We start from the raw sequence: 57,527 nt of genomic DNA, 5'->3' as shown, positions 1-57,527 counted from the left end.
ACGGCGTGCCCACCGAGCTGGGCGATGCCCACCTCGAAGGAGAGCCTGGTGCGGGTGGAGTTCTTCTCGAAGATCACCGCGGCGGTCTTCGGTCCGGCCATCGCCTTGTTGGCCAGCGGATCGGCCTTGAGCACATCGGCCAGGTCGAGCAGCTGTTCCTGCTCCTCCGGGTTCAGGTCGTCATCACGCAGGAAGTGGCGCAGGGTCATCGGGTCTCCTCCGCGGCGGCGTCCAGCAGGGCGGGCAGGGCGGTGACGAACTCGTGCGCGTCGGTCTCGGTGAGGATCAGCGGCGGGGCCAGCCGGATCGCGTCCGGCTGGACGTTGTTGATCAGGAACCCGGCCGTGCGGGCCGCGGCGGCCACCGCGGCGGAGACCGGCGCCTTGAGCAGGATCGCCTGCAGCAGACCGGCGCCGCGGACCCCGGCGACGAGCGGGTGGTGCAGGTCCTCGATGCCGGTGGCCAGTTCCTTGCCCAGTGCGGCGGCGTGTTCGACCAGGCCGTCGGCGGCGATGGTGCGCAGCACGGCCAGTCCGGCCGCGCAGCAGACCGGGTTGCCGCCGAAGGTGGTGCCGTGCAGGCCGGGTTTGAGCAGGTCCGCGGCCGCGCCGAAGGCCAGGCAGGCGCCCAGCGGCAGGCCACCGCCAAGGCCCTTGGCCAGGGTGACCACGTCCGGGGTGATGCCGACCTGCTGGAAGGCGAACCAGGTGCCGGTTCGGCCGAGGCCGGTCTGCACCTCGTCCAGCACCAGCAGCGCGCCGTGCCTGCTGGTGATCTCGCGGGCGGCCTGCAGGTAGCCCTCCGGCGGCACCAGCACGCCCTGCTCGCCCTGGATGGGCTCCAGGAACACCGCGGCGGTCTGGTCGTCCACAATGGACTTGAGTGCCTCGATGTCGCCGTAGGGCACGTATTCCACCCCGGGCGGCATGGGCGCGAACGGCTCCCGCTTGGCCGGCTGGCCGGTGAGGGCGAGCGCGCCCATGGTGCGGCCGTGGAAGCCGCCCTCGGTGGAGACCACCTTGGTGCGCCCGGTCAACCGGCTGATCTTGAACGCGGCCTCGTTGGCCTCGGCCCCGGAGTTGCAGAACAGCACCCGGCCCTGCTCGGCGATGCCGGTCAGGTTGAGCAGCAGTTCGGCCAGTTCCAGGGTGGGTTCGGCCATGTAGAAGTTGGAGACGTGGCCCAGGGTGGCGATCTGGCTGCTGACCGCCTCGACGATGGCCGGGTGGGCGTGGCCGAGCGCGTTGACCGCGATACCGCTGAGCAGGTCCAGGTAGCGCTTGCCGTCGGCGTCCCACACGTGCGTGCCCTCGCCGCGGACCAGGGCCAGCGCCGGGGTGCCGTAGTTGTCCATGAAGCTGGACTGCCAGCGCTGCTGACCGTCCGCGTTGGACGCGAGATGGTTGATCACGTTGTGGCTCATGCCTTTTCGTCCCCCGGGATGACCATGGTGCCGATGCCGGATGAGGTGAAGACCTCCAGCAGCACGGAATGGGCCAGTCTGCCGTCGATGACGTGTGCCGCCGGGACACCGCCGCGCACCGCGCGCAGGCAGGCCTCCATCTTGGGCACCATGCCGCTGGCCAGCTCGGGCAGCATGCCCTCCAGCTGGTTCGCGCCGATCTGGGCGATCAGCGAGGAGCGGTCCGGCCAGCGGGCGTAGAGGCCCTCGACGTCGGTGAGCACGACCAGTTTGGCCGCCTCCAGCGCGACCGCGAGCGCGGCGGCCGCGGTGTCGGCGTTGACGTTGTGCGTGACGCCGTCGGCGTCCGGGGCCACGGTGGAGACCACCGGGATCCGGCCGGCGGCCACGATGTCGAGCACCGCGTCCGGGTTGACCGAGACCACGTCGCCGACCAGGCCGAGGTCCACGTGCTCGCCGTCGATGACGGTGCCGCGGCGTTCGGCGGTGAACAGCTGGGCGTCCTCGCCGGAGATGCCGACCGCGTACGGGCCGTGCGCGTTGATCAGCCCGACCAGCTCGCGGCTGACCTGGCCGGTGAGCACCATGCGCACCACGTCCATGGTCTCCGGGCTGGTGACCCGCAGGCCACCGCGGAACTCGCCCTCGATGCCGAGCCGGTTGAGCATGGCCGAGATCTGCGGGCCGCCGCCGTGCACCACGACCGGGCGCAGGCCGCACAGCCGCAGGAACACCATGTCCTCGGCGAATGCCTTCTTCAGCTCTTCGTCGATCATGGCGTTGCCGCCGTACTTGATCACGACCAGCGCGCCGTGGAAGCGCTGCAGCCAGGGCAGTGCCTCGACCAGTACTTCGGCCTTCTCCGCGGCGGCCGCGCTGCGGTCCTGGGCGACCGCGGTGGGGATGGTGGTCATGAGGAGTACGCCGAGTTCTCTTCGACGTAGTCGTGCGAGAGGTCCGTGGTGTAGACGGTGGACCGGCCCGCGCCCATGCCGAGGCTGATGTGCACGTCGATGTCGGTGCCGGACAGGTCCGCGAGAGAGCGGTCGTCGCCACGCATCCCGTTGCGGCACACCGTGACGCCGTTGACGGCGATGTCCATCCTGGACTGGTCCATGGTGATCCCGCTGCGGCCCACGGCCATCGCGATCCGGCCCCAGTTGGGGTCGGAGCCGAACAGCGCGGTCTTGACCAGGTTGTCCTCGGCGACCACCCGCGCGGTCTGCTTGGCCTGCTCGTCGTCGATCGCGCCGACCACGGTGACCTCGACGTACTTGGTCGCGCCCTCGGCGTCGCGCTGGAGCTGGCGGGTCAGGCTGCGGGCCACCGCGGTGAGCACGGCGACGAACTCGGCCGGGTCCGGGCTGAGGCCGGAGGCGCCGGAGGAGAGCAGCAGCAGGGTGTCGTTGGTGGAGGTGCCGCCGTCGACGTCGAGGCTGTTGAAGGTGACGTCCACGGCCGCGCGCAGTGCCTTGTCCAGCGAGTCCGCGTCCACCACCGCGTCGGTGGTCATCACCGAGAGCATGGTGGCCATGTTGGGCGCGCACATGCCCGCGCCCTTGGCGAAGCCGCCAACGCTCCAGCCGTCGGCGTGGGTCAGCGCGGCCTGCTTGGGCTTGGAGTCGGTGGTCATCACCCCGGTCGCGGCGGCCAGGCTGGCCTCGGCGCCGCGGGCGAGCGCGGCGTGCACCGCGTCCACGCCAGGGATGATCTTGTCCATGGGCAGTCGCTCACCGATCAGGCCGGTGGAGCAGACGCCGATCTCGACCGCGCCGACGCCGAGTACCGCGGCGACCTTCTCCGCGGTGGCGTGGCTGTCCTGGAAGCCCTCGGGGCCGGTACACGCGTTCGCGCCACCGGAGTTCAACACGACCGCGCGCAGTCGGCGCTGCTTGAGCACCTCCTGCGACCAGAGCACGGGCGCTGCCTTGACCTGGTTGGTGGTGAACACGCCGGCGGCCACCTCGGCCGGTCCGTCGTTCACCACCAGGGTCAGGTCCGGGTTGCCGCTGGCCTTGACGCCGACGGCGAGCCCTGCGGCTCGGAATCCTGCGGGCGTGGTCACGCCCGCGGAGATATCCGGGACAAGATCCTCAGAAGAGGTCACGGTGCTACTCCCACGGTTGACAGGCCGGTGGTCTCCGGCAGGCCCAGAGCGAGGTTCATGCACTGCACCGCGGCGCCCGCGGTGCCCTTGGTGAGGTTGTCCACCGCGGCGACCACGACCAGCCGCCCGGCGTCGGCGTCCACGGTGACCTGCAGGTGCACCGCGTTCGCGCCGAGGGTGGCCGCGGTGACCGGCCACTGGCCCTCGGGCAGCAGGTGGATGAAGGGTTCGGCGTCGTATGCCTTGACGTAGGTCTCCCTGACCTGTTCGGCGGTGACGCCCTCGGCCAGCGGGGCGGTGCAGGTGGCCAGGATGCCGCGGGCCATCGGCACCAGCACCGGGGTGAAGGAGACCGCGACCGTCTCCCCCGCGATGGCGGAGAGGTTCTGGCTGATCTCGGGGGTGTGCCGGTGCGCGCCGCCGACGCCGTAGGCGCTGGCCGAGCCCATCACCTCGGAGCCGAGCAGGTGTGCCTTGGGCGCCTTGCCCGCGCCGGAGGTGCCGGAAGCGGCTACCACCACGACATCCGGCTTGACCAGTCCGTCCACAAAGGCCGGCGCGAGTGCGACGGACGCGGCGGTCGGATAACAACCGGGGACGGCGATCCGGGTGGCGCCTTGCAGTCGCTCCCGGTGACCGGGCAGTTCCGGCAGGCCATAAGGCCAGGTCCCGGCAAACTCGGTGCCGTACCACCGTCGCCAAGCGGTCGGATCCGTGAGACGAAAGTCAGCTCCGCAGTCGATGACGACGGTCTGCCGTTCGTCGACTCCGTTGGCCACCTCCGCCGAATGACCGTGCGGTAGAGCCAAAAACACCACGTCATGGCCCCGAAGCTGTTCTAGCGTGGTGTCCAGCAGAACCCGATCGGCAAGGGGCACGAGATGGGGGTGATGAGCTCCCAAACGGGTACCCGCACTACTGCTGGCAGTCAGTGCGCCGATCTCGACCTGGGGATGTGCGAGCAACAGACGGAGGATTTCTCCCCCCGCGTAGCCGCTGGCACCGGCGACCGCTACCCGAACCGTCATACGAATAATTATGCACACCCTCGCAAGGTCATGCTAGTTCGATTCAGGCACGTCGAAGGAGGATCCCGTGAACGGGTTGGAGGCTGGTGCAGTCGCTGCCGTGTTCGACCTCGGTCGTCCACTGGGGCCGTTGACACCCGTTCCCGGTGGTCACAGCCATCGGATGTGGCGGCTGGACACCGAACTGGGGTCCTATGCCGTCAAGGAGATGAACCGCCTCGACGCGCCGGAGTGGCTGCCCTGGCTGCGGGCCGCCTGGCGGTTCGAGCGGGCCGCCTGGGCGGCGGGCGTGCGGATGCCGGAGCCGGTGATCGCCCCCGGCGGCGATGTGGTGACCGAGGTGCCGGTGACCGGCGGACCTGCGGCGACGGTGCGTGTGCACCGCTGGGTGGTGGCCGAGCCGACCTCCCAGCCGGTGCGGCCGGAGGTGGGTCACTGGGCCGGGGAGACCATGGCCGAACTGCACCGGCTGACCATGGCGCCGGAGCCGCGCTGGGCGTTCCCGTCCGGTTCCGGCGAACAGGCAGAACTGTGGCCGCTACTGGTGGAACAGGCCAAGGTCGCGCACGCGCCGTGGACCGAGGACCTGGCCGGGTTGTCCGCCACGGTCAAGGAGATCTACCGCCTGGTCACGGTGGAGGCCCCGCGCGGGCTGGCCGAGGTGATCGGGCACGCCGACCTGCGGGCGAAGAACATCCTGCTCGCCGCGGACGGTCCGGTGCTGGTCGACTGGGATCTGGCCTGCGCCAGGGTGCCCAGGGAGGAACTGGCGGGCTGCGCGCTGTCGCTGGCCGGGTGGAACCGGCCACAAGGGATGGTGGAGGCCACCGCGCGGGCGGTCATCGACGGTTACCGGCGCAACCACGGCGATTTCCCGGAGCCGCTGACCGCGGTGGACGCGGCCGGGGACCTGGGCGTGGAGGTGGACTGGGTGGCCTCGGTGGCCAGGCGCGCGCTCGGCGACGGCGCGCACGGGCCCGATGACGTGGCCCGATGCCGGGAGATCCTGCCCGGACTGATCGCCGCGCTGCCGAACAAGCTGTCCGCCGCGCAGCAGCTGGCCCGGCTCAGCACGCAAAGACTGTGCTGGTAGCGCAAATTTGCGATCCGGTGCGCATTTTTGTGGCCGGAGCCTGCCAGTTGTGTTGCGATTGCTGCGGGTAGGACGTGCCCGGACGTACCGTGCGATGGGAGGCGGGTGCGGAAAGGCGGGCACGTGCTGGAGTTCTGGACGGTGGTCGCGGTCCCCGCGGCCACGGTGGAGGCTCGGCTGGCCGGGCTGCGCGGGCGGCTGTCCGACCTGCGCGCCGACGGGCTGACCGGGTTCCACCGCGAGCTGGTGCGCGCGCACCGGCTGGCCTACCGCTGGGACCTGTGGGCGGCCTTCGACCTGGTCAGGGGCGGACTGTCCGATCAGGAGTTCACCGCGGCCCGCAACTGGCTGATCCTGCAGGGCCGCACCCACTTCGACCGGGTGATCGCCGACCCCGACGAACTGGCCGCCCTGTGCCCCGACGACCAGGAGGACCTGGACGACGCGGGCGCCCTGAGCACCCTGGCCGCCGACCTGCTGACCGAACGCGGCGCCGCGGGCCTGGCCACCACCCTGGAATCGCCGGAGCTGTTCGAGACCCCGGCCGGGATCCGGGTGACCGGCGGCCTCGAACAGCTCCGGACCCACTTTCCGCGGATCGCCAAACGCTATGAGGGCAGCGCGCTGTAGCCCGGAGAAGGCTAGGCGGAGCGCGAGCGGCCCCTGGGTGGCCGCGGACCGGCGATCGTCGGCGCGTCCAGGTCCACCACCACTTCGCCGGTGGGCCGGGTACGCGGTTCGGCCCGCGACGGCGCCGGGGCCGGGATCCGCGGTTCGGACGGCAGTTCCCCGGTGCGGGCGCGGGCGAACCCCCGCAACCCCTCCACCAGTCTGTCCACATCGGACTCCGGCCGGACCACCAGGCGGAGGAAGTCGCTGGTCATGCCGAGCTTGTTGCCACACTCCCTGACGAAGACCCCGTGCTTGGTCAGCAGGTAGTCGCGCAGTTCCGCGCCATGCACCCCACTGGGCAGCTTGACCAGCAGGAAGTTGGCCTGCGAAGAGAAGATCGTCAGCTCCGGGAACCGCCCGAGCGAGGCGGTCATCAGGAACCGGTCCCGCGCGAGCAACCGCAGGCTGTCCCGGTACTCCTCCTGGTGCTCGGCGAGCATGAAGATGACGGCCTCGGCCAGCGAGTTGAGGTTCCACATCGGCAGCGCCCCACCGATCCGCCGGACCAGCGCCGGATTGGCGATGAGGTACCCGAACCGGATCCCATGCAACCCGAAGTTCTTGCCCAGGCTCTTCAGCACCACCACGTTGGGCCGGATCATCGCCTCCATGGCCACCGAGGCGTCCTTCTCCACCTCGACGAAGTCGATGAAGGACTCATCCACGATGACCAGGTCCAAGTGCGCCAGCTCGTCCAGGAACCGGATCACCTCCCGGCGCGGCAGGTAACCACCGTCGGGGTTGTTGGGGTTGCACAGCACCGCGACCCGAGAGCCGCGGGCGGCGATGAACCGCAGGTAGGCGTCCACGTCCAGGGCGAACTTGTCCGCCTCGTGCAACAGGAACATGTCCACCCGCTTCCCCGTCTCCAGGGGCTGGTCGGTCCACCGCCCGAAGGTCGGGATCGGCACCGCGATGCTCTCCCGGATCAACAACCGATCGATCCAGGTGATCAGCTCGGTCGACCCGTTGGCCATCGCCACCGTCGCCGGATTGAGCCCCAGCACCTTGCAGAGCTGCCCGGTGATGGTGGCCGCGTCACTGGGATAGAACTTGAGAATCCGCTCCAGGTTCTCCGCCAGCTCGTCGAACATGCGAGGCGTCGGGAAGTACGGGTTACAGGGGATACAGAAGTCCACCAGCTCCCGCCCACCCATCCCCCGCTGCAACGCGAAGTAAGACGGACTGTGCGCCCCCTGCCGGAGCAACCCGGTATCCACACCATGCCGCACGAAAACTCCCTTCGCCGTCACGGATAACACGTGCCACCGAGCACCCCGGTTCACCCACCCCGACGTACAACAACGGCCAACACCCCGTCCCAGAACGGCCAACACACCGAGAGCCTGAAACCCCATCCCGCGTGTTGGCCGTTGTCGTACCCAGTGTTGGCCGTTGTCGTACGGCATGTTGGCCGTTGTGGGCGGGCGAAGCCCGGAGCGGGGAGCGTTGGGGGCAGGCGGGCGAAGCCCGGGAACACTGCGGCTAGGCGGTTCCCACGCGCCGCGAGCGGGCGGAGCCCGAACAGGCGGAGGGGGTGGCTTTTCAACACTCCCCGAGCGGTTCCCCCATCCCCGTCAGCCTGGAGAGGACACACCACATCCCGGCAAGCGGCCGCTCAACCTGCCGCCGCCCTAGCCACCCAACAGCAACGGCGGTCGCTTGCCGGGATGTGGTTTGGTATCGGAAGGCTGACGGGGATGGGGGAACCGTACGAGCACTGCTCTTCATCTTTGCCCTTGTCTTTGACTTTCCCCCCCATCCTTTGATTTCTGCCCGTCCGGCGAGGACGATCTTGATCTTGACTTTGGTTTTAGATCAAGATCAAAAGACAAAGGATGGCCTCGCCGGCCGGGCAGACCACCGGAGGGGGGTGCACAGATCAAGAACCGGGATGAGCAGGTTGCGGGGCTGGGCAGGCTGCCGGGGCCGGATCCAGCGTGGCTCCGAGGGCTCGTGTGTTCTCCGCACGGCCTTCCGCAAGCCAACCACACCTCACCGAGCGGCCCCCGTCACGATGGGAGGCTAGGGCGGCGGCAGGTTGCAGGGGCCACTCGGCGAGGCGCGGTCAGCAAGCTCCAGGCCGTACGGAGAACACACGAGAACCCTCGTCGTGGGGGTCTACCCCCAACCCCCGGCCTGCGGCCGTACACCAACGGCCAACACTCCGTACGACAACGGCCAACACCCCGTACAAGAACGGCCAACACGCTGGGGAGGGGAGGCGGGGGCTAGGGGACCTTGGTGGCGAGTTTTTCTGCGAGGGCCTTTGCTATTGGGCATGGGTCCAGGCCTGGGAAGCGGCCGTTGCGGACGTCTACCCCGCCGCCGCCCTTGCCGAACTTCATCGCGACCAAGCAGATCGGGTCGTTGAGGGATCCGATCTTGTCCGGTACCACCGCCGCGGACTTCCCGCCGATGGTCACCTTCTCCCCGCCGAACCGGGCCGGGTCGATCGTCGACCCCCACACCACGCTCACCCGGAAGAACGGGCTCTTCGTCACCGGCGCCGCCGACGGGACCGGCTGGCCCGAGCTGGGAATGACGATGCTGACCATCTCGTCGTTGTAGAACATGCAGCCCGTCTCGATGGCGTCGTCCTTCTTCAACGCCATCAGTTTCGGCGGCCGGTTCTTCGGATCCCGTTGCGCCTCAGGGATATCCGGCCAGCCCAGCACCGTGCACGGGTCGAACGGAGCGCCGGCCGCCTTCCAGTCCTTTGGCGGGTTCTGCAGGCCCAGCCGGATCGGCTGCCGCTTGACCTTCTCCCCCGAGGGCGGCGTCACCCCGGACTCGGCCGCGTTCTGACCGGCCGCCGTCGGCGTACCGGGAATGGACTGCGTGCACGCGGTCAGCGCGACCAGCGCGGCGAGCAGGGGCAGGAGTTTCTTCATGACAGGGCCGCCTTGGTGACGATCTTGGCCGCGGTCTCGGCCTGCTGGCAGTCGGGGGCGGTCAGCCGGATCACCGGGACCTCCTCGGCGAGGCCGGGGATCGTGGTGTCCTCGGCCTGCACGTTGATCGTGCACTCGCCCTTCTTCTGCTGCACGTTGCCGGGCCTGCCCTCGATCTGCACCGGCTTGTACTGGCCTGGGGTGCGCTGGGCCGCGGCTACCGGGTCGTCGGCGAAGAGGAACCGGACGTCGAAACCGCCGCTGCCCGTCTTGGACCGCACCGGCAGCCGGACCACACACGCGTACGGGCTGGGCACCATCAACTGTGGCTTCTCGCCGCCCTGCGGGAGCAGCTTGGCCAGCTCCTCATACGTCGCGCACGGGTCCTTGGCCGCCAGCGCGATCGCCGGTTCGGTGGCGCCCTCGCTGCGCAGCGGCGGGTTCGACCAGATCGGGGCGAGGGTGGCCAGGTAGTCCTTGCCGAACTCGCAGGCGGGCTTGGGTGGCTGCTTGCTGTCCACGCCGCCGCTGTAGGTGATCCGCAGCGTGATCGCGGACTGCTTGCTGGTCAGGTAGTGCCAGCTACAGCTCGTGTTGTCCTTGGAGTCGCTGAGGAAGGTCTTCCCGCCGATCTCCGTCTTCGGCTCGTCCTGCGGGAAGAACGGGGCGCCGAGGTAGGTGTACACCGCGAAGTTGCCCAGGTCGGGCCGTTTCACCCTGGCCACGCACTGGTCGAGGGTCTCCGGCTCCAGCAGCTCGAACTCGCCGCCGAAGACCTTCTTGATCGCCTCGGGATCGTGCAGGGCACAGGTGTCCCAGGTGCGGTACACCGAGTTCTCCGCCAGCCGCTGCCGGGTGCTCTGGTCCATCTCGACCGGACCGGACTGCGCGGTGGAGGTGGGTTTGGTTGGCGTGGGCGGGGCGCTGGTCCCGGTGCACCCGGAGACCAGCAGCCCCACCACGATCAGGCCTATGACGCTGCGCACGGGCCAAAAGCTAGTCCACTTCGGACAGCCGTGCGGGCCGCACCCCCAGAACGTCAGGCGCGCAGGCTCGCGCCGACCCGTTCGGTGGCGGTGGCGACCGCCGCGTCCCGGGCCGCGGTGGCCTCCTCGACGGTGAGCGTGCGGTCCGCGGCACGCAGCCGCAGTGCGAAGGCCAGCGACCGCTTGCCCGCCCCGACCTGCTCGCCCGCGTACACGTCGAACAGCCGCACGTCCTCCAGCAGTTCGCCGCCGCCGTCCCGGACGGCCTCGGTGACCTTGGCCGCGGGCACCGTCTCGTCCACCACCAGGGCCAGGTCCAGCAGCACCGGCGGGTACGGGGAGACCACCGGCGCGGGCCGGGCGGTCAGCAGCGGCAGCGCGTCCAGGTCGAGTTCCAGCGCGCAGGCCCGCTTGGGCAGGCCGAGCGCCTCCACGACCTTGGGGTGCAGTTCGCCCGCGTGGCCGACGGGGATGCCGCCCACCCGGAACTCGGCGCAGCGACCCGGGTGCCACGGCGGCTGGGTGCCTGCCACGACCTCCAGCTCGACCCCGGCGGCGCGGCCGATCTCGCGGACCGCGCCCACCGCGTCCGCCCAGTCCGCCTCGCGGCCCTTGCCCCACCAGCCACCGCGTTCACGGGACCCGGTGAGCACCGCGGCCACGTGCACCGGCTGGTGCGGGATGGCCGCGTTCAGCGCCGCCAGCTCCTCATCGCTGGGCCGCCCGGCGACGCCGACCTCGGGCATCGCGGGCTGTTCGGCGCGCTGGAGCACGACCTGGCCGATGCCGTACACGGCGAGGTCCCGGAAGCCGCGGGAGATGTTGCGCTGCACCGCGTCCAGCAGTCCGGCCAGCAGCGTGCTGGCCAGCTCCGGCTTGTCCGCCTCGAGCGGGTTGAGCAGCTTGACCGTGTTGCGCCGGACGTCGTCCTCGGCCAGGCCGAGCGCGTCCCACATGCCGGGCCCGGTGAACGGGCTCGGGATGATCTCCACGAACCCGGCGGCGGCCAGCGCGCGGGAGACCGTGCGGCGGCGGCGCTGGGCCGGGCTCAGGCCGCGACCGGAGGTGACGGGCGGCAGCGTGGTGGGGATGGTGTGGTACCCCTCCAGCCGCAGCACCTCCTCCACCAGGTCGGCCTGCTGGTTGAGGTCGGTGCGCCAGGTCGGCGGGTAGGCCACCACCACGGCGGTGCCGTCGTCGGCCGAGCCGATCTCGATCCGGCAGCCGATCTGGGTGAGCCGGTGCGCGGTGACGCCGCGGGCGTAGCGCACCCCGGCCACCCGGTCCGGCAGCGCCAGCGGCATGGTGATCGGCTCGGGCAGCGCGGGGCTGCCCACGTCGGTGCGGCCGCGGTGGATCTTGGCGTCGCCGTAGCGGGCCAGCAGCTGCGCGGCGCGTTCGGCGGCCACCGCGGGCAGCGCCGGGTCCACGAACCGCTCGAACCGCTTGGACGCCTCGCTGGGCAGCTTGTGCCTGCGCACCATGCGCGCGATGGTGGCGGGCTGCCAGTTCGCGGCCTCGATCAGCACGTCGGTGGTGCTGTCCCTGACCTCGGTGCTCTCCCCGCCCATGGTGCCGGCCAGGCTGATCGGGCCGGAGGTGTCGCAGACCACCAGGTCATCGGTGCTCAGCGGCCGTTCGACGCTGTCCAGGGTGGTCAGCTTCTCGCCCTCGGCGGCCCGCCGGACGGTGATGCCGCCCTGCAGCGCGGCCACGTCGAAGGCGTGCAGCGGCTGACCCATCTCCAGCATCACGTAGTTGGTGACGTCCACCGCGAGCGAGATCGGGCGGATGCCGCAGAGCATCAGCGTGCGGCGCATCCACCACGGGGTCGGCGCGGTCGGGTCCAGGCCGGTGACCCGGCGGGCCACGAACCGGCGGCAGCCCGCGCGGTCCTCGATGTGCACCGGCCACGCCTCGCCCTCGGCCTCCGGCGGCTCGTTGCCCGCCGGGTCGCCGTAGGGCACGTCGAAGGCGTTGGCCAGCTCCCTGGCCAGGCCGCGCACGGACAGCGCGTAGCCGCGGTCGGGGGTGACGGCCAGTTCGATCACCGAGTCGTGCAGGCCGAGCACGGTGGCCGCGTCGTCGCCGGGGCTGGCCGAACCGGGCGGCAGCACCAGGATGCCCGCGTGGTCCTCGCCGATGCCCAGTTCCTTGACCGAGCAGATCATGCCGTTGCTGACCCGGCCGTAGGTCTTGCGCGCGGCGATCTGGAAGTCGCCGGGCAGCACCGCGCCGGGCAGCGCGACCACCACGAGGTCGCCCTCGCGGAAGTTGCTGGCGCCGCAGACGATGCCGGGCGGCTCGGTGAGCGCGGCGGCCACCGCGGCCTGCTCGGCGGCTTCTTCCTCAGCGCCGTCGGGGGCTTCCTCGGCCGCGGCGACCGCGGCCGCGCCGACCACACCGGGGCCGGTGATCTCGACCTTGCAGTAGCGGATCGGCTTCTTGAACTCGGTGAGTTCCTCGATCTGGGCCACCCGGCCGATGACCAGCGGACCGGTCACGGTGGCGAGCGGGTGGACCTCCTCCACCTCGAGGCCGACCCGGACGAAGGCGTCGGCGAGCTGCTGCGGCGTGGTCCCCTCTGGCAGCTCGAGGTGCTGGGACAGCCAGGACACCGGGATACGCACGGGCTCAGGACTCCGTTCCGAAGGGCAGGGTGAAGCGGACATCGCCGTCGGCCATGTCCCGCAGGTCGGAGATCCCGTTGCGGAACTGGAGTGTGCGCTCAAGGCCCATGCCGAAGGCGAAGCCCGAGTAGACGTCGGGGTCGATGCCCGCCGCGCGCAGCACGTTCGGGTTGACCATGCCGCAGCCGCCCCACTCGACCCAGCCGGGCCCGCCCTTCTTCTGCGGGAACCAGACGTCGACCTCGGCGCCGGGCTCGACGAACGGGAAGTAGGAGGGCCGCAGCCGGACCGTGGACTCCTCGCCGATGATGGCGCGGGCGAAGGCGTCCAGGGTGCCCTTGAGGTGGCCCATGGTGATGCCCTTGTCCACCACCAGGCCCTCGACCTGGTGGAAGGCGGCCAGGTGGGTCGCGTCCGGCTCGTCGGTGCGGTACACCCGGCCGGGGCTGACCACGTACACCGGCAGCTCGCGGTCGAGCAGGGTGCGCAGCTGCACCGGGGAGGTGTGCGTGCGCAGCACCAGCCCCGAGTCGGCAGGCCCGACGTAGAAGGTGTCCTGCATGGTGCGGGCCGGGTGGTCCTTGAGGAAGTTCAGCGCGTCGAAGTTGAACCACTCGGACTCGACCTCGGGGCCCTCGGCGACCTCGTAACCCATGCTCACGAACACGTCGGCCACGTACTCGCCGAGGGTGGTGATCGGGTGCCGGGCGCCGGGCGCGACCCGGTCCCACGGCAGGGTGACGTCGACGGTCTCCTCGCGCAGCACCCGCTCGTCCCGCTCGCGCAGGAGCTGCTCGCGGCGCTCGTCGAAGGCGGTCTGGATGGTGACGCGGGCCTCGTTGACCCGCTTGCCTGCCTCGGCCTTGGCGGCGGGGGGCAGGGCGCCGATCTCACGGCGCGCGGTCAGCAACGGGGAGCGCTCACCGAGGTGCGCAGGCTTCGCCGCCGCCAGTGCCTCCAGGTCGCCGGCCTCGGCGAAAGCCTTCTCGGCCTGCACGACGGCAGCGGCGAGGGTCTCCGGCGCGAGGGCGGCGACCCCCTTCGGGTCATAGGGGTCGTTGGCTGCGGACATGGGTGAAGAACAGCTCCTAGAGTCCGTACGGTTAGCAGGGCGATCGTAGGCGATGGCCGGATCCGGGGCGCACGCATATCGCGCAACGCGTAACATCCGAGGGCCTTGACGCGCTGTTTCGAGTGCGAGCGCCAGACCCACCTCGCTCCTGCCGACTCCCCATGAGGGCCCACTTGACGCACACCTTCGGTGTCGACCTGCGCGGCGTCATCGACCTGCTGAGCCACCACCTCTACCGCAGCCCCCGCGTCTACCTGCGGGAACTGTTGCAGAACGCGGTGGATGCGATCACCGCCCGCGCGGCGCTCGGCCATGACTTCACCCCTTCGGTACACCTGGAGCCCGCGGTCGACGGCGGCGTGCTCCGGATCACCGACAACGGCATCGGGCTGACCGAGCAGGAGGTGCACAGCCTGCTGGCCACCCTCGGGCGCACCTCCAAGCGCGATGAGCTGGGTTTCGTCCGCACCGGGCTGCTCGGCCAGTTCGGCGTGGGCCTTTTGTCCTGTTTCATGGTGGCCAGGCGGATCCGGGTGATCTCCCGGTCCGCCCGCGGCGGCGCGCAGGTGGTGTGGACGGCCGAGGCCAGCGGCGACTACCGGGTGGAGACGGTGGCCGAGCCGACCATCGGCATCGGCACCGTGCTGGAGCTGGAGCCGGGCCCGGACGCCGCGCACTGGCTGGACGGGGACCTGGTCCGGGCGCTGGCCAGGGAGTTCGGCGAGCTGCTGCCGGTGCCGGTGACCGTGGCCGGGGCGCCCGGCGACGGCCGGATCAGCCGCCCGGCGCTGCCCTGGACGCCGATGCCGGGCGAGACCGCGACCGAGCACCGGGAGCGGCTGCTCGACTACTGCGGACAAACCCTGGGCTTCACCCCATTCGACGTACTGCCACTCGATGTGCCGGCCGCCGGGCTCACCGGCGCGGCCTTCGTGCTGCCCGCGGGCACCCATCCGGGGGTGCGCCAAGCCCATCGGGTGTACCTGCGCCGGATGCTGGTCGGCGACGGGGTGGAGGGGCTGCTGCCGGAGTGGGCCTACTTCGTGCGCTGCGTGGTCAACACCACCGCGCTGCGGCCCACCGCCAGCCGCGAGGCGCTGTACGAGGACGAGACGCTGCTGGCGGTGCGCGAGGCGCTGGGCAAGCAGCTGCGGGACTGGGTGATCCGCCTGGGTGCCACCGAACCGGCCAGGGCGGGCGCGCTGCTGTCCGCGCACCAGCTGGGCATCAAGGCCATGGCGCTCACCGACGACGACCTGTTCCGGCTGGTGGAACGGTGGCTGCCGTTCGAGACCACCGAGGGCGTGGTCAGCCTGCGCCAGTTCCGCCGCAAGTACGGCACCGTGCTGTTCACCCCGGACGTGGACGAGTTCCGCCAGCTCGCCGCGGTCGCCGAGGCGCAGGGGCTGGGCCTGGTCAACGCGGGTTACGCCTACGACACCGACCTGATGCGCAGGCTGGTGGAGACCGACGGCCGGGTGGCCGCCCGCCGGGTGCTGCCCAGTGAGCTGCTGGCCAGCCTGGGCGCGCCCGATCCCGAGGTGGAGCAGGAGCTGCTGGCCGCGGTGGACCGGGCGGACGCGGTGCTCGCCCGGCACGACTGCGAGCCGGTGCTGTGCGATTTCGACCCGATCTCGCTGCCCGCGCTGCTGATCACCGACCCGGAGCTGAGCCGGGAGGCCGAGACCGAGCAGCTGCGCGCCGAGGCCGATCCGCTCTGGGCCGACCTGCTGGGCCAGTTGTCCGGCACGACCTCCGGCGCCACCCATCGGCTGGTGCTCAACTGCCGCAACCCGCTGGTGCGGCGGATCGGCACGGTCGGGGAGGACCTGGCCAGGCTGGCCATCGAGTCGCTGTACGTGCACGCGCTGCTCCAGTCCCGCAGGCCGTTGCGCCCCAAGGACACCGCGGCGCTGAACCGGTCCTTCCTCGACCTGCTCGACCGCGCCGTGCACAGCGAATCCTGAGACATCGAGAGGACTGGGGTGACCGAGGAGCAGGCGCCGGCCCGGATGCTGGCCACCGCCGAGCACATGCCGGCCGGGTTACCGCGCTACGAGGCCCTGGAGCGGGCCGCGCGCGGGGCCGACGCGGCCAGGGACGTGCGGCTGGGGCTACGCGTGCGGCTGGCGATGATCCGGCTCTGCCACGAGCTGCGCCGCTCCGACCTGATGCTGGCCCCCTTCGCCTGGGCGGTGGCCGCCGAACGGCGCGAGCCCGCCGCCTTCGACGCGGCCGCGCTGCACCAGCTCCGGTGGATGCACAAGTGGGTGGTCAACGGGCTCATCTCGGACCCCCGGTTCAGCCTGACCCAGGTGCAGGCGGCACTGGACGAGCTGGCCGCCCGGTTCCAGCGCGAGGGCGCCTCGCCGCAGCCGGTGCTCGGCCTGCGGGTGCGGCTGGCCGACCAGCGCGGGCACGCCGAGGCCGAGGAGCTGTTCCCGGCCTGGCTCGGCAGTCCAGGCGACCAGCTCAGCGACTGCGCGGCCTGTGTGGTCGGCGCGCAGGTGGAGTTCCTGGTCGGGCACGGGCGGTTCGCCGAGGCGCTGGCGCACGCCGATCCGGTGCTGCGTCAGGAAAGCGCCTGCTCGATGCAACCGGCAGGGGTGCTCAGCAGCCTGCTCGGCGCGTTCCTGCTGGCAGGCGAACCGGCCAGGGCGCGGCAGGCGCACCTGATGGCCTACCGCCGGTTGCGGGACCGGCCGGGCGACGGCGCGGCACTGGCGGCGAACCTGGAGTTCCTGGCCGTCACCGGCAACGCCGAACGCGGCCTTGAGCTGGTCGAACGGCACGCGAGCCTGCTCACCGAATTACCGAACCCGTTGGCGCGCCTGGGTTTCCTCGGCGCGGCGGCGCTGGTGCTCGGCCGGATCGACCCGGCCCGCCCGGTCTCGGCCGGACCGCGCCGGGTGGCCGCCGGCGTGCTGCGGGCCGAACTGGTGGCCGAGGCGGGCGCCCTGGCCGAGGCATTCGACCGGCGCAACGGCGCGGTGTGGCTGATGCGCAGGCTGGCCGAGTTCCTCGAACAACCCGACGGATCGCGGGTGACCCTGGCGCTGCCGCCAGCCGAGGTGGCCGAACCGGTGGCGCCGCCGGAGGATCCGCGCACGGTGGCCGCGGCCGCGGTGGACGCCTTCGACGCCGGCGACTTCGTCACCGGGCACCGGCTGCTGACCTCGTTACCGCGCTCGGTCGAGCTGCCCGAGGTGCTGGCGCTGCGGGTACGCGCCCGGCGGATGTTCGAGACCCGGCCGCAACCGGCCGAGGCGCGCACGGTCTTCGCCGAGACCGTGGAGGCGTTCGCGAAGCTGGGCGAGCACGAGCTGGCGGTGCGGCACCGGTGCGGGCTGGCCATGCTGGAACTGCGTGCGCACGCCGACCACCGGGCCGGTGCGGTGGCCGAGCAGGCGGTGCGGGACGCGGTGCTGCTGGGCGATCCGGAACTGGAGGTCGGCGCCCGGCTGGTGCTGGCCGAGGTGTGCCAGGAACGCGGCCTGAGCGAACCCGCCGCCACCCAGCTCGACGCGGCCAGGGACCTGGTCGCGGTGCGGGCCCGGCGGCTGGCCACCCGGCTCGCGGTGCGCGAGGCCGAGCAGTTCATGCTCGGCGGCGACCAGACCGCCGCGCTGGACGCCCTGACCACCACGCTGACCATCGACAGCTCCCCCGCCGACCGGTTCAGCGCGCTGCTGGCCCGCGCCCGGCTGTGCAAGGACCTGGGCGAGCACGAGGACACCGTGGCCGCCTACGGCGAACTGGCCGCCTTCGCCACCGCCGCGGACGGCCCGTGGACCGCCGAGGCGCTGCTGGAACAGGCCGCGGTGCTGGTCGAACTGGACCTGGAGGTGGACCGGCTGCCCGACCTGGTGGACGCGGTCGCCGCCTGCCGCCGCCACCTGGGCGCCACCGCCACCGCACAGGCCTGCTTCCTGCTCAGCGGCGCCTACCTGGAACTCGACCGGTACGTGGAGGCCGCGGAGACCCTGGAGGAGGCGCTGCGGCTGGTGGAGGGCAAGGAGCAGCGCAGCACCGAGTTGCCGGTGCGGCACCGCCTCGGCGCGGTCTGCGGCGTGCTCGGCGAACACGAGGCCGCCGAGGAACACCTGCTGGCCGCGCTGGACCTGGTGCCGCCGGAGAACCGCCTGCACCGGGCCCAGGTGCTGGCCAACCTGGCCGCCGCCTACACCAACCTGGAACGGGTCGAACCCACCCGCGCCGCCTACTGGGAGTCCGCGGAGATCCTCTGCACCGCGGGCCGGGCCGAGGCCGCCGCCCGGATGTTGTTGCGGCTGGCCAACTCCATCGGCGCCCAGGACCAGGAAGCCGCACTGGCCGCGCTCACCCGCGCCACCGAACTGGCCGTGGACGCCGATGAGGAACTGCACGCCGAACTCATCGCGGGCCGCGCCTTCGTGCTGGCCCTGCACGGCCGCTACGCCGAATCACTGACCGACAACGCCGAGGCGGAACGGCTCGCGGTCCGGCTCGGCGACGTGCTGTGGCAGGTCTACCTGGTCAACCGCTCCGCCCAGATCCACCTGCTGCAGGGCGATCCGCGACTCAGCGAGAGCGAGGCCAGGCGGGCCGCGGCGCTGCTGCCCGAGGACGCCCCGCACGCCGATGTGGCCGGGGTGCTCAAGGCACTCAGCGACGCGCTCACCGAACAGCACCGCACGGTGGAACGGGATCCGCTGGCGCAGGAGTTGCTGGCCCGCCTTTGACCGAATTCCTGCGACCGAATGCACCAATCCGGAATTCATGATCACGGCCTACCCTGAATTCAGCGAATTCCGCAGAGGGGGCCGCACATGAGACGTTTCCTCAACCTGGCCATGGCCGTCGCCCTGGCACTCACCGCGCTCACCGCGGCGCCCGCCCCGACCGCGCGGGCCGCCGAGGACTGGCGTTGCGCCCAACGGAGTTTCAGCACGCCGCCACCGGTCACCGGGGGCACCGGCTGGGGCCACGGCTTCATCGGCAAAAGTGCCAGCGGCACCCCGGTGCACTACTGGCTGATGGAAAAGATCCACGTCGGCACCAGCAGCGTCGAATACCGGTTCGACTCCGCCTTCCAGCTCATCTGCAGCACCTTCGTCAACCCGATCCCGTCGACCCTGACCCCGGTGGTCTCCGACGGCCAGCCGGCCTGCACCTCGCCAGGGAACTACGCCGAGATCGTCGACGGCAAGATCGTGGAACGCCAGCTGATCGGCGCCAAGACCAGCGTCACCAAGTACATGCTCGGCACCCAGCCGTACTGGGTCACGCACAACTACCGGTACTGGCACAGCATGCGCCAGGACAGTCCAGGCGTGTGGCGGTGGCACGCCAGCTCGGTGGCCCGCTGCTCGCTCACCTAGGCGCGACCAGGCACGGGTTGAACAGCTCGCGGACGTAGATGCGCGCGCCGGAGCGCAGGTGGATGAGATAGTCCTTGCCCACACAAGGTTCCAGCCCGGATCGCGGCGGCCAGTGCGCGGTGAACCGGCCAAGCGCCTCCCGTCCGGCGGCCAGCCGATTGCCGGTGAGATGCCGCCCCAGCGGCCGCTGTCCCGGCGGGATCAACGCGTCCGCCTCCTGCCGCGGCAACAGCACCAGGTTGATGCTGACCACCTGCTCGGTCGGGGTGAGCAGCCTGCTGTGCCGGTGCACGTACCCGCCACCGCGCGCGGTGCGCAGCATCTCCCGCAGCGGCGCGGGCACCGAGTTCGCGGTGTGCGTCTCCTGCCGGTCCACTACCGCGGTCAGCGGCGCGCGGAGCAGGGCTTCCAGCAGTGCGGTGGTCGAGCCGTCGGCGGCGAGCAGCATCCGGGTGGTGGCGGGCAGGTCGGACAGGTCGCCGAGGGGCACCGGCATCGGGACAGCCTCCAGTCGGGGGCAGGGTTTCCCGTTTCATACTCCCGAAAACACCGGGCTCGAACAGTGACCGGCGGCGCAGAACTACCGATCGGCGGCAAACGATCGCCCAGCGGTTCCCGGCGTACGCCCGGCTACCGGGCGGCGCGGCGCTGGGCGCGGGCGCTGGCGTAGAGGCAGACCGCGGCGGCGGTGGCCAGGTTGAGGCTCTCCGCGGCGCCGTGGATGGGCACCTTGAGCACGGAGTCGGCGGCGGCCAGCACCTCGGCTGGCACGCCGTGCGCCTCGCTGCCGAACAGCCAGGCGGTGGGGGTGGCCAGTTCGCCGCGGTCGTCGGCGGCGTCCAGGTCGGCGTCGGTGTTGCCGTCGGCGGCGACCAGGCGCAGGCCCGCCTCCGCGCATGCCTGGAGAACCGTTGTGGTGTCCCGGGATCGGGCGATGGGCAGGTGGAAGACACTGCCGGTGGAGGCACGCACGCACTTGCCGTTGTGCACGTCCACGGTGTCGCCCGCGAAGATCACCGCGTCCGCGCCGGCCGCGTCGGCGACCCGGACCACGGTGCCCGCGTTGCCGGGGTCGGCGATGCCGACGAGCACCGCGACCAGCTTCGGGCTACCGGCCAGTGCGTCGGCCAAGGACACCTCGACCTGGTCGCAGACGGCGATGACGCCCTGCGGGGTGACCGTTTCGGACAGGCCCTCGGCGGCCCGGTCGGTGATCTCGCTGATCCGGATCCGGGCGGCGCCCGCGGCGTGCAGGAGGTCCTGGTTGCGGCCGGCCGCGACCTCGGTGACGAACAGCTCGTGCACCTGGCCACGTCCGGCGGCCGCCCAGGCCAGTGCCTCGCGCACGGCCTGCGCGCCCTCGGCGAGGAACCGGTCGGCCCGGTCCCTGCCCTGGCGGCGGGTCAGCTGGCGAGCAGCAGCGACCCGGGGCGTCCGTTCGGTCAGGACGGCCCCGGGCCGGGTGCTGCTGGTGCTGTTCGCCTGCTGGCGGCTCAGGAGGCCGGCGCGTTCCGGTCGGCGGGCAGAGCCTCGCGCGCGACCACGACGAGCGCCTCGAAGGCCGCCGCGTCGCTGACGGCCAGTTCGGCCAGGATCTTGCGGTCCACCTCGACCCCAGCCAGGTTCAGGCCCTGGATGAAGCGGTTGTAGGTGATCCCGTTCGCGCGGGCGGCCGCGTTGATGCGGGTGATCCAGAGCTTGCGGAAGTCACCCTTGCGGGCACGGCGGTCCCGGTAGGCGTAGTTGAGCGAGTGGAGCACCTGCTCCTTCGCCTTGCGGTACATCCGCGAGCGCTGGCCGCGGTAGCCGCTGGCCTGCTCCAGAATCGTACGGCGCTTCTTCTGGGCGTTCACTGCCCGCTTGACGCGTGCCACGGGTACATCCTGTCAATCAAGTGAGACCGGAGTGGGTCGGTCTCAGGTGGAAAAGTCGGTCTGGGGTGGCCAGCTCAGAGGCCGAGCAGGCGCTTGAGGCGCGGAGCGTCGTTCTTGGAGACGACCTCGGCACCCTCAAGGCGACGGGTCAGCGTGGAGCTCTTGCGCTCCAGCTTGTGGCGGCGACCCGTCTTCTCCCGCATCAGCTTGCCGCTGCCGGTCACCTTGATGCGCTTCGAGGTCCCTTTGTGGGTCTTCTGCTTGGGCATGTCCGTCCTCGTTCGGGGTGCTTGCGCTGCCACAGGGGCGGCGCGGGGTCAGCCGGTTCCCACCGGGGAACCGGCCCGCGGCACGGGCGAGGGTGCCCGCACTGCTCGCAGTACGCGGGGAGTTACTCCGCCGCCACGTCCTGCTCGGTCTCCGCGTCCTTGGTGGCGGTACGCGGCTTCACGTTCTTGTGCGGAGCCAGAACCATGATCATGTTCCGGCCGTCCTGCTTGGGGCTGGACTCAACGACACCCAGATCGGCGACGTCCTCCGCGAGGCGCTGCAGCAGGCGGTAGCCCAGCTCGGGCCGGGACTGCTCACGACCACGGAACATGATGGTCACCTTGACCTTGTGTCCCTGGTTGAGGAAGCGGACGATGTGTCCCTTCTTCGTGTCGTAATCGTGAGAGTCGATCTTCGGCCGGAGCTTCTGCTCCTTGATGACCGTCATCTGCTGGTTGCGACGGGACTCGCGGGCCTTCTGCGCGCTCTCGTACTTGAACTTGCCGTAGTCCATGAGCTTGCAGACCGGCGGTCGTGCCTGTGGGGCGACCTCGACGAGGTCGAGGTCCGCTTCCTCGGCAAGTCGCAGCGCGTCCTCGATGCGGACGATGCCGACCTGCTCACCCGCGGGTCCGACCAGACGGACCTCGGGCACCCGGATGCGGTCGTTGATGCGTGTTTCGGAGCTGATGGGGCCTCCTCGGTTTGGCGGTAGCTCTCGCGCACCGCGACAGGAAGAACCCCGACATAACGACAGGCCCCGGCGCATTGTTCCGCGCGGGGCCCGCCCATCTCCGATCTCGCGATCACCCGCCGTCACCGGCGAGGATCGCGCACGGGTAGTCTGACCTGGGTCGACTACCTGACCGGACCCGGACACCTCAAGCGGTGACTCGGGTGGGAGCGGGGCTCCACTTGCCGCCCCCACGTGCGCAGGGGCTGGTCGCTCGTGGAATCGTACCAGGGGTGAGCACGTCCCACCCAATCGAGGGCCCCGACCCCATCCGCGACCTCTCCGACGTCCCCAGCATCGAGGTCATCAGCCGCGCCGCCGTGATGCTGATGTCCGCCGCCGCCGAGAAACTCGGCCTGGCCGACCCCGACCCAGCCGAAAGCGACCGGCTCGACCTGGACGAGGCGCGCCGGCTGATCACCGCGCTGGCCGGGTTGATCACGGCGTCGGTGGAGTACCTGGGGGTGCACGCGGCGCCGCTGCGGGATGGGCTGCAGGCGTTGCAGAAGGCGTTCCGGGAGGCTTCGGTGGTGCCGGATGAGCCGGGGCAGGGGCCGGGGGAGAAGTACACGGGGCCGGTTTACTGACGCAGGGCGTCCAGATCCAGGGCGATCGGGAACGGAACCGGGCGATCCAGGGTGCCGCGGAAGATGCCGGCCGGAGCGTAGGCGCCGGTCGGCCCGTCCAGCGCGTACACGTGCACGACCGGAGCCGAACCTTCCTTGTCGACGATCCAGTAGTGCGGAATGCCCGCCTCGGCGTACTTGCGTAGCTTGACCGTCCGATCCCGGTGCGCTGACTCCGGCAACACGACCTCGACCACCAGCCGCACATCCGCCGGTGCGAACCAGGTGAGTTCGGGGTCGAACGGCGCGGTGTTCACGACGATGTCGGCTTCCGGGCGGTTGCGCAGGTCCAGCCGGATGGTCATTCCGCTGTCGGCCTCGATGCCGGGCGGTGCCTGTGCGGCGAGGGCCTCCCGGAGTTCGGAGATCATCCGACTGTGCCAGATGGTCTGGGGCACCAGGCGGAACACCAGGACCCCGTCGATCAGTTCGGTGTGCGCTGGCGCCTCGGGGAGATTGTCGAGGTCGTCCGCGTACCAGCCCTCGGCACGTGGCAGACGCATCCAGTCAGGCAGGGTGTTCAGGTCGTCGAGGTCCAACTTTTCCCGCTCCAGTCTTAATCCCAGCCAGCTTTTTGCCACCCAGCGGCGAAATGGCAGCACCACCTGTATTTCATCCGGTCGAGCTACGCGAGCAGTTCCTCCAGGTCCACGACGATCGGGAAGGGCACCGGTCGCTCCAGAGTGCCGCAGAAGCTGCCGACCGGGACGTAGGCGCCGGTCTGCCTGTCCAGCTCGTACGCGTGCACGACCGGCGCCGAACCTTCCTTGTCCACGATCCAGTAGTGCGGGATCCCAGCCTCCGCGTACTTGCGCAGCTTGACCGTGCGATCCCGGTGCGCTGACTCCGGCAACACGACCTCGACCACCAGCAGCACATCCGTCGGCCGGAACCAGGTGCGGTCGGGATCCGGCGGTGTCGCGTGCACGAGGATGTCGGCTTCCGGTCGGTTGTGCCGGTCCACCCGGATGGTCATGCCGTGAACGGCCGTGATGCCGGGCGGCGCCTGGGTCGCGAGGGCGAGCGTGAGTCCGGAGACCACCGCGCTGTGCCAGACCGTCTGGGGCACCAGACGGAACACCAGCGCCCCGTCGATCAGTTCGAGGTGCTTGGGCGCGTCCGGCAGGTGGTCCAGGTCGTCGGCGTGCCAGCCCTCGGCGCGCGGTGGGTACATCCACTCCGGCAGCTCGGCCAAGTCCTCAGCGTTCACTCTTCCCCGTCTCCAGTCGCAACCCCAGCCGCCGCAACTCCGCCCGCGCAAGCAACTCAACCGCCTCCCGATCCCCCGACCGCCACGCCCCCACCAGATCCACCCCCGGCTTCGCCAGCGTGTGCAACGGCAGATTCGCCAACCCCCGCAACGCCAGCAGATCCACCTGCGCCTCCCCCAGCCGCGTCAGCCGCCGGGCCGCCGTCGCCTGCCGGACGAACCTCATCCGCAACGGCAGCCACGACACCAACAGCAGCGACACCGGCACCAGAACCAGCAGCACGCTCAGCCACAGCGCGGTCGAATCCACCGCGGACATCTGCTTGTTCCCCGCGTCCACCAGCCGATCGGCCACCGCCGAGCCCCGGCCCAGTGCCGCCGCCAGCTCATCGCCCACCAACGGCAACCGCCCGGCCTGAGCCGCGGCCGAGGCGGACAGCTCGCGGAGCGAACCGCCCGCCTCGACCAGCTCGACGCCGGGCGCTCGTAGTTTGCTGACCAGGTCGTAGAGATCCAGGGCCAGCCAGATGCTGACTGCGATGATCAACAGGGCGCCGAGGTCGGCCAGCAGTTGGGCCGTGCGGCGGGACTGGTGGTCGGCGTAGAGCTTCACCCCCTCCTTGTATCCCGGATCGGGATCAGTCGGACAGGGTCACCAGTCGGCGCGCTCGCAGGCTTCGTAGGCGTGTCTGCGGAAGATGCCGCTGTCGTCCAGCAGATCGACGCAGAGTTCGTAGCGGCCGCGTTCGCCGTACTCGCAGGCGAGGTCGTGCTCATCGTCAATGCCGTGGTAGCGCAGATTGAGGTAGCGGTAGCAGTCGTAGCTGTCCGCACTGGCGGGGGCGGCGAGGGCCACCGATCCGCCGAGGGCGAGGACAAGGGCGGTCAGGAACCCGGCGACGCGGGATCGCTGTGCCATGACGTGAACCTCCAGAGCTGGTGGAACGCCTGCTCTCCCAACCAAACCCAGTTCCGCCGGGGACTCAATCCCGCGCCACTCCACCAGGGGACGGATATCACGCGTTGGTAACGGACGCGGTATCCCTTGGAGCAGTGGCGCGAGGTTCAGTCACCGTCGGTGATCAGTCCCCGAGGACGGCCAGCGCGTCGATCTCCACCAGCAGGCCGGCGGGCAGGCCGACGTAGACGGTGGTGCGGCCGGAGAACGGGCCGGAGTTGATGATCTCGTTGTAGACCGCGTTCATCTCGCCGAAGTGGCCGGTGTCGGTGAGGAACACCCGGAACATCACCACGTCGTCGAAGCTCGCGCCGCCGGCCTCCAGCACCGCGGCCACGTTCTTCAGCGTCTGCCGGGTCTGCTCGGCCACGGTGTCGCCGACGATCGCGCCGGTGGCCGGGTCGAACGCGACCTGGCCCGCGACCTGGAGGATGTTGCCCTTGCGGACCCCCTGGGAGAAGTTGGCCACCGGGGTGGGCGCGTTCGCGGTGCGGATCTCGGTCTTGGCCATCGCCGTGCTTACCTCTTCTGCTCGTGTCTGCCGGGAATTTCAGGTGGATCAGGTGTTCTCGGGCCGCCAGCCGCAGGCCACGGAGGCGGTCCTGGCCGCGGCGCGCAGCTCGGGCAGCAGCGCCATCAGGCCCTCGTAGTCAAGCAACATCTTCGGCACCGACATCGATACCGCGGCCAGCACCTCGCCGCGGGCGCCCAGGATCGGCGCGCCGATGCAGTGGATGAAGTCCTCGTGCTCGGAGCGGTCCACCGCGTAGCCCTGGGCCCTGACCTTGCGCAGTTCGGCCTGGTACGCGGTGGCATCGGTGATGGTGTTCGCGGTGAGCCGGGGAAAACTCATGCCCTCCACGATCCGGCGCTGCTCCCGCTCGGGCAGCGCGGACAGCAGCAGCTTGGCCACCGCGGTGCAGTGCAGCGGCGCGCTCTTGCCGACCCTGGAGTACATCCGGACCTGGTGGCGGCTGTCGTACTTGTCGATGTAGATCACCTCGCCGCCCTCGTAACTGGCCAGGTGCACGGTGTGCCCGGTGCTCGCGTTCAGCTCGCGCAGCGCGGGCTCGACGGTGCGCCGCACATCGCGTTCCTCCAGCGCGCGGTTGGCCAGGTCGAACAGCGTGGTGCCCAGCCGGTAGTGCCGGACGTCCTCGCGCTGCACGAACCGGCGCGCCTCCAGGGTGCGCAGCAGGCGCAGCGCGGTGGACTTGTGCACGTCCAGCACGGCGGCCAGCTCGTCCAGGGTGCGGTGCCCGCCGGCCAGTTCGGTGAGGATGGTCAGCGCGCGGTCCAGGCTCTGGCTCATGCTCGCGTCCCGGCGCTGAAGTGGGTGTTCGCCCAGGTCTCGTCGTCGGCGGCGAGCAGCCGCTCGACCAGCTCGGCGGCCACCGGCTCGCCCACGTCGTCGCGGGTGAGCAGCGAGCCGACCGCGCAGAGATGCCCGCGCCGCAACCGGGTCACCGGATCCTCACCGTCCAAAGTGGAGGACAGGAAGCCCGCGGCGAAGGCGTCGCCGGCGCCGACCGGTTCGACCACGTCGACCTTGAGCGCGGGCTGGAACCAGCTCTGCCCGTTCTCCACCATGGTCGCGCCGTGCTCGGCCTGCTTGACCACCAGCGTGCGTGGTTCGGGCAGGAGTTCGCGCAGGGCGAGGGGATCGCCGATCCCCCACAGCGCCTCGGCCTCGTCCGAGCCGACCAGCACGATGTCGGCCTTGTTGGCCAGTTCGGCCAGTACCGCGGTGTCCTTGTTGCGCCACAACGCCGGGCGCCAGTTGAGGTCGAAGGAGACCAGCCGGTCGCCGCGCCACGGGTCCAGGATCGCGGTCACCAGGGCCAGGCAGCTCTCCGAGAGCGCGGCGGTGATGCCGGAGAGGTGGATCAGCGCGGTGCGGTCCAGGCCGAGGCCCTCGAGTAACTCCGGGCCCATGCCGGAGGCGGCTGAGCCGCGCCGGAAGTAGCGCACGGTGCTGCCGTTGGCGTCGGCCTCCTTGACGTAGAGCCCGGTCGGCCGGTGCTCGTCGCGGGCCACGTCGGCGACGTCCACGCCGAAGGAGGTCAGCCGGTCCAGGATGGCCCGGCCGAAGGCGTCCCGGCCGAGCGCGCTGACCCAGCGGCTGTGCCAGCCGAACCGGGCCAGGTGACAGGCCACATTGGACTCGGCGCCGCCCACCGTCCTGGTCCAGGAGGTGACCTCGTGCGTCGGTCCCGGTTCCGCGGGCACGAACAGGGCCATCGACTCGCCGAGGCACACCACATCGGCCGCCCCGCGATCAACGGGGGGTTTCAGCTCATCCACTCAGGTTCCCTCCGGCCCGGCCAACGTTGACGACCAGCTCAGCGGAATGCTACACAGCCACGCATCACATAGCGCAATCCAAGTTGCATAATTCGCAACGAAAGGTGGACAGCCGTGGAACCGGCTCGTCTGGACGAGGACGCGGTGGCCGCGATCGGCGCCGAACGCATCGACTGGCGGTTCAAGGGCCTGCCGGACGCGCTGGCGGGCAAGACGCTCGCCGAGGCCGCGGCCGCCCGCCCCAACCTGTTCCGGGACGGCTTCCTGCCGCCGCTCGTGGTGATCGACGAGGAAGCCCTCGAGCACAACCTGCGCACCATGGCCGACTGGGTGGCCGGGCAGGGCCTGCTGCTCGCCCCGCACGGCAAAACCCCGATGGCGCCGCAGTTCTACCAGCGCCAGCTGGCCGCGGGCGCCTGGGCGATCACCGCGGCCAACGCCAGCCAGCTCCGGGTCTACCGGGCCTTCGGGGTCAGCCGGATCCTGCTGGCCAACCAGTTCGTGGACCCGGCCGCGCTGGCCTGGCTGACCGAGCAGGTCAACAGCGACCCCGGCTTCGAGTTCCTCTGCTGGGCCGACACGGTCCGCGGCGTCGAGCTGATGACCGAGGGCCTGGCCGGCCTGACCCGCCCGATCGAGGTGCTGGTGGAGCTGGGCGCGCCCGGCGGCCGCACCGGCGCCAGGGACCGGGCCGCCGCGCGCGCGGTGGCCGAGGCGATCCACGCCAGCCCGGTGCTGCGGCTGGCCGGGGCCGGCGGCTACGAGGGCGCGGTGGCGCACGGCGACGTCGACACCGCCTCGGCCACCGTGCGCGGCTACCTACGCGATATGTGCGGACTGCTCGCCGAACTGCACTCGGACGGATTGTTCGCCGAGGCCGAGCGGGTGGTGCTGACCGCGGGCGGCAGCGCCTGGCCGGATCTGGTCGCCGAGGCGTTCACCGGGTTCGCGCCGACCTGGACCGGCCCGGAGCTGCTCGCGGTGCTGCGCAGCGGCGCGTACCTCACCCACGACGACGGCATCTACCGCGGCATCACCCCATTCGGCCCCGGTGCCAGGCTCGCCGGGACCACCGCGCTCAGGCCCGCGCTGCACGGCTGGGCCCAGGTCACCTCCAAGCCGGAGCCGCTGCTGGCCCTGCTCACTTCGGGCAAACGGGACTTTTCCTTCGACGAGGGTCTGCCCGAGCCGCAACTCCGCCGCCGAGGTCAGGAAAACACCGAGTTGACGGGTGCGACCATCACCAAGCTCAACGACCAGCACGCGTTCCTGGAACTCCGGGCGGAAGACCAGGTGCAGGTCGGTGACTGGGTACGGCTGGGTCTGTCCCACCCGTGCACGGTTTTCGACAAGTGGCAACTGCTGCCCGTGGTAGCGGCCGATGGCGAGACCGTAATCGACTTCGTGCGCACCTACTTCTGATCTGAGAGGACGGCTCCGCCATGGCCGAACTGGTCTACCGCGGCGCGTTACTGGTGGACGGCACCGGCGGGCACCCCCGCCTGGCCGACGTTTCCGTCGCCGAGGGCCGGATCGCCGAGATCGGCGATCCCGGCACCCTGGGCGGCCGCAAGGTCGTCGCCGCCGACGGCCTGGTGCTCACCCCCGGCTTCATCGACATGCACTCGCACTCCGACCTGCAGATCCTGGCCAAGCCCGACCACGAGGCCAAGGTCTGCCAGGGCGTCACCATGGAGGTCCTCGGCCAGGACGGGCTCTCCTACGCCCCCGTCGACGACGCGGTGCTCGGCCAGCTCCGCCAGCAGCTGGCCGGGTGGAACGACGACCCGGCCGGGTTCGACTGGAACTGGCGCAGCGTCGGGGAGTACCTGGACCGCCTGGACACCGGGATCGCGGTCAACGCGGCCTACCTGGTGCCGCAGGGCACGCTGCGGATGCTGTGCGTGGGCTGGGACGACCGCCCGGCCACCGCGGCCGAGCTGGACCGGATGAAGACGGTGCTGGCCGAGGGGCTCGCGCAGGGCGCGGTGGGCATGTCCTCCGGGCTCACCTACACCCCCGGCATGTACGCCGGCACCGAGGAACTCGTGGACCTGTGCGAGGTGGTCGGGCAGCACGGCGGCTACTACAGCCCGCACCACCGCAGCTACGGCGCGGGCGCGGTCGAGGCGTACGCGGAGATGATCGACGTCTCGGTCCGCTCCGGCTGCCCGCTGCACCTGGCGCACGCCACGATGAACTTCCCGGTCAACAAGGGCCGCGCTGGCGAGCTGCTCTCCATGGTGGACAACGCCATCGCGGACGGCTGCGACATCACCCTGGACACCTACCCCTACCTGCCCGGCGCGACCTACCTGTCCGCGCTGCTGCCCAGCTGGGCCACGGCGGGCGGGCTGGACGCCGCACTGGCCCGACTGTCCGATGTGGACACCCGGGAGCGGATCAGGGTGGAGCTGGAGGAGATCGGCTCCGACGGCTGTCACGGCGTGCCGGTGGACTGGTCCACCATCGAGATCAACGGCGTGCGCAAGCCGGACCTGCACGGCCACCTGGTCGGGCTCTCGGTGCGGGACAGCGCGGCCAAGGCCGGGATCGCCCCGTCCGAGCTGTACTTCGACACCCTGCTGGCCGAATCCCTCGGCACCTCCTGCCTGATGCACGTGGGGCACGAGGAGAACGTGCAGGAGATCATGCGGCACCCGGCGCACACCGTGGGCAGCGACGGCCTGCTGGTCGGCGACCGCCCGCACCCGCGCGCCTGGGGCACCTTCCCGCGCTACCTGGCCCGCTACGTCCGCGACCTCGGCGTGCTGGGGCTGGCCGACTGCGTATCGCACATGACCGGCCGGGCCGCCCGGCGGCTGCGGCTGACCGACCGCGGCCTGGTCCGTGAGGGCTACGCGGCGGACCTGGTGCTCTTCGACGCCGCGGCGGTGCGCGACACCGCCACCTTCGAGTCGCCGCGGACCCGCCCGGAGGGCATCCTGCATGTCGTGGTCAACGGGGTCCCGGTGATCGACGACGGCACGCACACCGGCGCTCTCGCCGGTCGTTCCGTGCGCAACACACCAACCGGCACCTGTTAGTTCCATCCGCCACTGGGGAGAACCCTTTGCTCACCTGGCTGCAAACGTCGACACCAGGACTGCTGCTGCTGTCCGCGGTCGGCATCGCCGTGCTGCTCACCATGATCATCAAGTTCAAGGTGGAGCCGTTCATCGCCCTGCTGATCGCGGGCGTGCTGGTCGCGCTCGCGGCCGGGGTGTCGATCGAGAGGCTGGTCGGCTCGGCGCAGGCCGCCAAGGAGTCGCTGATCGAGACCGGGTTCGGCGGCGTGCTCGGGCACGTCGCCGCGATCATCGGCCTGGGCACGCTGCTCGGCGCGATCCTGGAGGCATCCGGCGGGGCCGAGGTGCTCACCCGGAAGCTGCTCGGGCTCTTCGGCGAGAACCGCGCGCCGCTGGCCATGGGCCTGGCCGGGTTGATCTTCGGCATCCCGGTGTTCTTCGACATCGGCATCTTCGTGCTCGCCCCGCTGGTCTACGTGGCGGCCAAGCGCAGCGGCAAGTCCATCGTGCTCTACGCGATGCCGCTGCTGGCCGGTCTGTCCGTGATGCACGCCTTCCTGCCACCGCACCCCGGCCCGGTCGCACTGGCCGGACTGCTCAAGGTGGACCTGGGCTGGCTGATCATCATGGGTCTGGCCTGCGCGATCCCGGCCTGGCTGATCGGTGGCGTGATCTACTCCAGCTGGATCGGCAAGCGGATCAACATCCCGGTGGCCGAGGAGCTGGTGGCCGCGGGCGCGGCGTTCGCGGACAAGAACAAGGACCGCCGCGAACCCTCGCTCGCCCTGGTCTGCTTCATCATCGGCCTGCCACTGGTGCTGATCCTGGGCGCCACCTTCGGCAGCGTGCTGCTGCCCAAGGGCAACCAGGTGCTCAACGTGCTCACCTTCTTCGGCAACCCGGCGATCGCACTGACCATCGCGCTGCTGCTGGCGCTGTGGCTGCTGGGCACCAGGCGTGGCATGACCGGCAAGGAGATCGGTGACATGACCGGGGCCGCGCTGCGCCCGGTCGGCATGATCCTGCTGGTGATCGGCGCGGGCGGGTTCTTCGGCGCGGTGCTCTCGGCAACCGGCGTCGGCAAGGCCCTCGCGGGCACGCTCTCCGACGCGGGGCTGCCGTTCATCGTGCTGTCCTACGTGATCGCCTGCGGGCTGCGGATCGCCCAGGGCTCGGCCACGGTAGCCATCGTCACCACCGCCGGGATCGTGGCGCCGCTGCTCAAGGACGCCGGGTACTCCCAGCCGCAGCTCGCGCTGATCGGCGCGGCCATCGCGGCCGGGTCCATCATCGCCTCACACGTCAACGACGGCGGGTTCTGGATCGTCTCCAAGTACTTCGGCATCCCGACCAAGGAGACGCTGCAGACCTGGACCGTGCTGGAGACCATCCTGTCCCTGGTCGGCTTCGGGGTGGCCGCGATTCTGAGTGTGCTCATCGGTTGATCCCGGGTTAGGGTCACCCTCGGCAAGCACCATTTGACCTGGGGGAACCTGATCATGAACGTGCGTTTCAGCGCGTCCGCGTCCGCCGCCCTGCTCGCTCTGCTGCTCACTGGCTGTAGCGGGCAGGGCGCCGGCACGGGCGCCCCGACCTCCTCGGCCGGCACCTCGGCCGCGACCTCCTCGGCCGCCGCCCCTACTTCCGCGGTCGCCAAACCGGGTGAACCCTGGTTCGACGATGTGAAGGTGGCCGAGTCCGGCGGCAAGGTCTCCTCGGCCTGCCAGCTGCCGGTCGATTTCGAGGTCGGCAAGCTCTGGGTGGCCAAGACCGTGGCCGAGTCCACCTCCACCGTGATGGGCAAGCAGGGCGACTTCCTGGTGGCCTGCGAGGTCGACGCCAAGCCGGCCGGCAACCTCGGCTTCCTCCGGGTCTGGACCAGCAAGTCCACCCTGGACGCGAGCAAGGCCCTGGAGAACTTCATGACCGGGGAGAAGAAGGCCACCAAGCCGGAGATCCGCACCACCGCGGCGGGCCCGCTGGCCGCGGCCGAGGTCAGCTACAAGCTGCCCGACCCGATCAACGGCGGTGAGCGGTTCCAGCGCGCGCTGGCCGTGTCCACGCCCAAGGGCGCGGTGATCCTGCACCTCGGCGGCATCGACACCGACGAGCACAAGCAGATGCTGGCCGCCTACGTGCTGGCCAGGTCCTCGCTGACGGCGAAGGGCTGATCGGGAACCCGAAGGTCAGGGCACCCCAAAGTTTCCGATTCCGCTCTTCCGGTGGCCGCCGGGGGTGACGCTAGCGTGCTGCGTATGACCCCCGGGGCCGCCACCCTCCGCATCGCCGACCCGGACCGGCGGCCCAGGCAACTCGGTCCCCGGGTCATCACCGCGGTGGTACTGGCCAGCATCGCCGGGCTGATCGGCCTGATCGGCCCGGAAGCCCGGCACCTGACCGACCTGTCCACCCGGCCCGCGCTGGAGCTGCACTTCAGCCAGCTGGTGACCACGGTGGCCGGGGTGATCGGCATCGCCGCCGGGCTCTGCCTGATCCGGCGCTGGCCCTGGCTGCTGCTGGCCGGGGTGCTGGCCGGACTGCCGGCCGCGGTGGTGCGGATCTGGCCGACCCTGCTGCACGAGACCAGCTGGCCGGACCGGTACGCCGCCGACCAGGTCGGGCTGATCGACACCCTCACCGCCAGCGGCACCATGGGCGGCTCACTGCTGATCGCGGGCATCCTGGGCGCGGCCCAGCACCTGGCCCGCTCCGGCGCGCGGGCCCCGGCGGCCGCGGTGGTCTCGGCGATGATCGGCGCGGAGCTGTTCAGCCGGATCCTGTTCGGCCGCCCGGCCCCGGTGCCCGGCCCGCCGCCGCCGGACGGCGCGGTGGCGCTGCTGACCGCGCTCGGCCTGATCGGCGCGGTGCTCGCGGTGCTCGCGGTGACCACCGGGCGGCTCAGCGAGCCCGCCGAGTACCCGATGGACCGCCGGATGCTCAAACTCGGCCTCTACGCCAGCCCGCTTCCGTTGCTGCCCAAGCTGATCAGCGCGTTCTTCCCGGCAGGGCCGAAGTCCATGACCGAGGTCGGTGTGGCCGCCACCATCACCCTGGTGGCCACCATCGCGGTGGGCGTGGCCGCCGGGATCGGCGTGCTGGGCATCGCGATCCTGGTCACCGCGGCCTCGCTGGCCTCCAGCGCGCCACTGGTCGCGGCCTACTACGCGATGACCATGGCGGCCACCCCGATCCTGCCGATCGCGGCCACCGGACTGGTGCTGGGCATCGCGGCGGCCACCGTGCGCCGCAGGCTGTTCAGCGGCGCGGTGGTCTGCCTGACGCTGGCCACCGCCACCGTGCTCGCGCACGAACTGGCAGGCGGCAGCGTGCGTGCCCTGCTCACCGCGGCCGAACGGCTGCCGGCCGGGCTGATCATGATCCTGGTGATCGTCGCGGTGATCCTGGCCGCCGGTGCGGTGGCCCCGCTGCTGGCCGACCGGGGCGCGCTGCCGCTGGCGCTTGGCCCGCTGTTCACCGGGCTCGCGCTGGCCGGGCAGGAACTCATGTACTTCAGCGGGATGAACAGCTCCGGCTCCACCGTGCTCGGTTTCCTCTACGGCCCGCAGCCCATCGTGCTGGCGGGCGTGCTGATGGGCCTGGCCGGATTCCTGTTGCTGCACCGGGGAATCGTGGAGCAGCGCCGCGCGGGCTGAGCCGCCGGACGCGAAATGATCACATCGTGGTGTCGGACCGGGTCAGCACCCGTTCGGCCGAATCCAGCCCTCCGGTGAACCCTCGACCATGACTGCGCTGAAGCTGTTTCCGTTTGTCGAGACACGGAGGTCCCATGCGTCAACGGTCGGTCGTGACCCGCCTACTGGGTCTGGTTGTCACCGTCCTGCTGGCCCAGCTCCTCGTCCCCTCAACCGCGTCCGCCACTCCCGATCCGGTCTGTCAGCCCATCGACCAGAGCGTCACCGTGCTGCTCACCCAGCACCACATGCGCGGCACGCTGTGCACCCCGGCCGGCGCCACCAAGGTGCTGGTGATGGTGCCCGGCGGCACCTACAACCACGCCTACTGGGACTTCCCGTACCAGGAGGGCACCTACAACTTCCGCAAGGCGATGAACGCCGCCGGGTACGCCACCGCGGTGGTGGACCGGCTGGGCAGCGGGGACAGCTCGCGGCCGCCGAGCATCCTGGTCACCGCGCTGATGCAGGCCCAGGCCGTGCACAAGGTGATCCAGACGCTGCGCGGTTCCTTCGCCAAGGTCGTCCTCATCGGACACTCGATCGGCTCGGCGATCTCGGTGCTGGAGGCAGGCACGCACCGGGACGTGGACGGCGTGGTGCTCACCGGCATGACGCACCAGCCGAACCTGGTCAACCTGGCCACCGCGCTCACCGAGATCCACCCGGCCATGCTCGACCCGCAGCTCTCCGGCGGCGGCTACGACCCGACCTACCTGACCAGCAAACCCGGCAAGCGCGGCGTGCTCTTCCACGATCCCGGGGTGGTCGATCCCGGCATGCTGGCGGTGGACGAGCAGACCAAGGACGTGCTCAGCGCGCTGGAGACGGCCGACTCGCTCGGTGTCGGCATCATCCCGCCGTACTCGGCGCTGATCAACGCGCCGGTGCTGCTGGCCGTCGGCAGCTCGGACAAGCTGTTCTGCGGCACCGGCGCCACCAACTGCACCAGCGCGACCACCGTGCTCAACACGGAAAGCGCTTACTACACCCACGCCCCCAACGTCTCGGCCTACGTCGCGACCGGGGTGGGCCACGACCTCAACCTGCACCCTTCGGCGCCGCAGCTCCAGCAGGCGGTGCTGACCTGGTTGAGCACGCACGTCTGACCCGGTAACCCCGACGAAGCACGGCGGCCCGGCGCACCACCTGGCCGGGCCGCCGCTCCAATTCGGTGCCCAGCAACAGGGTCCGCCCGCTGCGCCGCCCGGTCACCGCGGACAACCCGGCCGCGCCCAGCCACGCGGCCAGCACCGGCACCAGCCACCCGGTCAGCACCGCCGGGTACACCACGCACAGCCCGGCGACCCCGGCCCCCGTGCCCAGCTCCACCCGGTGGAACCACAGCAGGCGGCGGAACGGGATCGGCGCCCCGTCCCGGTCCGGCTGCGGCCACCCGGTGTCCCGCCCGGCCAGCAACTCGACGATGAACCTGGTGTGCAGCAACACCAGCACCGGCCACACCAGCACCGAGGCCACCAGCTCGGTCAGCGCGCCCACCAGCAACCGCCCCGCGGGCCAGCTCCCCCGCCGCCGGGTCAGCAGCACGCCCAGCACCCCGAGCAACCGCATGGTCAGCCACACCGCGACAACACCGAGCACCAGCGCGCTGGTCCGCGGCGGCGCGGCGAACAGATGCGCGGCCACGAACAGCAGCCACAGCGGCGCGGCCAGGTACTGCAGCACCCCCCGCGCCAGATGCAACCGGCTGGTGAACGTCAGCCCAGCCCAGCCGATCACCCGCAGGTGCTGCAGATTTCCCTGGCACCACCGGCGATCCCGCCGCGCGTAGGCCACCATCGTCGGCGGCGCGGCCTCGTAGCTGCCACCCAGTTCCGGCGCCGACCACACCTCCCAGCCCGCCCGCCGCAACAGCGCCGCCTCCACGAAGTCGTGGCTGAGGATCTCGCCGCCGAACGGCGCCCCGCCCGGCAACTCCGGCAACCGGCAGTGCGCCCGGAACGGCGCGATCCGGATGATCGCGTTGTGCCCGTGGTAGTTCGCGTTCCCGCGCTGCCAGACCCGGTTGCCCCAGGCGGAGATCGGCCCGTACACCGCGGCCGCGAACTGCTGCAGCCGCGCGAACACCGTCCGCCCACCCACCGGCGTGCCCGGCACCTCGATCAGTCCGGCCGCGGGGTTGGCCTCCATCAGCCCGACCAGCTGCCGCAGGGTCGCCCCGGACATCACGCTGTCCGCGTCCAGCACCACCAGGTAGTCGTAGTCATCGCCCCACACCGCGCAGAACTCGTGCACGTTGGCCGCCTTGCGCCCAGGCCCACCCCGCACCCGGTACCGCACCCAGTCCCGAACCTGTTGCCAGGCCTGCCGTTCCGCCGCGAGCTGGGCGGGCTCCCGCGAGTTGCTGATCACGAAGAAGTCCGCGGCCAGCTCCCCCGCCGCCGATTCGGCCACCGCCCGCAGATTCCCGAACACCAGCCCCGGCTCCTCATCGCACACCGGGAACAACACCGCCGTCCGACTCCCCGGCCCCGGCCCACCCCGAGCGGGCGCGAGTGCTGAGGGCGGCCGCCCCCGCAGCAACGCGCAGAACCCCAGCACCCCGGTGACCACGAACAACGACACGTTCAGGCACAACACCAGGAACACCGAGGCCAGCCCCACCCGAAGTCCACTGTGGACACTCGGCCCGAGCTGCCACCAGAACACCCCGGTCCCCGCCAGCGCCAGCACCAGCGCCGCCGCGGGCACACTCCCCCTGGCCCGCGCCGCACGGCGGATCACCGGGACAGGACGCGAACGTGCCGGAGCGGCGGGCAGCCCAAGGATCATGACCACCATCGTCGGACGGCCGCCGACAGCCCGCGTCCCGGCGCGACCCGACTTCACCCGGCCCAGATCCAAACCACCAATGCGGGGGTGATTCCGGATCGCACAGCGTGCCGGTACCGCCCGAACAGGCCACCCGGCTCCCCCGGGCCGGGCCGATCGAGCAGACCGGCCCGGCGCTCAGTCCGTCAGCGCGCCCCGGCCTTGGCCTTCGTCTTGACGCCGTTCTTGGCCGCCGCGCCGTTCTTGGCGGCGGCGGTCTTGGTGCCCGCGGTCTTCGCCGCGTCCTTGCCGGTGGACTTCGCCGGGGCGGCGTCCTTGCCGCTGGACTTGGCCGGAGCCGCCGCCTTGGCGCCGTTGCTCTTGGCCTTGCCGTTGGTCGCGGCCCTCGGCTCGGCGCGGACCTCACCCGCCTGCTTGGCCAGCAGGGTGGCCAGGAACTGGCCGGTGTAGCTCTTGGGCACGTCGATGACGTCCTCCGGCGTACCGGTGGCCACCACCATGCCGCCGCCGGAACCACCCTCCGGACCCATGTCGATCAGCCAGTCCGAGGTCTTGATCACGTCGAGGTTGTGCTCGATCACGATCACCGTGTTGCCCTTGTCCACCAGGCCGTTGATCACCAGCAGCAGCTTGCGGATGTCCTCGAAGTGCAGACCGGTGGTCGGCTCGTCCAGGATGTAGACCGTCTTGCCGGTGGAGCGCTTCTGCAGCTCGCTGGCCAGCTTCACCCGCTGCGCCTCGCCACCGGAGAGGGTCGGCGCGGGCTGTCCCAGCCGCACGTATCCCAGCCCGACGTCGACCAGCGTGCGCAGGTGCCGGTAGATCGCGTTCACCGGCTCGAAGAAGCCCGCGGCCTCCTCGATCGGCATGTCCAGCACCTCGGCGATGGTCTTGCCCTTGTAGTGCACCTCCAGGGTCTCCCGGTTGTACCGGGCGCCCTTGCACACCTCGCACGGCACATACACGTCCGGCAGGAAGTTCATCTCGATCTTGATGGTGCCGTCGCCGGCGCACGCCTCGCAGCGGCCGCCCTTGACGTTGAAGGAGAACCGGCCCGGCTGGTAGCCGCGCACCTTCGCCTCGGTGGTGGCCGCGAACAGCTTGCGGACGTGGTCGAACACCCCGGTGTAGGTGGCCGCGTTGGAGCGCGGGGTGCGCCCGATCGGCGACTGGTCGACCCGCACCAGCTTGTCCACGTGCTCCAGCCCGGTGACCCGGGTGTGCCGCCCCGGCACCTGCCGCGCGCCGTTGAGCTTGTTCGCCAGCACGGTCGCCAGGATGTCGTTGACCAGCGTCGACTTGCCCGACCCCGACACCCCGGTGACCGAGACCAGGCAGCCAAGCGGGAAGTCCACGTCGATGCCGCGCAGGTTGTGCTCGCGCGCGCCGACCACGGTCAGCTGCCGCTGGCGGTCCACCGGCCGCCGCAGCGCGGGCATCGGGATCTCCCTGGCCCCGGACAGGTACTGCCCGGTGACCGAGCGCGGGTTGGTCAGCAGCTCCTCATACGGTCCGCTGTGCACCACCTGACCACCGTGTTCGCCCGCGCCGGGGCCGATGTCGACCACCCAGTCCGAGGTGCGGATGGTGTCCTCGTCGTGCTCGACCACGATCAGCGTGTTGCCCAGGTCGCGCAGCCTGGTCAGCGTCTCGATCAGCCGGTGGTTGTCCCGCTGGTGCAGGCCGATGGACGGCTCGTCCAGCACGTAGAGCACGCCGACCAGCCCGGACCCGATCTGGGTTGCCAGCCGGATGCGCTGCGCCTCACCGCCGGAGAGCGTGCCGGAGGCCCGGTCCAGCGAGAGGTAGTCCAGGCCGACGTCGAGCAGGAAGCCGAGCCGGGCCTGCACCTCCTTGAGCACCGCGGCGGCGATCATCTTCTGCCGCCGGTCCAGCTGCAGCCCGTTGAGGAAGTCGGCGCAGTCGCGCACGCTCATCGCGCAGACGTCCGCGATGGACTTGTCGCCCTGGCTGCGGTGGCCGAGGGTGACCGCGAGGATCTCCGGCTTGAGGCGGGTGCCGCGGCAGGCCGGGCACGGCACCTCCCGCATGTAGCCCTCGTACTTCTCCCGCATGTAGTCGGACTCGGTCTGCTCCTGCCGCCGTTCCAGGAACGGGATCACGCCCTCGAAGTTGGCGTAGTAGGAGCGCTCGCGGCCGTACTTGTTGCGGTAGCGGACGTGCACCTGCTTGTCGACGCCGTGCAGCACCGCCTTCTGCGCGGCCGAGGACAGCCGCTTCCACGGCGCGTCGATCCGGAAGCCGATGGTCTCGGCCAGCGATTCCAGCAGCCGCCCGTAGTACTCGGCGGCCTGCCCGCTGGCCCACGGCGCCACCGCGCCCTCGGCCAGGGACAGCTCGTCGTCGGGCACGACCAGCTCCGGGTCGACCTCCTTGCGCACGCCGATGCCGGTGCAGTCCGGGCAGGCGCCGTAGGGCGAGTTGAACGAGAACGACCGCGGCTCCAGGTCGTCCACGGCCAGCGGGTGCGCGTTCGGACAGGCCAGGTGCTCGGAGAAGCGGCGCTCGCGGTGCGGGTCGTCCTCCGGCTTGTCCACGAACTCCAGCACGACCAGCCCGTCGGCCAGCCGCAGCGCGGTCTCCACCGAGTCGGTGAGCCGCTGCTTGGCGTTGGACTTCACCGCGAGCCGGTCGATGACCACCGCGATGTCGTGCTTCTCCTGCTTCTTCAGCTTCGGCGGCTCGGTCAGCGAGTGCACCGTGCCGTCCACCCTGGCCCGCGAGTAGCCCTGGGACTGGAGCTGCTCGAACAGGTCGACGAACTCGCCCTTGCGACCACGCACGATCGGCGCCAGCACCTGGAACCGCTCGCCCTCGCCCATGGCCAGCACCTGGTCCACGATCTGCTGCGGGCTCTGCTTGCTGATCAGCTCGCCACAGACCGGGCAGTGCGGCTTGCCCGCGCGCGCGTAGAGCAGCCGCAGGTAGTCGTAGACCTCGGTGATGGTGCCGACGGTGGAGCGCGGGTTGCGGCTGGTGGACTTCTGGTCGATGGACACCGCTGGCGAGAGGCCCTCGATGAAGTCGACGTCCGGCTTGTCCATCTGTCCGAGGAACTGCCGGGCATAGGCCGAGAGCGACTCGACGTACCGGCGCTGGCCCTCGGCGAAGATCGTGTCGAAGGCCAGGCTCGACTTACCGGAGCCCGAGAGCCCGGTGAACACGATCATGCTGTCGCGCGGCAGGTCGATATCGACTCCGCGGAGGTTGTGCTCGCGTGCGCCACGAACGACGAGACGGTCGGCCACTGAGGTGGAGTCCCTTCACAAGGGTCTTGCGGTCTGGGGCAGGGCTGGAGCCACCATGCTAGGACGACCCACCGACATCCGTTCGCCCAGGTGTTCGACTGGCCGGACCGGTGAGATCTCCCCAGACAACTGACGTGTCGTCCGCAGTCCTGCCATCACCCAGTCGGGTAGTCGCTGGTGAGCCCCTCGCTCGCGGCGAGGAACCAGTGGTTCAGCAAGGCGGCCACGGTGACTGAAAACGTTATCTCCGCACTGGCACCGCCATCCACGGTACCCGACACCCCGTCTCACGGACCGAGAGCAATTCACCGGCGTCCTCCCCTGGCCGAGCTGGCCACGCCACGGCCCAGGTGCACGACGTTCTACGGCATGGGAACCATCGACCGGTCCGGCCGGATCGCCAACCGCGCGGTCGTGGCGGCCCTCGGCTGGCGGCCAGGCGACCGGCTGGAGTTCCTGGTCGCCGGAGGAGTGATCGTGGCCAGGCCAAGCCGGGGCGGGCTGGTCGAGATGTGGCAGAAGCCGTATGTCGCCATCCCGGCCCCGATCCGGCACCGCTGCGACCTGCGTAGCGGTGACCGGGTGCTGGTGGTGGCGCATCCGGAGCGCCGGAATCTCGTCGTCTACAACCTCGCGGTCCTCGACCAGGTGCTGCATGAGCACCACACCTCCCTGCTGGGCGGTGACGAGCAGTGACGAACCAGCCCAACGAGCCGGCCACCGATGCCCAGATCGAGGCAGCTCGCGTAGTGCTCGACAGCATGGGACTCAAACCAGAGGACCTCGTGGAGCCCCCTCGGGTTCGACCTGCCGTTCCGACGTTCGCGGAGTACATCCCCGTCGTCTCGGATGCGGTTGCCGACGGCGCCCGCAAGGCATACGGGCCGTACTGGAAGCGCATCGAGAAGTCCTGGGGCGAGCGTCGAATGGACGAGCTGTCACCCTCGGATATTCGAGCCAAGATGGAGGAGATCCGCCGGAACGTCGTCATCCGGCGGAGCGCCCGAGGCGGATACAGCGCGGCAGGGCATTTCGTCTCCGCAGTGCGGTGTTTGTACCGGCACCTCGTTGACGACAAGTTGATGAGCAGAGACGACAATCCGACGCTCAAGATCAAGAAACCGGCTGCGCCGCCGAGCCGACGACATGGCCTCCAGGACTCCCGCCTCGCCGAGATCAACTCCGTGGCGACCACCACCGGAAATGACCCAGCTCTGGACGGGCTGTTGCTGCGGTTCCACGTCGAGACCGCCTGCCGCCGTGGCGGAGCCCTCGCGCTGCGAGCGTGCGACCTGGATCCGGACCAGTGCCTCGTGCAGCTGCACGAGAAGGGGCAAAAAGACAGATGGCAACCGGTCTCGCCAACCATGATGGCGCACCTCCAGGCTCATTTCCTGCACCGGTGCGGCGGGGATCCAGCTGAGCAGTTGTTCCGATTCGCGGATGGCCGACCGATGGCCGCCAGCCGCTATGACCATCTGTGGAAACGCGTGGGCAAGCACCTCTCCTGGGTTCGCGCCCAGATGGTTACCGCCCACTGGCTCAGGCACACGACCTTGACGTGGGTGGAGCGCAACTTCGGTTATGCCGTCGCCCGCGCTTTCGCCGGACATGCGGAGAATAACGACGCGGGTGCGACCAGTACCTACGTGCGCGCGTCCATCCATGAGGTCGCCGCTGCGCTGGCCGCGTTGACGGGTGAACCACACCCTCTCGCCAAGACCTGAGCAGAGGTCGGTGGCCGCGCATCCGCGTGTGCGGCCACCGACCTTCATCACTGGCGTTGCCAGAACGACACGAGCGCCACGTCGAGTACCGCGCTGGTCAGCACCAGCAACACCTCGTGCGCAGGCGCCGCGGCCAGCAGGACGCGATCGCCGACCCGGATCCCCACTCGAATTCGGACGGGCGCCGGTATGGCGACGTACGGGCCGGAAACCACCGTCGTCTGACCCAAGGGCTCGGCACGGAGGACGAGGACGTTCGCCACGACGCGCAGCTGCAACCTGTCCCCCTGCTGCCAGGACAACGAGCGGACAACCGTTCGCTCTGCCACTCGGCCGGATGCGTCCACCGTCCCCATCCCGTAGCGCATCGAGGTGTCGCCGGGCAGCGCGGACAGCTCAGGGAACGGCATCGGGGACATCGGCTGGAGTTCTGGCATCCGAGGCACGAGTGAGGCGACGATCCGGTCAGCCGTCGAACCCACCTCGCGAGGGGTGTTCCGCAAGGCGCACACGCTGCCTGCTCAACTCGTCGGCCGGTAGAAGCCGAGGAACTTCATCTTCAGGTTTGTGGTCCGGACGCGGCTGATCTGCACTGGGCTGCCCGCTTCCACCATCAAGCCGTTCCCGACGTACATGGCCACGTGTCCGGCCCACACGACCAGGTCGCCGGGCTTGAGATCTCCGGCCTGGACACGGGCGCCGACTGTCTGCGCGCGGGATACCCGAGGTAGATGGACGCCCGCCTGCCGGTAGGCCCAGCTGGTCAGGCCGGAGCAGTCGAAGCCGCGGCCGGGTTGCTGGCCTCCCCAGACGTAGCGGACGCCGAGCTGGCTCAGCGCCGAGCGCACCGCGCTCGCGGCCTTGGCGTTGGGGGCCTGCACGGTCCCGCGGCCACCGGGGAGTTGAACGGTGACTCCGGCGGCCTGTCCGGCGGGAGCCACGGCGGGCGCAGGTCGCGTCGGCGCGGTTGACGGTGACGTGTGCGCTGTCGGGACGGGTTGGCTGGCCAAGGATTCCGCCAGTGCTTGGAGGCGTTGGTCGAGGCTGGCGAGTCGCTCGGTGTTGGCTGTGTTGGCGGTGGTCGCCGTGGTGAGGGCCCTTGCCGGGCCACTGAACTCGGCGGTGGCCGGGCCGGCGGGCTGCGCGCCCTCGGCGGTTCGCAGGGCCTGGTCGGCCGTGGCCTGGAGCTGATGTGCCTGGTTCAACCGCGCTGCCGCCACCGCGGTGGCGCGCACTGCCGCTGCTGGGTCCTGGGCGGCGCGTTGTGTTTGGGCGTTGTCGAGGTGACTGCTTGCGCTGTCGAGGGCCTGCCGGGTTGAGGTGACCGCGTCGGCGGCGACCTGGGCCGCGGTTGCGGCCAGGTCGGCCGTTTCGCTCTGGCGTAGCCGCGCGACCTTGTCCAGCAGGGCTGGAACTTCGGCTCGTGCCATGGTCAGGGCCTGCTCCAGGTGTTGCATCCGGTCGAGGAGGGATTTGGCAGTCCGCCCCGGTTGGGCGTCGCTAGTGGACTGCGCGGCTTCGACAGCCTTGCGGGCGGCGGTGATGGTCGCGGGGGCTTCGTCGAGGCTGGTTCGGGCCTGGGTAAGGAGTCCTTCGACCTGCAGCGCGGGTTTGCGGTCTCGCAGTCCGGTCGCCACGCCGGTCAGTAGCTCGCGGATGCCGCGGACGGTGTCCTCGGCGGTGGCCACGGCCCGGGTGGCTGCGGTGTCGGCGGCACGGGCATCTGCGACGCGTTGGGTCTGGTGGGCATCGTCAACGGCCTTGCGGTGGCGGTCCCAGGCTGTGCTCGCGCGAGCGGCCAATGTGGTGGCGGTCTGCCTCGCAGCGGTGGCTCGTTGGCTGAGTTCGATGTCGCCGAGCTGTTCGACGGCCGGGAGCAACTCGTCCAGCATGGCCGCGGCGGACGTGGCCTTGTCCTTGGCCTCCGTGATCGCCGGCAGGGCTTTCTCCAGGGCTGTCGCGCTGTTCCGGGTCGTCGGCGTGACCGTCTTTTCGGCGGCTTCGACCGAGCGCGCCAGGGTACGCAGCAACTCCTCGCCTTGGTCGAGTTTGGTGACGACGGGGTTCAGGGTGGCGGATGAGTTGGCCACCCCGGATGTGGTCTCCGGCGGCGAGGCGGCGGGCGATTCCGGTGCTGGTGCTTGGGGTTGTTCCTGGACGGCGGCGAGCATGGGGGCGGCTGCGGCCAGGGCGCCGATGCTGCCGATGACGGCCAGTCCCACTCGGGTGCGGCGGGCAGTGTCGGTGTCGCCGCGCAGCAGCCGCCGGGCGTGCGCGACTGCTTGTCGACCGCGTTGCAGGTCGTCGTCGGCGAGCGGCGCGGTCTGTTCTTCGTCCGATGTGGACGGTGCGTAGAAGTCGCGTCGCATCGCGGCCTCCTCCCGATGTTTCTGTGTGCTGGAGCAGGTAACGCAGGCGCGACGTCGGTTGCGTTACCTGGAAGGGCGTTCCCGATGTCTGGCTGGAAAGGAACGCCTTCTGATGAAGCACATCGCGATTTTGTTCATGATCAGCACGCTGGCCATGGTCGCCGGATTGACCGGGATCGCGGCGGCCGCGCCGATGACGACCAATCAGGTCATCGTCTGCGAGTTCGCGGTCTGGCGTGGCGGTACGTACAAGTACGCCGACCAGCAGTTCATCCCTAACGTCGCAAGCAGGATCGGCTACCTCTACAGCGGCACCATCGTGTGGGCCGACCAGCACGCCTTCCCTCACCGGGATTCCGGTGACATGGTCCGCGAGCTGACCGGCTCGGGCGGCGGCTGGGTGTGGGCCAAGCACCTGGTCCGCACCGGCAGGAAATGCCTGCCGTTGTAGCGTCGTGCGGTTCGGGAGGGAGGCGTCCTATCCGGGCGCCTCCCTCTGCCTTGCCCCTCGGAAACGCAGGAATCCGGTCTCCGCTCTATTGACGCCTGGCTTGGTCAGCGGCGCGGGTACGACATCCGGCGCAACAACACCTCCATCGGTCCGCGCGCTCCGGTGCGGCGCATCCATTCGGCCAGCAGCACCGAGACGACGAAGACCGCCGCGGCGATGCCATAGCTACCGGCCAAACTCACCTGGTCGCGCAAGTTCAGAGTGAACGGGTAGAACAGCAGCAGCCAGACCGCGGACTGGAACAGGTAGAAGGTCAGTGACCGTTGGCCCAACGCGGCCAGCGCCATGGTGAGCCGTCCGGGCCGGTCCCCGATCCGGGCACTTGCCAGGCCGATGGCGGCGGCCAGGCCGATACCGCCGGCGTACCCGGTCAGGTCGTGCGCGATGGCGACGGTCCAGTGCACGCCGATGTCCGTGCTGTTCCACACCCCGGCGGCCAGCAGGGCGGCGGGCAGCCTTCCGATCAGGGCCAGGGCGAGCAGGCCGAGGGTGGCACGGCGCAGCGTCGACCGGTGCTGGGCCGGGTGGTCCAGGAACCGGCGGCGGGCAGCCCAGATTCCCAGCAGCATTCCGGGCAGCACCATGACGATGCCGATGACCGCCTGGGCCGGCTTGGTCACGTTGGCGAGCACGTGCGCGCCGTAACTGGGCTCCATGAACGGCGCGAAGGTGACCGGTGTCCCGGCCGCCGCGCCGAGCTGGGCGGTCACGCTCTGCCAGGCCAGCAGCAGCGTCGCGGGCACCAGGGACAGGGCGGCGGTCCAGCCGAGTGTCTTGTCGCTGGCGCGGACTAGCGGGGTACACAGCAGCAGGGTGAGGCCGTAGATGGCCACGATGTCGATGGGCACCAGCAGGATGGTGTGGGCGAACCCGATGACGACGAGCCAGAGCCCGCGCCGTCGCAGCAGGGCGCGCAAGCTCGGCCAGTCGCCGCCACGGGCTTTATGCCGGTGGGTGAGCTGCCCCATGCCGTAGCCGAACAGGACCACGAACATGGCGCGGGCCTGGTTGTCGGCGATCAGCGACTTGACGAACAGCACGACGTCGTCGAGTTGCGGCATGCCGGATCGCCAGGAGCTGAGGAACCCGGGCGCGTGGGCCAGGGCGATGAGCAAGAGCATCAGGCCGCGCGCGAGGTCCGGCGCCAGGGAACGGCCGCCGGTGACCGCTGCGGCTCCCCGCGAGCCCGGATCGGCGGAGGTCGGCAGGCGGCCGGAGCCGGCCGGGACAGGGTCGGTGGTCATGTCAGGTGTCGTCCTATTCGGGAGGCAGCTGTCTTGTCCTTCACGATGTGGCGAAAGCTACGTAGCGTTTACCAAGTCGTCAACGACGATGATGACCCTATGGACGCGTATGAACTGCTCAGATGGGCGCAGTTCTTGCGTTGGCGCTGTCGCTAAATGCAACGCTGTGGTTCAGGTAGTGTTGCGATGGGACTAGTGCCGGACACCCGCGAGTGGTTGGAGAAGGAGCGTTGATGCCCGCAGGCAGGTTGACCTCGCAGGACCGGCAGCACATCGCCGCGGGACTGGCCGCCGGACGCGGGTACGCCGACATCGCCCGGAGTTTGGGACGGCCCACGTCCACGGTCACCCGCGAGGTGGCCCGCAATGGCGGGGTCGCCGGCTACCGGGCCGGGGATGCGCAGCGGGCCTCCGTCCGGCGTGCGCGCCGGCGTAAGAGCGCCCCGGCGCGGTCGGCGCCTACAGCTGCGGACCAGTACGGGCGCGCCCCGGAGGCAGTGGCCGCCGCCTTCGCCGAACTCACCGCCATGCTGACCCAGACCGGCCTGCCGCAGATGGCGGCCAGCGTGTTCGCCTGCCTGTACGCCACGGACTCCGGCAGCCTCACCGCCGCCGAACTGGTGCGGCGGCTGCGGGTCAGTCCGGCTTCGGTCTCCAAGGCGGTCGGCTACCTGGAGGCGCAGGAACTCATCCGGCGAGAGCGTGACACCTCGGGGCGGCGGGAGCGCTACGTCCTGGGGGGCGACCTGTGGTACCGGTCGCTGCTGGCCAGCGCCCAGCGCAACACCCTGCTGGCCGAGGGTGCCCGCCGCACCGCCACAATTCTGGGTTCTGACACCCCGGCCGGCGCCCGGCTGGCCGACGCGTCCGAGTTCCTTGACCGCGTGGGCCAGGAGATCCTCCAGGCCGTCCAGAGCTGGTGGCAGGCCCGCCCGTCAACCACCGCCAACGACTCTCAACCAGGCGAAACGTCAACCCGTGAGCAACGCACGGCAGGTTCGCACTGAAATTGACCGCGCCCGCGTCGCCGGTGCTGTTGGAGGCGGACGGGGACCACGTGGCGGCACTTTCGGTTCCCCCTCGCCGCCGCGCCGTGGTCTTGGGCGCATGCCGTCGCCGATCGTGGTCTGCTCCGAGCCGAGCAAGAGCGGACGCACCCAGGCTCATCTAGGTCCGGCGGGTGGCGTCGGCGCCGCGCAACAAACGTCGCGCTGTTCGGGAGGCAGGTACCCGGTCAAGGTGCCTCCCGCGCTCGTTTGGGCAGTTTTGCCAGCGGCTGGTCGTGCAGAAGTGCACGGAGGAGGTCTCGCCGGGTGCGGAGGCGGAGTTCCCGGTAGCTGATGATGGCGAGGCGCCGGAACTCCTCGGCCGGGTCGGTGCGGGACCAGACCGCGGTGTGGCTGGCGTCCTGGTGTGCCAGCAGCACCTGGAGGTGTTCCGCCCACGCCTGATCGACAACAGCCAGCAGGCGAACTCGGATCTCCTCGTCCCTTTGGCGGGTCAGGGCATCGGCGATCCGATCCTGCACTGCCACCGTAATCCCGTCCGGGCCGGAGTAGGTGACCGCTGGCCACGGCCGCGGATCCAGCAGGCGGAGCGTGTCGGGCGACCATTCGCTGCCCCTGAAGGCAAGCGCGGCCAACACCTCGCGGAGATCGCCGGTAAGGATCTCGTTCCTGCTTCGCGTCACCACCTTGTCCTGGTGGCCGATCACCTCGTCGTAGCGCCGTGTCTGCCGCCGTTCGGCGAACCGGCGCCAGTCCGCGACGGCCTGCGCTCGATGGACAAGTCGATCGACTGGCCACCCGACAAGCGGTGTACCGGGGTGCGGCGGGGACGCATCGACCAGTCGGCGTAGCTCGCTCGGGGCGTTGTCCAACAGGAGGTCATCCTCGGCCGAGAGCAGGAACCGCGTTGCGCCGGGATCTCCTTGTCTGCCAGCCCGTCCGGCGAGTTGCCGGTCAGTTCGCCGGGACGTCGACCTCCCAGCGGAGAGGACCAGGAGCCCGCCGAGCCCGCGGATCCGCTGTGCCATGGCACCAACCGGTCCGCCAAGGCGGATATCGGTGCCGCGGCCAGCCAACGCGGTGGCCACGGTGACCGCGCCCAGCTCTCCGGCTCCGGCCACGATCGCGGCTTCGACGTCATCATGCTCCGCGGTCAGCACTTGGTGGCAGATGCCGACCTTGGTCAGTCGAGTGGACAACGACCGCACAACGGCGATGCTGGGTGCGCTGATGAGCACCGATCGTCCCTGGCTGTGTGCGGAAGCAGCCTGGTCGATCAGGGCGATGTCGCGTTTGGCGGCGGTCAGGTAGAGCTGGTCGGGCAGGTCTTCGCGCCGCAGGGGCCGGTGCGCCGGAATGCGGACGACGGGAAGCCGGTAGGTGTCGTGGAGTTCAGCGGCCTCGGTGATCACCGTGCCGCTCACCCCGCCAAGGGCGCGGTATTGCCGTAGGAACCGCTGCACGCTGATCGATGCCTGCGGGACCGGATCGGCGTGCACCGGAACGTTCTCCTTCGCCTCCAACGCCTGGTGCAGCCCATCGGACAGGCGACGCCCAGGAAGAGACCGTCCAGTGTGGACATCCAGGAGCACCACCTGGCCTTGGTCGACCAGGTAGTCGCGGCCGGCCTCGTAGAGCAGGTGCGCGGCGAGGGCGTTCTGCGCCGAGGTCAGAAAACTCGGAGAGCACCAGGCATCGGGTGTGGCGGCGCACAGGTGGCGGAGGCGCTGCCAGCCGTGGTCGGTGTAGCCGACCGTGCCCGCTGCCAGGTTGCCGCGGTAGTCGAGTACGGGTGCGAGTTGCGGGACAGCGGCGGCCAGCGCACTGACCCGTGGCGAGGTTGGGGACCCCGTCGAGGTCGTGAGGACCAGTGGGGTGTTGGCCTCGTCGACCAGCACCGCGTCCGCCTCGTCCAGGATCGCCACGGGCGCCCCGCGGCGGACACGGTCAGCGGGGTCGGTGACCAGGTTGTCCCGGAGGTGGTCGAAGCCGAACTCGGTGACGGTCCCGTAGGTGACGTCGGCGGCGTAGGCGAGGCGGCGCTGTTCCCGGTCGGCGGTCTCCGGCAAGGCGTGGACGGTCAGCCCGAGCAAGCGATACGCGGGTGCGAGTGCGGCTGCATCCCGGGTGGCGAGGTAGGGGTTGGCGGTCATGACGTGTACGCCGTTGCCGGGCAGGGCGTGGAAAACCGCGGCGAGGAACAGCGTGATGGTCTTGCCCTCGCCGGTGGCGATCTCGGCGATCCGGTTGTGGGCGACCGCTGCCGCGCCGAGTAGTTGCATGGGTCGGTGTGCCATCCCCAGGGCACGTCGAGCGGCTTCCCTGCCGACAGCGAAGGTGTGCGCCATCAGGTACCGGGGTGGCGACCGCCGGCCTGCCAACGCGCGCAGCCGTTGATAACGCGCGGTCAGCTCGGCGTCAGTACAGCCATGGTACCGGCGTTGGAGGGCGGTGCAATCGCGCACGATCGCACGGAATCGCCCGGGAACCCGACTCTCCACCGCCATGAGCATCCGTTGCAGCACAACCAGGTTAGTCGGGCGGCGCCTGGTCAGCGTGGCAGCGGGCGTTACCTGGTCTGCCGAGAAGTGCTCGGCCGACCGGACGTGTTGGCCTCGGGGAAGGGATTGAAGATGTCTCCAGAACTTCGCGACGTCATCGTCGCCGCAGGCTTCATCGTCGGATTCGTCGTGCTGGGCCTGATCGCTTGGTGGACGGTGCGGTTCCGGCCCGGCGGACCCGCGGCCGGGGTCTACTCCGGCCGGGGACTGCTTGCTCACGCCACCGAGTTCCGGTTCCCTTTGTGGCCCAACGATTCAGCTGAGGATCGGCCGGATCTGGCGGTCCTGGTCGTCCACTGCGGGGATGACGACATCGACGGGCTGTGCTGGGCGGTCCGGTATGACGACGCCTCCTTCGACCGGGTCGGGCATGGGTTGTGGGAGAAGGCGGTGCCGAAGTGGACTCCGGAGCTGGATCGCAGGTTCCGATTCAGCCGTGGCGAGGCGATTCAGATCGCCACGACCGTGGTCGCCCCGCTCGTCCGGGGGTATTGGGAGGACCGGCTTGCTTCGGCGGCTTCCGAGGATGCCGCAGACCTCGCCTGAAGGCGTGTCGGTTCAGGACTGGGGATTTGCTACCCCGCTGGTCTCAGTCGTGAGGTCGGCGCAGCGGTCGCAGTCCGGACAACGTAGTTGCCGGAGAACGAAGCGTGGTTGCCTTGCCCGTTCGTGGCCCCGCCATCCGCAGTGTCCGCACAGGTACCGGCTGACCGGCGTCGGCTGGTTCGACCGGTCCTCCGTCCGGGGCTGCGGCAGGCCGGTCGGCAGCGGCATGGTCAACAACCTGGGTAGCGGGCTCGGTGGCGGCGAGTCCGCTGGAAGCGGGCCCAGGTACCGCTGGAAGGTCACCAGCTCCAGCTGTTCGATGTCCTCAGTGGACAGTCGGCCGAGGATGTGGTGCAGGCGGCCGGCGGTGAAGCTGAGCTGGCAGCGGATCTCCATGAGCACCTCGTGGACCATCGCGGCGGGCAGACCGAGGTGGGCCGCGATGGTGTCCTCGGAGCGCTGGGATTCGCTGAGGGACTCGTGCGGCGGAAGTCCGGCGTGCCGGGCAAGGATCTCGGTCTGCTGCTCGCCGAGCTGGAGGATCTGCACGGCGGCGCGCCAACCGACCGCGGCCAATTGCCGCTGTTCGCCCAGCTTGTCGATCACCTCGGTCTCGACGTCGTTCGGCTGCGAGTCGGCGCGGTCGTGGGTGGCGGGCACCATCGGATCGATTTCGGCGGAGAGGTCCTCCGGCAAACCCGGGTTCAAGCCGGCGCCGGTGCGGCACCGGCGTGGCCTGGTCGCGCGCTCGTCGTCGAGGTCCGCCTGAGTGAAACCCGAGTCCGGGTGAGCGAGGAGTTCGCCGTGGGTTGGTTCCCGGTTGAGCTGGCTGGCGAGGGTGGCCCGGACCGCGGCCAGGCGCACGAACTTCCGATGGGTCCGGGTGGGCACGCTGACCTGGTACATCACCGGTGCGGCGTTGCGGTGAGCGTGTTCTTCGATCCAGCGCCGCAGATAGTACGGACCGGAGCAGCGGGCCGGGTCGTAAGCCCAGATGCCCTGAGTCACGGCCAGGCGTGCGACGTTGAGCATGTCGCCGGTGTCCAGCACCGCGGTACGGCTGGCCGTCCGGTGCATGAGCTGCCGGACAACGCGTTGGACGAGCGGTTCGGCCAGGCGCACCAGGTGGGTGGTGGCGACCTCGCCGATGCTGCGCCGCAGTTCGAGTTCGGCGCGTTGGGCGGGATCGTCGGCGCTGTGCCGCGCGGCGTCCCAGTTGAGTCCCTTGGCGTGCTTGGACAAGGTGATGAACTCCGGCGGCGTGCTGCGCCCAGCTATCCAGTCCTGGCAATGGGCGGCGATGTGCAGGACGAGGTGAGCGCGGTGGCCATCGGCGGCGATCGGTGCCAGGGCGGTGAGGGCGTCGATGTCCAGGCTGGTGTGCGCGGCGCAGAGCTGCCTGATGTGGTTAAGGCTCGGCCGGCTGACCATGGCGGTCACGTCTTCCGTCCGGCTGTCTGCGCGGTGAGGACGAAGCGGGACAAGAACTTGCGGCGGACCCGGATCTCGGTGCGGGGTGTGCCGTCACGATGCAGGGTGGGCAGCAGGTCGGCGACGTCCGGGGTGGCCGGAGTGACGCAACCCGGTCCGGCGACCGCTTCCAGAAGGAGGTGGATCCTGGCGGCCCAGGCGGGGTTGTCGAGCGGACGTTGCCCGCCCTGGCCAGTTGTGGCGGCATGTGCCGAGTTGTCGCTGATGTCGGGCAGATGGGCAAGCTCGACGAGGTCGCTGCCGTGCTGGTCGATGAACTCGACCGGGGTGGGACTGGCGCGGACCCGGTTCCAGACCAGGCCGGTGTGGCGAGCTGGGAAGTCATGGCCGGTGGGTCCGCACAGTGTGGTGGAGAGGTGTTCAAGGCCGTTGACGGTGTTGCGGGCGGGGTCGGCGACGATCAGGACCTGGCTGGCGGACTCGATCATGGTGTGCTCCGGACCGTCGAGGTCCCAGCGGAGGCGGCCGGCGTCGATGACGACGAGGTCGTAGTGCCCGGCGAGGAGGTCGACGGTCGCCGCTACCGCGGCCGGCGGGACGAATCGGGACTCCAGCGGCGTGGTGCAGCCGGGCAGGAGGTCGATTCGCCATGCGGGCAGCGGAGTGACGTGGCGGTTGATCACGCCCAGGGTGATGTGGCGTTCGAGCAGCAGCGGCTGGGTGGTGTTCGGCGTGGCGCCGGTCATGCTGGCCAACGCAGGGGTGCTCAGGTCCAGGTCGAGCAGGCAGACCCGCTTGCTCCTGGTGGTCTGGGCGCCGAGGTAGGCGGCCAGGGAGAGCGCGACGGTGGAACCGCCTGCGCCGCCCCGGGTGGTGGCCACGACGAGGACATGTGGCTCGGTGACGCGTTTCGGAGCCGGGTGACTGTCTGGTTGCAGGTGTGCGAGCGCGGTGCCCACGCTCTCGAAGAGGCCGGCGGGTTCGGTGTCCGGCTGGCCCCAGGTGTGGACAAGCACACGCTCCTGGTGCGCAGGCGAGGCGCGCTTGTCCGCGGAACCGGTGTCCACCAGGACCACCGCGACTTCCTCGGCTGGCTGAGCCGACATCAGCTCGATCCAGGTGGCCACGTCAGCCAGTGGCCCGGCGGTGTCGGTGATGACGAAGACGAGTGGCCTGCCGCCGCGAATGAGCGGGTCGGCGCCGTCGGTCATGAGCCGAAGCTGGTCGATGTTCTCGGCTACCGGTTCGAGATAGCAGCTCAGCGGTGATTGCTGTAATCCGACCACAACCATTTCACTCGGCAGTCCGCAGACAACGAGGCGGGCGTTGCTCATGACGCACCCCCGCCAGGACAAAATTGCAAATAGAGGTGCTGACTTGCGTAACACATACAGAAACTATGTCGAATTTTCTGGCGTTGCGACAGGGGTTGTAAGGTTGTACAACGAATACAACCCCCATTGGAGCTACCGTAAGCTGGCAGTCAGGTCGGCGATCCGCGTGCACGATGCACTGGTCAAGGAGTCCTGACTGGTCGCAGTGGGTGGCCGGACAGGCAGGACGTGGCCGCCTGCCGGCGCGGCAAGATCGGCACCCAGGACAGTCTTCGACTACGGGAGAATCGCCAAAATCTCGGCAGCCTTGAGTCGATCGATATCCTCAAATATCTCCAGCGCGGAACGCCAGTATTTGTGGGCGCCAGACACATCGCTGCCACTCAGTATCAGCAGGTTGCCTTTCTCCTGCAGATCCGCCGCCTCGCTCCAGCGGTCGCCGCATTCACGGTGGGCGGCGAGAGCTTCCGCGCAGTAGGCGTACGCCAGGTCGAACTCCCGGCGTGCGCCGGCGGTGCGAGCCAGGCGAATGAGGGTGTCCCCCTGTGACTTGCGGTCGTGGATCACCTGGAACAGCTCCAGCGCCTGACCGCCGTAGTACAGGGCGCGGTCCAGATCGCCCAGCCCGCGGTAGGCGTCGCCCAGGGCGGCGAACACGGTTGCTTCGCCGTAGAGGTAGCCGCTGGTGCCGAAGTAGCCGACTACCTTGTCGAGAGCGTTGACGGCTTCCCCGTACTGCTTGCGGTCCATGGCGAGGAAGCCCATACCCGCCAACGCCCAGCAGTGCCCCAGCGCCGCGGGTTCGTGGCAACTGAGGTAGAGCGCGAACTCGAAGTGGCGTTGCGCGTCGTCAAGTTGGCGCTGCTGACGGTGTGCCTCGCCGAGATTGGCCCGGACCCAGGCTTCGGCGAGTGGGTCGCCGGCAGCTTGTGCCGCCTCCGCACCGATCTGTTGGGTGGCCACCCAGGTTCCCCAAGGTTTGCGGAGCAGGAAGTAGCCGATCAGCACGGCGGCAAGCTGCCAGCAGGCGATGTTCAGTCCGCCCTGGCGTCCTGCGGCCAGGACCGGGGCGAAGTTGGCCTGTTCAGCCTCACACCATGCCACCGCCTCTTCATAGGAGGCGAACCGCAATGGGTGGATTCCGTGGCCGGGCGGAGCCAGGTGCAGGTCGGGGCAGTTCGGGGTCAACATCCGGTAGGCCGCGTGGGCCGAATACTGGTACCAGCGGACCAGGCGGGCGACGGCCAATGCGCTGTCGTCGAGGAGGTCGGTCTCCTCGGCCAGCTGGAAGGCATAGGGCCGAAGCAGGCCCAGGAGCCGGTAGGTGCCGGAGTCGAGCTGCTCGACCAGGTGGGCCTCGACCAGCCGGGTCAGCAACAGCCGGGTCCGCGCCACCGGGAGACCGGCCAGTGCCGCCGCGGCCTCAGCGCTCAGGTACGGGCCCCGGTGCAAGCCCATCTGCCGGAACAGCAGCGCTTCCTTGTCGCCGAGGGTGCGGTAGGACCAGGAGAACACCGCGCGCAGCGCGAGGGTGTCGTCGTCCCCGGCGGTGAGTACGTCGAGCCGGTCGCCCTCGGCGATCAGGTCGGTGGCCAGCTCGGTGACGGCGCGGCGGGGGTGGGCGACGAGGCGTTCCGCGGCGATCCGGAGGGCCAGCGGAAGGTAGGCACACCGGTGGGCGATGCTCGCGACTGCCTGGGGATCGGCATCGGCGCGAGGGTCTCCGATGATCGTGCGGATGAGGCCAATGGACTCGTTCGGGCTGAGCGGGTTGAGCGTGATACCCACGGCGGCGTCAGTGATGACCAGGCCGGAGAGCCGGGTTCGGCTGGTGGCCACCACGACGCAGGTTTCCGAACCTGGCAGCAGTGGACGCACCTGCCCGGAGTCGACCGCGTTGTCCAGCACGACAAGTACTCGCTGCTGGTGGAGCAGCGAGCGGTACAGCGCGGTGCGTTGGCTCTCCTCGACCGGGATCCGATCCGCCTCAACGCCCAGGGCGCGGAGGAAACCTTCGAGGATCTCGCTCGGTGTGGCGGGATTCGGGTTCGGGCCGTAGCCGGCCAGGTCGGCGAAGAGCACTCCGTCGGGAAAACTGTCCTGGGCCTGATGGGCCCAGGACAGCGCGAGCGAGGTCTTGCCGACACCCGGCGGGCCGTCGATGGCCACGATGGCCACCGCTCCGGGCCGCTGGTCGTCACCGACGAGTTCGGTGATCCGGCGCAGGTGGTACGAGCGCCCGACGAAGATTGTCGGTGCGCCAGGCAGTTGCGCTGGCCGCGGTCCCGCAGTCGGGCGCACGGCCTCGATGTCGTGCAGCGCGAGCAGCTGTCCATCGGCCTGCAACGCCTCGTCGCAGGCACGGGCGAGTTCAGCGGTTGGCATCGTCAACCCGCGTTCGACGCGGCTCAGATGCCCTTTGTCGTAGTGCACCAAGGTGGACAGCCTGCTCAACGAGAGTCCTTTGAGGACCCGTTGTGCCCGAAGTTCTACACCGAAGGTGCTGGTTGCGGCCTTCACCGCACGTTGTTTGTCCACGTGGGACTCCCCTCCCCGCTGACGACGGTAGGGCGGTTGCATGGCGGTTACCTAGTTGACTCGCCTGGAGCAACCGATCGGGTGATGTTCATCGAGGATTCCGATGCTCACTCAAGCGCCAGCAGGCAGAGATGCTCGACCAGGTTGCCCACCAAGGGCACGTAGTCCATGGCGTTGTCGAGGCTGCGACACGAGGAGTTCGACTCGGTCAGCTCCTTCGGCAGGCTCGGCGGCTGGGGTGGCTGCTTCGCCTTCTCCTGGCCGTCCCGGTGGCGGTCGAGCAACGCCTGCGGAGGCCCAGCGGCCAACTGGTCGAGCCTGCTTCGATAGCCGGCGGGATCGAGCGGGGTCGACTCGCGGTAGGCGGCACCGACCGGGCTGCCCAGGCACTGTCCTCCCGCACCGGGCTTTCCCCGTGAGTGCACGGCGTCCTGCACTCGCTCGGTGATGGCGTTGCGGCATTCGTCCACCGCGGCGGCGCGGCCGGTGACGAACCCGACCGGGTTGATCGCCCGACCACCGGAGAGTTCCGCGAGGTTGGGCATGGCAAGCAGGTTGGTGGCCAGCCGTGAACCACGCCCGGTCGGCAGTTTCGGCATGGGCAAGTCGGGCAGGGAAGGCAGTCGGCCGATCTGATCTGTTGGAGCAGCATGTTGTCTGCGGACTTGTTGGGAAGCAAGGGAATCAGCAGGACCGAGGACACCGGCTCGTTGCAGGAGGTCGGTTTCGGCCTGGAATCCGGCCAGGGTGCCGGCGAGCTGTGCTCGACGTGCTTCCTGGCCGCGGAGGGAATCGGCGAGCAACGGGGTCAAGCGGGCCGCACTGGAGCGGGCGGCCATGAGTTGGAGGTAGGCATCCTGCTGCGCGGCGAACTGCCCAAACGTGGCACCAGACCCGAACCGGGGCAAGGGAACCCCCGGCAGATCCAGTGCGGAGGGTTGGATGGCCGGCGTGGGCTCCGCTGGTCGGGTTGCGGTGCTGGTCGGTGTGGCCGCGGCGTTGGGAACCACCAGGAAAAGCAAGGCTGTGACAAGCACAGCCCTTCTGGGACAACGGAATCGAACGAGGCTGGACATGGGTCACGCTCCGGAAAGTCGAGGTGTGGTGGCGTGGACGGCGACCATCGCTGTCGCGACGTCTTGACGGGCTCGGCGGGAGGCCAGGAGGTCCCTGGCCCGGACCGCCCCCTCAAGGGAGGCGTAGGCGCCCGCAAGCTGGTCGAGGCCGCTCGCGGTCGCCAGGGAGTGCACGGTCGAGGTTTCCTGTAGCTGGGTCGCAAGTCGCCAGCCTTCCTGTGCGATGGGCAGGACGGCGCTGAAGTAGCCGCCGGCGCCGGGATCACTCGTCCGGCGTGGTTCAGTACTGGCCGCCGCCGACAGGCGTGCTTCCACGGCACCGAGCTGGTGCACACCGTCGGAGACGATGCGCGTGACGGCGTGCGGGGACGGCGGGGGCGCGCACCCGAGCGGAACAAGCAGTACGGCGCCGAGTGCGGCGCAGGCAAAGTGGCGCATACCCGGGGAGATAACGCGGCGCGCGACGATTGGTTGTGTCAGCTTGGTCGTGCTCGCCAGCGGATGCGGAACGTCGTGCCGAAGTGCTTGCCGCTCAGCAGGAACTCGTTCGTGCCCGGGATGGCGGCGATACCGTTGAGGACGTCGTCCGCGCTGACCGGGCGCTCGATGGTGGCCAGCCGCCGGAGGTCGGCGACCGCGGTGACCACGCCGTCCCGCAGGTCGATCCGGAGAATCTGCTTGGACTGCCACACGTTGGCCCAGATCGACCCGTTGAGGCATTCCAACTCGTTGAGGTTGTCCACGCGCCCGCCACCGGGCATGCGGGCCACGAGTTCGCCGGTGCTCTCGAAGGTGCGAGGGTCGCGGAGGATCAGCCGGTCGGTGCCGTCGGAGGTGACAAGCCGATCGCCGTCGTGGCAGATGCCCCAGCCCTGCCCCGGATAGCGGACGCGCCGGATCTCACCGAGGTGGCCGGGGTCGCGGAGGATGGCGACGCCGTCCTTCCAGGTGAGCTGCCAGATCCCGAAGCCCGGCACCGCGGTGATCCCCATGCCGTACAGCGGCGGCGCCAGCTCGACCTGGCGGATGACCTTGCCGGTGCTCAGCTCGACGACGCGGACCCGCGACTTGCCGACCAGTCCGGTGCTCTCCACCAGGTTGCCGTTGACGAACTCCAGCCCCTGCGTGAAGGCGTCCCGGTCGTGCGGGTACTCCCGGAT

Annotated in this window: 50 protein-coding genes (2 of these 50 running past the window's edge); 17 read left to right on the top strand and 33 right to left on the bottom strand. The window is 70.2% G+C overall.

Going from position 1 to position 57,527, the window contains the following annotated elements:
- The 5 genes in view from argF to argC are tightly spaced (each overlapping or abutting the next) and all read right to left on the bottom strand, a layout consistent with a single transcriptional unit that may run on beyond the window.
- A protein-coding gene (argF, locus tag HNR67_RS17100; protein WP_185003259.1) for an ornithine carbamoyltransferase crosses the window boundary here: on the bottom strand, positions 1 to 209 show its 5' portion. 721 nt of this gene lie to the left of the window's left edge; only the first 209 of its 930 coding nucleotides appear in the window; its start codon is at positions 207 to 209; its stop codon lies off the left edge, out of view.
- Positions 206 to 1,423 carry an acetylornithine transaminase gene (locus tag HNR67_RS17095; protein WP_185003258.1) on the bottom strand — a complete coding sequence of 406 codons (1,218 nt, stop codon included), beginning with the start codon at positions 1,421 to 1,423 and terminating at the stop codon, positions 206 to 208. The genes argF and HNR67_RS17095 overlap by 4 nt, the downstream gene beginning before the upstream one ends.
- A complete protein-coding gene (gene argB / locus HNR67_RS17090; protein WP_185003257.1) occupies positions 1,420 to 2,337 on the bottom strand; it encodes an acetylglutamate kinase in 918 nt (305 codons plus the stop codon). The genes HNR67_RS17095 and argB overlap by 4 nt, the downstream gene beginning before the upstream one ends.
- Complete coding sequence (gene argJ / locus HNR67_RS17085; RefSeq protein WP_312987454.1) at positions 2,334 to 3,530, bottom strand: bifunctional glutamate N-acetyltransferase/amino-acid acetyltransferase ArgJ; 1,197 nt, start codon at positions 3,528 to 3,530, stop codon at positions 2,334 to 2,336. The genes argB and argJ overlap by 4 nt, the downstream gene beginning before the upstream one ends.
- Complete coding sequence (gene argC / locus HNR67_RS17080) at positions 3,527 to 4,558, bottom strand: N-acetyl-gamma-glutamyl-phosphate reductase (RefSeq protein WP_185003256.1); 1,032 nt, start codon at positions 4,556 to 4,558, stop codon at positions 3,527 to 3,529. The genes argJ and argC overlap by 4 nt, the downstream gene beginning before the upstream one ends.
- A gap of 67 nt (positions 4,559 to 4,625) precedes the next feature.
- On the opposite strand from argC, the gene HNR67_RS17075 reads away from it, so the two are divergent.
- On the top strand, positions 4,626 to 5,651 hold the full coding sequence (locus HNR67_RS17075) for a phosphotransferase (RefSeq protein ID WP_312987452.1): 1,026 nt from the start codon (positions 4,626 to 4,628) through the stop codon (positions 5,649 to 5,651).
- A 105-nt stretch (positions 5,652 to 5,756) separates the two neighbouring features.
- On the top strand, positions 5,757 to 6,281 hold the full coding sequence (locus HNR67_RS17070) for a DUF4240 domain-containing protein (protein WP_185003254.1): 525 nt from the start codon (positions 5,757 to 5,759) through the stop codon (positions 6,279 to 6,281).
- Between the two features lie 11 nt (positions 6,282 to 6,292).
- Here HNR67_RS17070 and HNR67_RS17065 read toward each other — a convergent pair whose 3' ends face one another.
- From HNR67_RS17065 to pheS, 5 genes are all read right to left on the bottom strand, one after another.
- The gene (locus HNR67_RS17065; RefSeq protein ID WP_344965582.1) at positions 6,293 to 7,543 is read right to left on the bottom strand and encodes a pyridoxal phosphate-dependent aminotransferase; all 1,251 of its coding nucleotides are present in this window, start codon (positions 7,541 to 7,543) and stop codon (positions 6,293 to 6,295) included.
- Positions 7,544 to 8,554: 1,011 nt separating this feature from the next.
- Positions 8,555 to 9,217, bottom strand: a complete 663-nt coding sequence (locus HNR67_RS17060; protein ID WP_185003252.1) for a DUF3558 family protein — start codon at positions 9,215 to 9,217, stop codon at positions 8,555 to 8,557.
- On the bottom strand, positions 9,214 to 10,203 hold the full coding sequence (locus HNR67_RS17055) for a hypothetical protein (protein ID WP_185003251.1): 990 nt from the start codon (positions 10,201 to 10,203) through the stop codon (positions 9,214 to 9,216). The genes HNR67_RS17060 and HNR67_RS17055 overlap by 4 nt, the downstream gene beginning before the upstream one ends.
- A 53-nt stretch (positions 10,204 to 10,256) precedes the next feature.
- The gene (pheT, locus tag HNR67_RS17050) at positions 10,257 to 12,833 is read right to left on the bottom strand and encodes a phenylalanine--tRNA ligase subunit beta (protein WP_185003250.1); all 2,577 of its coding nucleotides are present in this window, start codon (positions 12,831 to 12,833) and stop codon (positions 10,257 to 10,259) included.
- A 4-nt stretch (positions 12,834 to 12,837) separates the two neighbouring features.
- The gene (gene pheS / locus HNR67_RS17045) at positions 12,838 to 13,905 is read right to left on the bottom strand and encodes a phenylalanine--tRNA ligase subunit alpha (RefSeq protein WP_185003249.1); all 1,068 of its coding nucleotides are present in this window, start codon (positions 13,903 to 13,905) and stop codon (positions 12,838 to 12,840) included.
- A gap of 161 nt (positions 13,906 to 14,066) precedes the next feature.
- Between pheS and HNR67_RS17040 the strand changes: the two genes are divergently transcribed.
- The 3 genes from HNR67_RS17040 (at position 14,067) to HNR67_RS17030 (ending at position 19,265) form a co-directional block, all read left to right on the top strand.
- Complete coding sequence (locus HNR67_RS17040; RefSeq protein ID WP_185003248.1) at positions 14,067 to 15,872, top strand: HSP90 family protein; 1,806 nt, start codon at positions 14,067 to 14,069, stop codon at positions 15,870 to 15,872.
- Positions 15,873 to 15,890: 18 nt separating this feature from the next.
- Positions 15,891 to 18,626 (top strand): hypothetical protein, encoded by a 2,736-nt coding sequence (locus HNR67_RS17035; protein ID WP_185003247.1) that lies wholly within the window; start codon positions 15,891 to 15,893, stop codon positions 18,624 to 18,626.
- Between the two features lie 87 nt (positions 18,627 to 18,713).
- A complete protein-coding gene (locus HNR67_RS17030; protein WP_185003246.1) occupies positions 18,714 to 19,265 on the top strand; it encodes a hypothetical protein in 552 nt (183 codons plus the stop codon).
- Here the strand turns inward: HNR67_RS17030 and HNR67_RS17025 are convergent.
- The 5 genes from HNR67_RS17025 to infC all read right to left on the bottom strand — a co-directional run bounded on the left by HNR67_RS17025 (position 19,258) and on the right by infC (position 22,178).
- Positions 19,258 to 19,761, bottom strand: a complete 504-nt coding sequence (locus HNR67_RS17025) for a hypothetical protein (protein ID WP_185003244.1) — start codon at positions 19,759 to 19,761, stop codon at positions 19,258 to 19,260. The two genes, HNR67_RS17030 and HNR67_RS17025, sit on opposite strands and share 8 nt — an antisense overlap.
- 134 nt (positions 19,762 to 19,895) lie before the next feature.
- A complete protein-coding gene (locus HNR67_RS17020) occupies positions 19,896 to 20,762 on the bottom strand; it encodes a TrmH family RNA methyltransferase (protein WP_185010749.1) in 867 nt (288 codons plus the stop codon).
- On the bottom strand, positions 20,759 to 21,139 hold the full coding sequence (rplT, locus tag HNR67_RS17015; RefSeq protein ID WP_185003242.1) for a 50S ribosomal protein L20: 381 nt from the start codon (positions 21,137 to 21,139) through the stop codon (positions 20,759 to 20,761). Before rplT ends, HNR67_RS17020 begins: the two co-directional genes overlap by 4 nt.
- Before the next feature lie 74 nt (positions 21,140 to 21,213).
- Positions 21,214 to 21,408, bottom strand: coding sequence for a 50S ribosomal protein L35 (gene rpmI, locus HNR67_RS17010; RefSeq protein WP_185003240.1), 195 nt, complete (start codon positions 21,406 to 21,408; stop codon positions 21,214 to 21,216).
- A gap of 122 nt (positions 21,409 to 21,530) precedes the next feature.
- Positions 21,531 to 22,178 (bottom strand): translation initiation factor IF-3, encoded by a 648-nt coding sequence (infC, locus tag HNR67_RS17005; protein ID WP_185003239.1) that lies wholly within the window; start codon positions 22,176 to 22,178, stop codon positions 21,531 to 21,533.
- A 197-nt stretch (positions 22,179 to 22,375) separates the two neighbouring features.
- On the opposite strand from infC, the gene HNR67_RS17000 reads away from it, so the two are divergent.
- Complete coding sequence (locus HNR67_RS17000; RefSeq protein ID WP_185003237.1) at positions 22,376 to 22,729, top strand: DUF1844 domain-containing protein; 354 nt, start codon at positions 22,376 to 22,378, stop codon at positions 22,727 to 22,729.
- Here HNR67_RS17000 and HNR67_RS16995 read toward each other — a convergent pair.
- From HNR67_RS16995 to HNR67_RS16965, 7 genes are all read right to left on the bottom strand, one after another.
- Positions 22,723 to 23,271, bottom strand: a complete 549-nt coding sequence (locus tag HNR67_RS16995) for a Uma2 family endonuclease (protein ID WP_221489934.1) — start codon at positions 23,269 to 23,271, stop codon at positions 22,723 to 22,725. The two genes, HNR67_RS17000 and HNR67_RS16995, sit on opposite strands and share 7 nt — an antisense overlap.
- A 122-nt stretch (positions 23,272 to 23,393) precedes the next feature.
- Positions 23,394 to 23,978 carry a Uma2 family endonuclease gene (locus HNR67_RS16990; RefSeq protein ID WP_221489933.1) on the bottom strand — a complete coding sequence of 195 codons (585 nt, stop codon included), beginning with the start codon at positions 23,976 to 23,978 and terminating at the stop codon, positions 23,394 to 23,396.
- Positions 23,968 to 24,591, bottom strand: a complete 624-nt coding sequence (locus HNR67_RS16985) for a hypothetical protein (RefSeq protein WP_185003235.1) — start codon at positions 24,589 to 24,591, stop codon at positions 23,968 to 23,970. The genes HNR67_RS16990 and HNR67_RS16985 overlap by 11 nt, the downstream gene beginning before the upstream one ends.
- A 39-nt stretch (positions 24,592 to 24,630) precedes the next feature.
- A complete protein-coding gene (locus tag HNR67_RS16980) occupies positions 24,631 to 24,897 on the bottom strand; it encodes a hypothetical protein (protein WP_185003233.1) in 267 nt (88 codons plus the stop codon).
- A gap of 163 nt (positions 24,898 to 25,060) precedes the next feature.
- Entirely contained in the window at positions 25,061 to 25,447 is a 387-nt protein-coding gene (locus HNR67_RS16975) for a RidA family protein (protein WP_185003232.1), read from the bottom strand.
- Between the two features lie 48 nt (positions 25,448 to 25,495).
- On the bottom strand, positions 25,496 to 26,248 hold the full coding sequence (locus HNR67_RS16970; protein WP_185003230.1) for an IclR family transcriptional regulator: 753 nt from the start codon (positions 26,246 to 26,248) through the stop codon (positions 25,496 to 25,498).
- Entirely contained in the window at positions 26,245 to 27,231 is a 987-nt protein-coding gene (locus tag HNR67_RS16965) for a sugar kinase (protein WP_281403394.1), read from the bottom strand. The genes HNR67_RS16970 and HNR67_RS16965 overlap by 4 nt, the downstream gene beginning before the upstream one ends.
- Positions 27,232 to 27,354: 123 nt before the next feature.
- Here HNR67_RS16965 and HNR67_RS16960 point away from each other — a divergent pair, with 123 nt between their 5' ends.
- The 6 genes from HNR67_RS16960 (at position 27,355) to HNR67_RS16935 (ending at position 35,070) form a co-directional block, all read left to right on the top strand.
- Positions 27,355 to 28,662 carry an alanine racemase gene (locus tag HNR67_RS16960; protein ID WP_185003228.1) on the top strand — a complete coding sequence of 436 codons (1,308 nt, stop codon included), beginning with the start codon at positions 27,355 to 27,357 and terminating at the stop codon, positions 28,660 to 28,662.
- A gap of 20 nt (positions 28,663 to 28,682) precedes the next feature.
- Positions 28,683 to 30,287 carry an N-acyl-D-amino-acid deacylase family protein gene (locus HNR67_RS16955; RefSeq protein ID WP_185003226.1) on the top strand — a complete coding sequence of 535 codons (1,605 nt, stop codon included), beginning with the start codon at positions 28,683 to 28,685 and terminating at the stop codon, positions 30,285 to 30,287.
- Positions 30,288 to 30,313: 26 nt separating this feature from the next.
- Entirely contained in the window at positions 30,314 to 31,714 is a 1,401-nt protein-coding gene (locus HNR67_RS16950) for a GntP family permease (protein WP_185003224.1), read from the top strand.
- A 54-nt stretch (positions 31,715 to 31,768) separates the two neighbouring features.
- Positions 31,769 to 32,440 (top strand): lipoprotein, encoded by a 672-nt coding sequence (locus HNR67_RS16945; protein ID WP_185003223.1) that lies wholly within the window; start codon positions 31,769 to 31,771, stop codon positions 32,438 to 32,440.
- A gap of 84 nt (positions 32,441 to 32,524) precedes the next feature.
- Positions 32,525 to 33,922 carry a hypothetical protein gene (locus HNR67_RS16940; RefSeq protein WP_185003221.1) on the top strand — a complete coding sequence of 466 codons (1,398 nt, stop codon included), beginning with the start codon at positions 32,525 to 32,527 and terminating at the stop codon, positions 33,920 to 33,922.
- Between the two features lie 134 nt (positions 33,923 to 34,056).
- Complete coding sequence (locus HNR67_RS16935) at positions 34,057 to 35,070, top strand: alpha/beta hydrolase (protein ID WP_185003219.1); 1,014 nt, start codon at positions 34,057 to 34,059, stop codon at positions 35,068 to 35,070.
- Here HNR67_RS16935 and mdoH read toward each other — a convergent pair.
- Positions 35,003 to 36,706, bottom strand: a complete 1,704-nt coding sequence (mdoH, locus tag HNR67_RS16930) for a glucans biosynthesis glucosyltransferase MdoH (RefSeq protein WP_185003218.1) — start codon at positions 36,704 to 36,706, stop codon at positions 35,003 to 35,005. The two genes, HNR67_RS16935 and mdoH, sit on opposite strands and share 68 nt — an antisense overlap.
- 233 nt (positions 36,707 to 36,939) lie before the next feature.
- Positions 36,940 to 40,023, bottom strand: coding sequence for an excinuclease ABC subunit UvrA (gene uvrA, locus HNR67_RS16925; protein ID WP_185003216.1), 3,084 nt, complete (start codon positions 40,021 to 40,023; stop codon positions 36,940 to 36,942).
- A 369-nt stretch (positions 40,024 to 40,392) separates the two neighbouring features.
- Between uvrA and HNR67_RS16920 the strand changes: the two genes are divergently transcribed.
- Positions 40,393 to 40,719 carry an AbrB/MazE/SpoVT family DNA-binding domain-containing protein gene (locus HNR67_RS16920; RefSeq protein WP_185003214.1) on the top strand — a complete coding sequence of 109 codons (327 nt, stop codon included), beginning with the start codon at positions 40,393 to 40,395 and terminating at the stop codon, positions 40,717 to 40,719.
- On the top strand, positions 40,716 to 41,750 hold the full coding sequence (locus HNR67_RS16915; protein ID WP_312987440.1) for a tyrosine-type recombinase/integrase: 1,035 nt from the start codon (positions 40,716 to 40,718) through the stop codon (positions 41,748 to 41,750). Before HNR67_RS16920 ends, HNR67_RS16915 begins: the two co-directional genes overlap by 4 nt.
- A gap of 47 nt (positions 41,751 to 41,797) precedes the next feature.
- Here HNR67_RS16915 and HNR67_RS16910 read toward each other — a convergent pair whose 3' ends face one another.
- Positions 41,798 to 42,160: an AbrB/MazE/SpoVT family DNA-binding domain-containing protein gene (locus HNR67_RS16910; RefSeq protein ID WP_221489932.1), complete on the bottom strand. Its 363-nt coding sequence runs from the start codon at positions 42,158 to 42,160 to the stop codon at positions 41,798 to 41,800.
- A 111-nt stretch (positions 42,161 to 42,271) separates the two neighbouring features.
- Positions 42,272 to 44,119, bottom strand: coding sequence for a C40 family peptidase (locus HNR67_RS46255; RefSeq protein WP_312987438.1), 1,848 nt, complete (start codon positions 44,117 to 44,119; stop codon positions 42,272 to 42,274).
- Between the two features lie 25 nt (positions 44,120 to 44,144).
- On the opposite strand from HNR67_RS46255, the gene HNR67_RS16900 reads away from it, so the two are divergent.
- Positions 44,145 to 44,570 carry a hypothetical protein gene (locus HNR67_RS16900; RefSeq protein ID WP_221489931.1) on the top strand — a complete coding sequence of 142 codons (426 nt, stop codon included), beginning with the start codon at positions 44,145 to 44,147 and terminating at the stop codon, positions 44,568 to 44,570.
- A gap of 104 nt (positions 44,571 to 44,674) precedes the next feature.
- Here HNR67_RS16900 and HNR67_RS16895 read toward each other — a convergent pair whose 3' ends face one another.
- On the bottom strand, positions 44,675 to 45,874 hold the full coding sequence (locus HNR67_RS16895) for a DUF418 domain-containing protein (RefSeq protein WP_185003209.1): 1,200 nt from the start codon (positions 45,872 to 45,874) through the stop codon (positions 44,675 to 44,677).
- Between the two features lie 233 nt (positions 45,875 to 46,107).
- Here HNR67_RS16895 and HNR67_RS16890 point away from each other — a divergent pair, with 233 nt between their 5' ends.
- Complete coding sequence (locus tag HNR67_RS16890; RefSeq protein WP_185003207.1) at positions 46,108 to 46,881, top strand: GbsR/MarR family transcriptional regulator; 774 nt, start codon at positions 46,108 to 46,110, stop codon at positions 46,879 to 46,881.
- 227 nt (positions 46,882 to 47,108) lie between these two features.
- Here HNR67_RS16890 and HNR67_RS16885 read toward each other — a convergent pair whose 3' ends face one another.
- Positions 47,109 to 49,394 carry a preprotein translocase subunit SecA gene (locus HNR67_RS16885; protein WP_185003205.1) on the bottom strand — a complete coding sequence of 762 codons (2,286 nt, stop codon included), beginning with the start codon at positions 49,392 to 49,394 and terminating at the stop codon, positions 47,109 to 47,111.
- A gap of 3 nt (positions 49,395 to 49,397) precedes the next feature.
- Here HNR67_RS16885 and HNR67_RS16880 point away from each other — a divergent pair, with 3 nt between their 5' ends.
- Positions 49,398 to 49,988: a hypothetical protein gene (locus HNR67_RS16880; protein ID WP_185003203.1), complete on the top strand. Its 591-nt coding sequence runs from the start codon at positions 49,398 to 49,400 to the stop codon at positions 49,986 to 49,988.
- Between the two features lie 12 nt (positions 49,989 to 50,000).
- Here the strand turns inward: HNR67_RS16880 and HNR67_RS16875 are convergent, their stop codons facing one another.
- From HNR67_RS16875 to HNR67_RS16855, 5 genes are all read right to left on the bottom strand, one after another.
- Entirely contained in the window at positions 50,001 to 51,419 is a 1,419-nt protein-coding gene (locus HNR67_RS16875; protein WP_185003202.1) for a hypothetical protein, read from the bottom strand.
- A 5-nt stretch (positions 51,420 to 51,424) separates the two neighbouring features.
- Positions 51,425 to 52,630 (bottom strand): AAA family ATPase, encoded by a 1,206-nt coding sequence (locus tag HNR67_RS16870; protein ID WP_185003201.1) that lies wholly within the window; start codon positions 52,628 to 52,630, stop codon positions 51,425 to 51,427.
- Positions 52,631 to 53,029: 399 nt separating this feature from the next.
- Positions 53,030 to 55,291, bottom strand: coding sequence for an ATP-binding protein (locus HNR67_RS16865; RefSeq protein WP_185003199.1), 2,262 nt, complete (start codon positions 55,289 to 55,291; stop codon positions 53,030 to 53,032).
- A gap of 107 nt (positions 55,292 to 55,398) precedes the next feature.
- The gene (locus tag HNR67_RS16860) at positions 55,399 to 56,130 is read right to left on the bottom strand and encodes a hypothetical protein (protein ID WP_185003197.1); all 732 of its coding nucleotides are present in this window, start codon (positions 56,128 to 56,130) and stop codon (positions 55,399 to 55,401) included.
- A 713-nt stretch (positions 56,131 to 56,843) separates the two neighbouring features.
- Positions 56,844 to 57,527 carry the 3' portion of a glutaminyl-peptide cyclotransferase gene (locus HNR67_RS16855; protein ID WP_312987433.1) on the bottom strand. It continues 72 nt past the right edge of the window, so 684 of the gene's 756 nt are visible here — the last part of the coding sequence; the start codon falls outside the window, past its right edge; its stop codon occupies positions 56,844 to 56,846.

Source organism: Crossiella cryophila (genome assembly GCF_014204915.1).
In the GTDB taxonomy this organism is placed as follows: Bacteria; Actinomycetota; Actinomycetes; order Mycobacteriales; family Pseudonocardiaceae; genus Crossiella; species Crossiella cryophila.
This window is presented reverse-complemented; position numbering and strand designations above follow the sequence as displayed.

Bases quoted from the DNA above. Each gene is read 5' to 3' on its own strand.
- HNR67_RS17095 (WP_185003258.1), bottom strand. From the start codon at position 1,423: ATGAGCCACAACGTGATCAACCATCTCGCGTCCAACGCGGACGGTCAG.
- argB (WP_185003257.1), bottom strand. From the start codon at position 2,337: ATGACCACCATCCCCACCGCGGTCGCCCAGGACCGCAGCGCGGCCGCC.
- argC (WP_185003256.1), bottom strand. From the start codon at position 4,558: ATGACGGTTCGGGTAGCGGTCGCCGGTGCCAGCGGCTACGCGGGGGGA.
- HNR67_RS17060 (WP_185003252.1), bottom strand. From the start codon at position 9,217: ATGAAGAAACTCCTGCCCCTGCTCGCCGCGCTGGTCGCGCTGACCGCG.
- pheS (WP_185003249.1), bottom strand. From the start codon at position 13,905: ATGTCCGCAGCCAACGACCCCTATGACCCGAAGGGGGTCGCCGCCCTC.
- HNR67_RS17040 (WP_185003248.1), top strand. From the start codon at position 14,067: ATGAGGGCCCACTTGACGCACACCTTCGGTGTCGACCTGCGCGGCGTC.
- HNR67_RS17030 (WP_185003246.1), top strand. From the start codon at position 18,714: ATGAGACGTTTCCTCAACCTGGCCATGGCCGTCGCCCTGGCACTCACC.
- HNR67_RS17025 (WP_185003244.1), bottom strand. From the start codon at position 19,761: ATGCCGGTGCCCCTCGGCGACCTGTCCGACCTGCCCGCCACCACCCGG.
- rpmI (WP_185003240.1), bottom strand. From the start codon at position 21,408: ATGCCCAAGCAGAAGACCCACAAAGGGACCTCGAAGCGCATCAAGGTG.
- infC (WP_185003239.1), bottom strand. From the start codon at position 22,178: ATGCGCCGGGGCCTGTCGTTATGTCGGGGTTCTTCCTGTCGCGGTGCG.
- HNR67_RS16995 (WP_221489934.1), bottom strand. From the start codon at position 23,271: ATGCGTCTGCCACGTGCCGAGGGCTGGTACGCGGACGACCTCGACAAT.
- HNR67_RS16980 (WP_185003233.1), bottom strand. From the start codon at position 24,897: ATGGCACAGCGATCCCGCGTCGCCGGGTTCCTGACCGCCCTTGTCCTC.
- HNR67_RS16975 (WP_185003232.1), bottom strand. From the start codon at position 25,447: ATGGCCAAGACCGAGATCCGCACCGCGAACGCGCCCACCCCGGTGGCC.
- HNR67_RS16970 (WP_185003230.1), bottom strand. From the start codon at position 26,248: ATGAGCCAGAGCCTGGACCGCGCGCTGACCATCCTCACCGAACTGGCC.
- HNR67_RS16955 (WP_185003226.1), top strand. From the start codon at position 28,683: ATGGCCGAACTGGTCTACCGCGGCGCGTTACTGGTGGACGGCACCGGC.
- HNR67_RS16945 (WP_185003223.1), top strand. From the start codon at position 31,769: ATGAACGTGCGTTTCAGCGCGTCCGCGTCCGCCGCCCTGCTCGCTCTG.
- HNR67_RS16940 (WP_185003221.1), top strand. From the start codon at position 32,525: ATGACCCCCGGGGCCGCCACCCTCCGCATCGCCGACCCGGACCGGCGG.
- HNR67_RS16935 (WP_185003219.1), top strand. From the start codon at position 34,057: ATGCGTCAACGGTCGGTCGTGACCCGCCTACTGGGTCTGGTTGTCACC.
- HNR67_RS16920 (WP_185003214.1), top strand. From the start codon at position 40,393: ATGGGAACCATCGACCGGTCCGGCCGGATCGCCAACCGCGCGGTCGTG.
- HNR67_RS16910 (WP_221489932.1), bottom strand. From the start codon at position 42,160: ATGCCGTTCCCTGAGCTGTCCGCGCTGCCCGGCGACACCTCGATGCGC.
- HNR67_RS46255 (WP_312987438.1), bottom strand. From the start codon at position 44,119: ATGCGACGCGACTTCTACGCACCGTCCACATCGGACGAAGAACAGACC.
- HNR67_RS16895 (WP_185003209.1), bottom strand. From the start codon at position 45,874: ATGACCACCGACCCTGTCCCGGCCGGCTCCGGCCGCCTGCCGACCTCC.
- HNR67_RS16890 (WP_185003207.1), top strand. From the start codon at position 46,108: ATGCCCGCAGGCAGGTTGACCTCGCAGGACCGGCAGCACATCGCCGCG.
- HNR67_RS16885 (WP_185003205.1), bottom strand. From the start codon at position 49,394: ATGCTCATGGCGGTGGAGAGTCGGGTTCCCGGGCGATTCCGTGCGATC.
- HNR67_RS16875 (WP_185003202.1), bottom strand. From the start codon at position 51,419: ATGGTCAGCCGGCCGAGCCTTAACCACATCAGGCAGCTCTGCGCCGCG.
- HNR67_RS16870 (WP_185003201.1), bottom strand. From the start codon at position 52,630: ATGACCGACGGCGCCGACCCGCTCATTCGCGGCGGCAGGCCACTCGTC.
- HNR67_RS16860 (WP_185003197.1), bottom strand. From the start codon at position 56,130: ATGGCCGCCCGCTCCAGTGCGGCCCGCTTGACCCCGTTGCTCGCCGAT.